The organism is Dyadobacter sp. AC419, assembly GCF_979253085.1.
Genome location: NZ_CEEDCD010000021.1, coordinates 1 through 57,671 on the forward strand (window position 1 = coordinate 1; position 57,671 = coordinate 57,671).

Annotated in this window: 55 protein-coding genes and 7 pseudogenes (1 of these 62 running past the window's edge); 35 read left to right on the plus strand and 27 right to left on the minus strand. The window is 44.1% G+C overall.

The genetic code is table 11. The annotated features are described in order from the left end of the window. A pseudogene (locus AC0IYG_RS18385) lies at positions 1 to 646 on the minus strand (exo-alpha-sialidase); the annotation flags it as partial. Between the two features lie 261 nt (positions 647 to 907). On the opposite strand from AC0IYG_RS18385, the pseudogene AC0IYG_RS18390 reads away from it, so the two are divergent. From AC0IYG_RS18390 to AC0IYG_RS18490, 21 genes and pseudogenes are all read left to right on the plus strand, one after another. Continuing rightward, positions 908 to 1,201: pseudogene (locus AC0IYG_RS18390) on the plus strand (HYC_CC_PP family protein); the annotation flags it as partial. An 8-nt stretch (positions 1,202 to 1,209) separates the two neighbouring features. Next, positions 1,210 to 1,308, plus strand: coding sequence for an HYC_CC_PP family protein (locus tag AC0IYG_RS18395; RefSeq protein ID WP_471712628.1), 99 nt, complete (start codon positions 1,210 to 1,212; stop codon positions 1,306 to 1,308). Between the two features lie 108 nt (positions 1,309 to 1,416). Further along, positions 1,417 to 1,998 carry a YncE family protein gene (locus AC0IYG_RS18400; protein WP_471712593.1) on the plus strand — a complete coding sequence of 194 codons (582 nt, stop codon included), beginning with the start codon at positions 1,417 to 1,419 and terminating at the stop codon, positions 1,996 to 1,998. A gap of 19 nt (positions 1,999 to 2,017) precedes the next feature. Continuing rightward, positions 2,018 to 2,485 carry a YncE family protein gene (locus AC0IYG_RS18405; RefSeq protein WP_471712594.1) on the plus strand — a complete coding sequence of 156 codons (468 nt, stop codon included), beginning with the start codon at positions 2,018 to 2,020 and terminating at the stop codon, positions 2,483 to 2,485. Positions 2,486 to 2,518: 33 nt separating this feature from the next. Beyond that, entirely contained in the window at positions 2,519 to 3,070 is a 552-nt protein-coding gene (locus AC0IYG_RS18410) for an LURP-one-related/scramblase family protein (RefSeq protein WP_471712595.1), read from the plus strand. A 35-nt stretch (positions 3,071 to 3,105) separates the two neighbouring features. Next, positions 3,106 to 3,771, plus strand: a complete 666-nt coding sequence (locus tag AC0IYG_RS18415) for a DUF2231 domain-containing protein (protein ID WP_138368451.1) — start codon at positions 3,106 to 3,108, stop codon at positions 3,769 to 3,771. A 35-nt stretch (positions 3,772 to 3,806) separates the two neighbouring features. Further along, positions 3,807 to 5,102 (plus strand): efflux RND transporter permease subunit, encoded by a 1,296-nt coding sequence (locus tag AC0IYG_RS18420; RefSeq protein ID WP_138368452.1) that lies wholly within the window; start codon positions 3,807 to 3,809, stop codon positions 5,100 to 5,102. Between the two features lie 145 nt (positions 5,103 to 5,247). Beyond that, positions 5,248 to 6,638: pseudogene (locus AC0IYG_RS18425) on the plus strand (efflux RND transporter permease subunit); the annotation flags it as partial. Between the two features lie 115 nt (positions 6,639 to 6,753). Then, the gene (locus tag AC0IYG_RS18430; protein WP_471712596.1) at positions 6,754 to 7,032 is read left to right on the plus strand and encodes an efflux RND transporter permease subunit; all 279 of its coding nucleotides are present in this window, start codon (positions 6,754 to 6,756) and stop codon (positions 7,030 to 7,032) included. A gap of 4 nt (positions 7,033 to 7,036) precedes the next feature. Beyond that, a complete protein-coding gene (locus AC0IYG_RS18435; protein ID WP_471712597.1) occupies positions 7,037 to 8,272 on the plus strand; it encodes a TolC family protein in 1,236 nt (411 codons plus the stop codon). Next, positions 8,250 to 9,572 (plus strand): heavy metal-binding domain-containing protein, encoded by a 1,323-nt coding sequence (locus tag AC0IYG_RS18440; RefSeq protein WP_138368454.1) that lies wholly within the window; start codon positions 8,250 to 8,252, stop codon positions 9,570 to 9,572. The genes AC0IYG_RS18435 and AC0IYG_RS18440 overlap by 23 nt, the downstream gene beginning before the upstream one ends. Before the next feature lie 129 nt (positions 9,573 to 9,701). Beyond that, positions 9,702 to 9,758 (plus strand): annotated as a pseudogene (locus AC0IYG_RS18445) (heavy metal-binding domain-containing protein); the annotation flags it as partial. Between the two features lie 84 nt (positions 9,759 to 9,842). Next, positions 9,843 to 10,793 (plus strand): efflux RND transporter periplasmic adaptor subunit, encoded by a 951-nt coding sequence (locus AC0IYG_RS18450; RefSeq protein WP_471712629.1) that lies wholly within the window; start codon positions 9,843 to 9,845, stop codon positions 10,791 to 10,793. A 30-nt stretch (positions 10,794 to 10,823) separates the two neighbouring features. Continuing rightward, a complete protein-coding gene (locus AC0IYG_RS18455) occupies positions 10,824 to 11,387 on the plus strand; it encodes a DUF3347 domain-containing protein (RefSeq protein WP_138368456.1) in 564 nt (187 codons plus the stop codon). Between the two features lie 78 nt (positions 11,388 to 11,465). Then, a complete protein-coding gene (locus AC0IYG_RS18460; RefSeq protein ID WP_471712598.1) occupies positions 11,466 to 13,061 on the plus strand; it encodes a multicopper oxidase family protein in 1,596 nt (531 codons plus the stop codon). A 34-nt stretch (positions 13,062 to 13,095) separates the two neighbouring features. Beyond that, the gene (locus tag AC0IYG_RS18465) at positions 13,096 to 14,199 is read left to right on the plus strand and encodes a multicopper oxidase domain-containing protein (protein WP_471712599.1); all 1,104 of its coding nucleotides are present in this window, start codon (positions 13,096 to 13,098) and stop codon (positions 14,197 to 14,199) included. Positions 14,200 to 14,345: 146 nt separating this feature from the next. Then, on the plus strand, positions 14,346 to 16,412 hold the full coding sequence (locus AC0IYG_RS18470) for a heavy metal translocating P-type ATPase (protein ID WP_138368458.1): 2,067 nt from the start codon (positions 14,346 to 14,348) through the stop codon (positions 16,410 to 16,412). A gap of 325 nt (positions 16,413 to 16,737) precedes the next feature. Next, positions 16,738 to 19,000 (plus strand): annotated as a pseudogene (locus AC0IYG_RS18475) (heavy metal translocating P-type ATPase). Positions 19,001 to 19,050: 50 nt separating this feature from the next. Further along, positions 19,051 to 19,260 (plus strand): heavy-metal-associated domain-containing protein, encoded by a 210-nt coding sequence (locus AC0IYG_RS18480; RefSeq protein WP_138368460.1) that lies wholly within the window; start codon positions 19,051 to 19,053, stop codon positions 19,258 to 19,260. A gap of 98 nt (positions 19,261 to 19,358) precedes the next feature. Then, positions 19,359 to 19,982 carry a DUF305 domain-containing protein gene (locus AC0IYG_RS18485; RefSeq protein WP_138368461.1) on the plus strand — a complete coding sequence of 208 codons (624 nt, stop codon included), beginning with the start codon at positions 19,359 to 19,361 and terminating at the stop codon, positions 19,980 to 19,982. A 23-nt stretch (positions 19,983 to 20,005) separates the two neighbouring features. After that, complete coding sequence (locus AC0IYG_RS18490) at positions 20,006 to 20,350, plus strand: four-helix bundle copper-binding protein (protein WP_138368462.1); 345 nt, start codon at positions 20,006 to 20,008, stop codon at positions 20,348 to 20,350. A gap of 286 nt (positions 20,351 to 20,636) precedes the next feature. Here the strand turns inward: AC0IYG_RS18490 and AC0IYG_RS18495 are convergent, their stop codons facing one another. After that, positions 20,637 to 20,858, minus strand: coding sequence for a hypothetical protein (locus AC0IYG_RS18495; RefSeq protein WP_138368463.1), 222 nt, complete (start codon positions 20,856 to 20,858; stop codon positions 20,637 to 20,639). A gap of 488 nt (positions 20,859 to 21,346) precedes the next feature. After that, positions 21,347 to 22,279, minus strand: a complete 933-nt coding sequence (locus AC0IYG_RS18500) for a DUF2279 domain-containing protein (protein ID WP_229209009.1) — start codon at positions 22,277 to 22,279, stop codon at positions 21,347 to 21,349. A 939-nt stretch (positions 22,280 to 23,218) separates the two neighbouring features. On the opposite strand from AC0IYG_RS18500, the gene AC0IYG_RS18505 reads away from it, so the two are divergent. Next, a complete protein-coding gene (locus AC0IYG_RS18505) occupies positions 23,219 to 24,238 on the plus strand; it encodes a hypothetical protein (RefSeq protein WP_471712600.1) in 1,020 nt (339 codons plus the stop codon). A 104-nt stretch (positions 24,239 to 24,342) separates the two neighbouring features. Further along, entirely contained in the window at positions 24,343 to 25,218 is an 876-nt protein-coding gene (locus AC0IYG_RS18510; RefSeq protein WP_138368465.1) for a bestrophin family protein, read from the plus strand. A 534-nt stretch (positions 25,219 to 25,752) separates the two neighbouring features. On the opposite strand, the gene AC0IYG_RS18515 is transcribed toward AC0IYG_RS18510, so the two are convergent. From AC0IYG_RS18515 to AC0IYG_RS18575, 13 genes and pseudogenes are all read right to left on the minus strand, one after another. After that, positions 25,753 to 26,979, minus strand: a complete 1,227-nt coding sequence (locus AC0IYG_RS18515; RefSeq protein ID WP_138368466.1) for a hypothetical protein — start codon at positions 26,977 to 26,979, stop codon at positions 25,753 to 25,755. After that, a complete protein-coding gene (locus AC0IYG_RS18520) occupies positions 26,976 to 27,419 on the minus strand; it encodes a QcrA and Rieske domain-containing protein (protein WP_138368467.1) in 444 nt (147 codons plus the stop codon). The genes AC0IYG_RS18515 and AC0IYG_RS18520 overlap by 4 nt, the downstream gene beginning before the upstream one ends. A gap of 1 nt (position 27,420) precedes the next feature. Next, entirely contained in the window at positions 27,421 to 28,617 is a 1,197-nt protein-coding gene (locus tag AC0IYG_RS18525; RefSeq protein ID WP_138368468.1) for a di-heme oxidoredictase family protein, read from the minus strand. A gap of 134 nt (positions 28,618 to 28,751) precedes the next feature. After that, complete coding sequence (locus AC0IYG_RS18530) at positions 28,752 to 30,782, minus strand: heavy metal translocating P-type ATPase (RefSeq protein WP_138368469.1); 2,031 nt, start codon at positions 30,780 to 30,782, stop codon at positions 28,752 to 28,754. Between the two features lie 164 nt (positions 30,783 to 30,946). Beyond that, positions 30,947 to 32,020, minus strand: coding sequence for an FG-GAP-like repeat-containing protein (locus AC0IYG_RS18535; RefSeq protein ID WP_471712630.1), 1,074 nt, complete (start codon positions 32,018 to 32,020; stop codon positions 30,947 to 30,949). Beyond that, positions 32,005 to 33,171 (minus strand): hypothetical protein, encoded by a 1,167-nt coding sequence (locus tag AC0IYG_RS18540; RefSeq protein ID WP_471712601.1) that lies wholly within the window; start codon positions 33,169 to 33,171, stop codon positions 32,005 to 32,007. Before AC0IYG_RS18540 ends, AC0IYG_RS18535 begins: the two co-directional genes overlap by 16 nt. Before the next feature lie 47 nt (positions 33,172 to 33,218). Continuing rightward, positions 33,219 to 33,893 carry a DUF1345 domain-containing protein gene (locus AC0IYG_RS18545; protein WP_138368471.1) on the minus strand — a complete coding sequence of 225 codons (675 nt, stop codon included), beginning with the start codon at positions 33,891 to 33,893 and terminating at the stop codon, positions 33,219 to 33,221. A gap of 33 nt (positions 33,894 to 33,926) precedes the next feature. Continuing rightward, positions 33,927 to 34,652, minus strand: coding sequence for a ZIP family metal transporter (locus AC0IYG_RS18550; protein ID WP_138368472.1), 726 nt, complete (start codon positions 34,650 to 34,652; stop codon positions 33,927 to 33,929). 48 nt (positions 34,653 to 34,700) lie between these two features. Continuing rightward, positions 34,701 to 36,797, minus strand: a complete 2,097-nt coding sequence (locus tag AC0IYG_RS18555) for a heavy metal translocating P-type ATPase (RefSeq protein WP_138368473.1) — start codon at positions 36,795 to 36,797, stop codon at positions 34,701 to 34,703. A 45-nt stretch (positions 36,798 to 36,842) separates the two neighbouring features. Beyond that, entirely contained in the window at positions 36,843 to 38,030 is a 1,188-nt protein-coding gene (locus AC0IYG_RS18560) for an efflux RND transporter periplasmic adaptor subunit (protein WP_138368474.1), read from the minus strand. A gap of 55 nt (positions 38,031 to 38,085) precedes the next feature. Continuing rightward, positions 38,086 to 39,123: a TolC family protein gene (locus AC0IYG_RS18565; protein ID WP_471712631.1), complete on the minus strand. Its 1,038-nt coding sequence runs from the start codon at positions 39,121 to 39,123 to the stop codon at positions 38,086 to 38,088. 303 nt (positions 39,124 to 39,426) lie between these two features. Next, a pseudogene (locus tag AC0IYG_RS18570) lies at positions 39,427 to 42,369 on the minus strand (efflux RND transporter permease subunit); the annotation flags it as partial. A 376-nt stretch (positions 42,370 to 42,745) separates the two neighbouring features. Continuing rightward, positions 42,746 to 42,889, minus strand: a complete 144-nt coding sequence (locus tag AC0IYG_RS18575; protein ID WP_471712602.1) for a hypothetical protein — start codon at positions 42,887 to 42,889, stop codon at positions 42,746 to 42,748. 778 nt (positions 42,890 to 43,667) lie between these two features. Between AC0IYG_RS18575 and AC0IYG_RS18580 the strand changes: the two genes are divergently transcribed. From AC0IYG_RS18580 to AC0IYG_RS18595, 4 genes and pseudogenes are all read left to right on the plus strand, one after another. After that, positions 43,668 to 44,270, plus strand: a complete 603-nt coding sequence (locus AC0IYG_RS18580; protein WP_471712603.1) for a hypothetical protein — start codon at positions 43,668 to 43,670, stop codon at positions 44,268 to 44,270. A gap of 795 nt (positions 44,271 to 45,065) precedes the next feature. Further along, a complete protein-coding gene (locus tag AC0IYG_RS18585) occupies positions 45,066 to 45,353 on the plus strand; it encodes a hypothetical protein (protein WP_471712604.1) in 288 nt (95 codons plus the stop codon). Positions 45,354 to 45,390: 37 nt separating this feature from the next. Then, a pseudogene (locus tag AC0IYG_RS18590) lies at positions 45,391 to 45,483 on the plus strand (helix-turn-helix domain-containing protein); the annotation flags it as partial. A gap of 124 nt (positions 45,484 to 45,607) precedes the next feature. Then, positions 45,608 to 46,393, plus strand: coding sequence for an ImmA/IrrE family metallo-endopeptidase (locus tag AC0IYG_RS18595; RefSeq protein WP_471712605.1), 786 nt, complete (start codon positions 45,608 to 45,610; stop codon positions 46,391 to 46,393). An 18-nt stretch (positions 46,394 to 46,411) separates the two neighbouring features. Here the strand turns inward: AC0IYG_RS18595 and AC0IYG_RS18600 are convergent, their stop codons facing one another. From AC0IYG_RS18600 to AC0IYG_RS18620, 5 genes are all read right to left on the minus strand, one after another. Further along, complete coding sequence (locus AC0IYG_RS18600) at positions 46,412 to 46,711, minus strand: hypothetical protein (RefSeq protein WP_471712606.1); 300 nt, start codon at positions 46,709 to 46,711, stop codon at positions 46,412 to 46,414. 172 nt (positions 46,712 to 46,883) lie between these two features. Further along, positions 46,884 to 47,465 carry a hypothetical protein gene (locus AC0IYG_RS18605; RefSeq protein WP_471712607.1) on the minus strand — a complete coding sequence of 194 codons (582 nt, stop codon included), beginning with the start codon at positions 47,463 to 47,465 and terminating at the stop codon, positions 46,884 to 46,886. A gap of 8 nt (positions 47,466 to 47,473) precedes the next feature. Then, positions 47,474 to 47,842, minus strand: a complete 369-nt coding sequence (locus tag AC0IYG_RS18610; protein WP_471712608.1) for a relaxase/mobilization nuclease domain-containing protein — start codon at positions 47,840 to 47,842, stop codon at positions 47,474 to 47,476. A gap of 27 nt (positions 47,843 to 47,869) precedes the next feature. Then, positions 47,870 to 48,022 carry a hypothetical protein gene (locus AC0IYG_RS18615; RefSeq protein WP_471712609.1) on the minus strand — a complete coding sequence of 51 codons (153 nt, stop codon included), beginning with the start codon at positions 48,020 to 48,022 and terminating at the stop codon, positions 47,870 to 47,872. Beyond that, positions 48,019 to 48,357, minus strand: coding sequence for a plasmid mobilization protein (locus tag AC0IYG_RS18620; RefSeq protein ID WP_138368480.1), 339 nt, complete (start codon positions 48,355 to 48,357; stop codon positions 48,019 to 48,021). Before AC0IYG_RS18620 ends, AC0IYG_RS18615 begins: the two co-directional genes overlap by 4 nt. 282 nt (positions 48,358 to 48,639) lie before the next feature. Here AC0IYG_RS18620 and AC0IYG_RS18625 point away from each other — a divergent pair, with 282 nt between their 5' ends. The 6 genes from AC0IYG_RS18625 (at position 48,640) to AC0IYG_RS18650 (ending at position 51,951) form a co-directional block, all read left to right on the plus strand. Further along, entirely contained in the window at positions 48,640 to 49,008 is a 369-nt protein-coding gene (locus AC0IYG_RS18625) for a hypothetical protein (RefSeq protein ID WP_138368481.1), read from the plus strand. Between the two features lie 137 nt (positions 49,009 to 49,145). Then, complete coding sequence (locus AC0IYG_RS18630) at positions 49,146 to 49,466, plus strand: hypothetical protein (protein WP_471712610.1); 321 nt, start codon at positions 49,146 to 49,148, stop codon at positions 49,464 to 49,466. A 62-nt stretch (positions 49,467 to 49,528) separates the two neighbouring features. Then, entirely contained in the window at positions 49,529 to 49,750 is a 222-nt protein-coding gene (locus tag AC0IYG_RS18635) for a hypothetical protein (RefSeq protein WP_471712611.1), read from the plus strand. Further along, positions 49,750 to 50,232, plus strand: coding sequence for a hypothetical protein (locus tag AC0IYG_RS18640; protein WP_138368483.1), 483 nt, complete (start codon positions 49,750 to 49,752; stop codon positions 50,230 to 50,232). The genes AC0IYG_RS18635 and AC0IYG_RS18640 overlap by 1 nt, the downstream gene beginning before the upstream one ends. Before the next feature lie 509 nt (positions 50,233 to 50,741). Next, positions 50,742 to 51,137: a hypothetical protein gene (locus AC0IYG_RS18645; protein ID WP_471712612.1), complete on the plus strand. Its 396-nt coding sequence runs from the start codon at positions 50,742 to 50,744 to the stop codon at positions 51,135 to 51,137. A 640-nt stretch (positions 51,138 to 51,777) separates the two neighbouring features. Further along, positions 51,778 to 51,951, plus strand: coding sequence for a hypothetical protein (locus AC0IYG_RS18650; protein ID WP_471712613.1), 174 nt, complete (start codon positions 51,778 to 51,780; stop codon positions 51,949 to 51,951). A gap of 308 nt (positions 51,952 to 52,259) precedes the next feature. Here AC0IYG_RS18650 and AC0IYG_RS18655 read toward each other — a convergent pair whose 3' ends face one another. From AC0IYG_RS18655 to AC0IYG_RS18670, 4 genes are read right to left on the minus strand one after another with little or no spacing between them, the layout of a single operon-like run. Next, positions 52,260 to 53,018 carry a hypothetical protein gene (locus AC0IYG_RS18655; RefSeq protein WP_471712614.1) on the minus strand — a complete coding sequence of 253 codons (759 nt, stop codon included), beginning with the start codon at positions 53,016 to 53,018 and terminating at the stop codon, positions 52,260 to 52,262. Between the two features lie 56 nt (positions 53,019 to 53,074). Next, positions 53,075 to 53,473: a hypothetical protein gene (locus AC0IYG_RS18660; protein ID WP_471712615.1), complete on the minus strand. Its 399-nt coding sequence runs from the start codon at positions 53,471 to 53,473 to the stop codon at positions 53,075 to 53,077. Continuing rightward, positions 53,463 to 53,738, minus strand: a complete 276-nt coding sequence (locus AC0IYG_RS18665; protein ID WP_471712616.1) for a hypothetical protein — start codon at positions 53,736 to 53,738, stop codon at positions 53,463 to 53,465. The genes AC0IYG_RS18660 and AC0IYG_RS18665 overlap by 11 nt, the downstream gene beginning before the upstream one ends. Beyond that, a complete protein-coding gene (locus AC0IYG_RS18670) occupies positions 53,710 to 54,279 on the minus strand; it encodes a division plane positioning ATPase MipZ (protein WP_471712617.1) in 570 nt (189 codons plus the stop codon). Before AC0IYG_RS18670 ends, AC0IYG_RS18665 begins: the two co-directional genes overlap by 29 nt. A gap of 765 nt (positions 54,280 to 55,044) precedes the next feature. Here AC0IYG_RS18670 and AC0IYG_RS18675 point away from each other — a divergent pair. Both AC0IYG_RS18675 and AC0IYG_RS18680 read left to right on the plus strand, forming a co-directional pair. Then, a complete protein-coding gene (locus AC0IYG_RS18675; RefSeq protein WP_471712618.1) occupies positions 55,045 to 55,434 on the plus strand; it encodes a DUF5712 family protein in 390 nt (129 codons plus the stop codon). After that, positions 55,400 to 55,714, plus strand: coding sequence for a DUF5712 family protein (locus AC0IYG_RS18680; RefSeq protein ID WP_471712619.1), 315 nt, complete (start codon positions 55,400 to 55,402; stop codon positions 55,712 to 55,714). The genes AC0IYG_RS18675 and AC0IYG_RS18680 overlap by 35 nt, the downstream gene beginning before the upstream one ends. Positions 55,715 to 55,784: 70 nt before the next feature. Here AC0IYG_RS18680 and AC0IYG_RS18685 read toward each other — a convergent pair whose 3' ends face one another. Both AC0IYG_RS18685 and AC0IYG_RS18690 read right to left on the minus strand, forming a co-directional pair. Beyond that, entirely contained in the window at positions 55,785 to 57,326 is a 1,542-nt protein-coding gene (locus tag AC0IYG_RS18685) for a trypsin-like peptidase domain-containing protein (protein ID WP_471712620.1), read from the minus strand. A 137-nt stretch (positions 57,327 to 57,463) separates the two neighbouring features. Continuing rightward, on the minus strand, positions 57,464 to 57,671 hold the 3' portion of the coding sequence (locus tag AC0IYG_RS18690; protein WP_171038011.1) for a hypothetical protein. The gene runs 200 nt beyond the window's last position; 208 of the gene's 408 nt are visible here — the last part of the coding sequence; its start codon lies beyond the right edge, outside the window; its stop codon occupies positions 57,464 to 57,466.

The following is a 57,671-nucleotide window of genomic DNA, read 5'->3' on the forward strand; positions in this document are numbered from 1 at the left end:
TCATAAAGTCCCCTGTTCCAAGTTTTTGGGCTTTACCAAAATGCTTGCCATTGTCCTTTGAGCTGATCAGGTACATGTTTCGGGCCCCATCGAGCTTATTTCGGAACATAACGTACATACTGCCGTTTTGATCAAAAGAAACGGATGGCTTACAGCAGTCACAAATGCCTTTCTGCTCTCCCTGATAAATTAATTGATTTTTTTCCCAGGTTAATCCGCCATCTTCGGAAAGTGATCCATATAGATTATTGTTGCCCAGCCGCGTATCCAGCCAGACAGTATATACATCGTTGCCCTTACCGGCACCTAGTCCAGAAAGAGCTTCCTTGGCGGTTGTATCCGCATCATTGATTTTCACCGGGGCAGACCATTGATTATCTGAATTGGAAAGTCGCATTGCAAATAAATCACCATGATGGTCACCAACTGTAACAACTGTATAGTCATTTGTTGTTGTGATCTGCGGTCCCCTGCCCATCCCAAGGCCCATTTTGGAAAAGCTGCCTAACTGGGTAGGTTTGGAAAAGGATTTTCCCCCATCATTTGATGATACAAAATACAGGTCCCGCTGATCCCCATTTTTGACTCCATATACAATCCGGACCGTTCCATTTTGATCAATAGCTATTTCTGGCTGACTGCCCATACCTAAATTATATTCAGCATCCGCCCGCCCAGGTTCGGGCAGATCTGTTTGAAAAATCAGAAAGACGGAAGGGCAATCAAAAGTCCGAGCTTTGCTAAAAATATATTCATGGTTGATATTTGCTTAATTTTTACCTAAATTAGTAAGAACTTACAGGTGATATTGGTTAATGCTTGTCAATCCAAAAATTATGTAAGTCTGACCCACAATTGTATAATGAAGTAAGATAAATATTTTCAAGCTTTGCACTTTAAGTCCATCATGAAAAAGCTTACTGTACTTTTCTTGACCTTTCTATACCTGGGTACTGCAACCGGTGTTACCTTACACCTGCATTACTGCATGGGGGAAGTGGTCAATTTGGAGGTTACAAAAGCAGATCAGGGGCACTGTGAAAATTGTGGGATGGATAAAAACAAGTCCACAAAAAACGGGTGCTGCAAAGACGAGTTTAAAAAAGTAAAGACCGACGATTCCTACAAACTGACAGATAATACGCTCAGTAACCCATTGCTTTCTGTGGCAATGTTAAATAAAGGGGTAACATATGATTTTCTGGCAGCATCTTACCCGAATGTTTTTGGACCAGCAATCAAAGTAATGCCCCTCCCCGAAGTAAACCAGTCCCGGTTTATATTCTGCACTGCAGTTATCTGATTTAAAATTTCGTGTCCTTTCTGTGCCAGGCAAATCTATTTGCCGGGCTCTTTGTGTTGCACTCCTGTCAGCACTGATTAATCTTTCTTTCAATTTATTAACACACAAAGTCTATGCTACGCATTACCTATGGCGCAGTGCTGCTGCTTGCTATCACCTCATTTTCTGCCTGTCGTAAACATGTTATGGATGATATGCCCATGGAAGAGAATATCGATTATCCCGCTGCTTATGTGGTCAATGGAGAAGATGCCACGGTTTCTGTGATCCGGCTATCGGATCAAAAAGTTTCCGAGACTTTGGATCTGATGACCGGTTCTATGGGAATGGCAATGTGGCCACATCACATCTATCACCTGCAAAGTTTAGGTGAGCATAGGCTGACTGTTGCAGTTCCTGGAATGGATTTGAGCGCTGGCCATGCAGGAGGCATGGAAGGCATGACAGGGAGGGTGCTTGTTTTGGATGCGGTAAAGGGTACTGTTTTGAAAGATCTGGAAGTACCCGTCATGAACCACAACGCAGTATATTCTCCTGATGGCAAAGAGATCTGGACTTCCCAAATGGAAATGGAAGGAAAAGTGCTTGTCTACGACGCAGCTACCTACTCCTTGAAAAATACAATCCCTGTGGGTATGGAGCCCGCAGAAGTGACATTTTTCTTCAGATGGTTCCAAGGTCTACGTAGCCAATAGTGGCGATGATAATGTCTCAGTGATCAATCCTTCCAGCAAAGCCGTAACAGCAACGATCTCAGTTGGCGACAACCCGGTCGCTGCATGGATAGGTTACGACAGGAAAATGTATGTGGACAACGAAGAAGGCCAAAGCATCAGTGTCATTGATATTGCAACAGATAAGGTTATTCAGACGATCGCGCTTGGTTTTATGCCGGGCAGTGCCGCACATCTAGCTAAAAAAGAAGAATTATGGGTCACCGATCCGGACAATGGAAAGGTGCATTTCTGGAAATGGGACGGCGCTATGAAAGAATGGATGCATGCCGGGGTCTTTGATACTGCGGCTGGCGCACATGCTGTTGGCTTTACCGCGGATGGCAATACGGCTTACGTAACCAATCAAATGGCACAAAGTGTTTCAGTTATCAATACGCTCAGCCATACCAAGATCAAGGATATCGCTGTGGGCAAAAAGCCGAACGGAATCGTATTGAAGCAATGATCAAATATATTTTAACCATAACTAAATAAAACAATGAAACCATTTAATAAAATATCCGCTCTGCTCTTTGTAGCAATCTTTGCCTTCCCTGCTATGCTGCTTGCCCAATCCAATTACAAGCAGCCGATGAGCATTGCCAGAGACGGTATGATCACTGATGCAGGCGGGGCTACCATCGGCTCAGTTACAAAAGACAAGATTGTAAAGGACTACCAGGGTCATAAAGTGGCATTCGTGGATGGAGAAGGCAATTTGGTTGATGCCCATACCAATAAAAAAATGGGACGGATGGGTAAAGATGGGAAAACCTATTACAATGCAAATGGTGAGATATACCTTACCGTAAAAGACAAAGGTGAAACCTGTGAGATTTACGACGCATCAGGGAAGAAGATCGGGGATGTACATTCCAGTTATAAAGGCATGGCTTGCTCGCTGCATTGTTTTGAAAATGGCCTGGATGCCAACATGAAAGAAAAAGCCTGTCTCGACGGCAGCAGCCTATGCCTGCCCAATGCACCCGGAGGTCACTGGAAAAGAAGGGAAGCCTGCTCAAAATGCCATATGAAGCTGGTCAAAAAGTAGGATCTGAGATACATTCATTTTAACAGATATTTCTAATGAAGTCAATTACAAAAGTAGCCCTTCTGCTGACATGCTTGTTGCTGCTGGCTGGTGCATCTTTATTCGCCCACAATGGAAAAAAGCACGGTAAGGCTAAGGTCGACTCGGTCCAGTCGGCTACACCTACACTGCAACACGAGCATGGTGCGCATGATAGCACAGCCATGCAAGCGGCTATGAGCCCGGATAGTGATCATCAGCATGGCCTTGGCGAGTTTCCGACACTGCACCCCTTAGTGGTCCACTTTCCAATCGTTCTTTTGATTGTTGCAGCACTTCTACAATGGGTAGGCCTTTTTTTTTATAAAAAAGAGATCACAACAGTGGCATGGGCACTTTTACTGCTTGGCTTTATCGGCGCTTACGCATCATCGACCTGGTTTCATGCGCATACCGCGCAGCTGGCACCAGCTATTCAAGCTATACTCGAAGAGCATGAGAAGTATGCATCTTACACACAGTGGCTGTCAGGGATAGCCCTGCTGGTACAGTCTGTCAACATATTTTTCCTGAAAAGAAATCTGTGGGTTAACGTTTCTATGGCCATCGTCATGAGTGCAGCCGCATTCTTTGTGGCCTATACCGGTCATCATGGTGCGGAACTGGTCCATAAGCACGGTATTGGGGCAAAAGGCTATTTACTCGAACAACATAATCATTAAATCAGGGCCTGTTAAGGGTAAAATACAGAAATTGTATGGTACATCGCATTATAGGATGGTCGCTACATAACCGGTTCATTGTACTGGTCTTATCGGCAGCACTGCTCATATGGGGCGTGTTTGCCGTTAAGAAAAACCCGATTGACGCCATTCCTGATTTATCGGAAAACCAGGTAATTGTTTTTACCGAGTGGATGGGGCGGGGGCCGCAATTAATTGAAGATCAAATTACGTACCCATTGGTTACCAATCTTCAAGGGCTTCCCAAGATTAAATATGTACGCGGGACTTCCATGTTTGGGATGAGTTTTATCTATGTCATCTTCAATGATGATGTAGACGTATATTGGGGACGTGAGCGCGTTCTGGAGCGGCTGAGTACGGTATCCAGATCGCTGCCAACGGGTGTCAGCCCACAGCTTGGTCCTGATGGAACAGGCGTAGGACATATCCTTTGGTACACGCTGGATGCCCCTGAAATGGATTTAGGCGAACAAAGGGCTTTGCAGGACTGGTATATCAAATTCGCTTTGCAAAATGTGGAAGGGGTAAGCGAAATTGCTTCCTTTGGTGGTTTCCAGAAACAATACCAAATCACGGTAGATCCTAATAAGCTCCTTTACTACCGCTTATCTATACCACAGGTAATGAGCGCGGTCCGCTTGAACAACAATGAATCCGGAGGAAGGAAATTTGAATTAAGTGATATAGGCTACATCATCAAGACGTCTGGGTACCTCCAATCCATCGAGGAAATTGAGAATATACCAATCAAAAACCAAGGCAGTATACCCATCAGGGTTTCTGATATAGCTTCTGTGCAGATGACGGGTGAAACCCGGCTGGGTATTTTTGACCAGGATGGGGAAGGCGAACGGGTAGGCGGCATTGTAGTGATGCGTTACGGTGAAAATGCAGCAGCTGTCATTGAGAAAGTGAAAGCAAAAATGAGCGAAGCTGCCAAAGGGTTTCCGAAAGGTGTAAAATTTGATATTGTTTATGACCGTGGAGAGCTGATCCAGGAATCGGTTGATTCTATCAAGCACACCTTAATAGAGGAAATGATCGTAGTATCACTGGTGGTAATTATTTTTCTTTTTCACTGGCGCAGTGCATTGAGCATCATCATCCAGATTCCCATTACCCTTGCTGCCAGTTTCATTTTACTGAATGCCTTTGGTATCTCATCCAACATCATGTCCTTAACAGGAATTGCCCTGGCTATCGGCGTAATCGTCGACAACGGCATCATTATGAGCGAAAATGCCTATAAGCATCTTTCTCAGCGGTATGAGCAGTGGCAGCAGGAGCAGAAAACAACATCATTATGAAATGGTTTAAGAAAAGAAAAGATAAACGGCCTGAGTGGATCTCTGAACAGGAGCGCCTGGCAATTATTGAAAAATCAAGTAAGCAGGTATCCCGGGGGTGTTTTTTGCAACGGTCATTATTATTACCTCATTTCTTCCCGTATTTATGCTGACAGGGCAGGAAGGTAAGCTATTCCACCCCCTAGCTTATACGAAAACGTTTATTTTGATCGTGGACGCTCTGCTGGTTATTACCCTGGCGCCGGTATTAATATCTTTTATCATGAAAGGCAAGTTCCGGCCCGATCATGCTAACCCTGTAAACAGGATCCTTGAGCGTGTTTATGAGCCGGTCATAAGGGGTGTTTTGAAATGGCGTAAAACCACCCTGGCTATTAACATCATGGCACTTTTGATTACTATACCGCTGCTAGCCAGTCTAGGATCGGAGTTTATGCCGCCGCTGGATGAACAAAGTATCCTTTTTATGCCTATAACGCTGCCAGATATCTCAAATTCGGAAGCCAAAAGAATCCTGCAGGTTCAGGATAAAATCATTAAATCAGTACCTGAGGTTGATAAGGTATTAGGTAAGGCGGGAAGGGCAAGTACTGCCACTGACAATTCCCCGATCAGCATGATTGAGACGATCATCAAACTGAAACCAAAGTCAGAGTGGCGAGCCGGGATTACAAAAAAGATATTATTACCGAGCTTGATGCCAAGCTTCAGATACCGGGCGTGATCAACGGCTGGACACAGCCTATTGTCAACCGGATCAATATGCTTTCAACTGGAATTCGTACAGATGTAGGAATAAAAGTCTATGGCCAGAATCTGGACACCATCGCTAATGTATCTGAAAGGGTCAAAAAAACACTGGAAGGCACAGCAGGTATCAGTGATCTTTACGTAGAGCCAGTAACAGGTGGTAAATACCTGGCTATCAACCCAAGAAGGGAAGATCTTAGCCGTTACGGGCTCAGCGTTGATGATGTAAACCAGGCTGTTGAATTCGCGTTAGGGGGCTCTCCGATCGGGAACACGATCGAAGGTAGAAAGCGGTTTTCTATCAGCGTCAGGCTCGCCCAGAATTACCGTAACAGTGTAGAAACCATCAAAAGGCTTCCGTTGATGTCTGCCTCCATGGGGGAAGTACCCTTGTCAGCCGTAGCTGATGTCGTCTTCGAGAACGGCCCTCCAATGATCGCTTCGGAGAACGCGATGCTTCGTGGCGCGGTATTGTTCAATGTTCGCGACCGGGACCTTGGGGGGACTGTCCAGGAAGCCATAGAAAAGATCAGTAAAACAAATGGCGTACTTCCACCGGGTTATTATTTGGAATGGAGCGGGCAGTATGAAAACCTGATCCGTGGGCAGCAGACGCTTCTGTGGATTGCGCCAATCGTGCTGCTGATCATTTTCTTTTCGCTGTATTTTGCTTTTCATTCCCTTCGGGAAGCATTTTTAAGCCTGATCACAGTCCCTTTTGCTTTGATTGGTGGGGCTTATATGATTTATTTCTGGGGAGTCAACCTCTCTGTGGCAGTAGCGGTGGGCTTCATTGCCCTGTTTGGCATTGCCGTAGAAACCGGTATCGTTATGGTCATCTATCTAAATGATGCCATGCAGCAGCTAGTCAATAAAAAAGGAAACTCTGGTGAATCAATTAATGAAAGAGGACCTGCGCGAGTATGTAATCCATGGGGCCGTAAAACGTCTGCGCCCCAAGCTGATGACCGTGTGTGTATCGCTTTTTGGATTGGTGCCCGTACTTTGGGCGAATGGAGTTGGAACGGATGTGATGCAGCCTATCGTGCTGCCGATGATCGGAGGCGTGCTTACATCATCTACGCACATCTTACTGGTAACACCACTGATATTTTTAATGACAAAGGAGTATGAGCTACGTAAATACGGAAAACTACAAATCCATGATACACAACACTAATTATGTGAAATGGTTAATCGTGTTTCTGCTGCCGCTTACTACCTGGGCACAGCAGCAACCGGTACTTAGGCTAGATACGATTTTACAACGCATTGATAACAATAACCTAATGCTTCAGTCTTATGGACTCAAAGCGGACAGTTACAAACATAGCGGTGATGCAGCTACGGCATGGATGCCTCCCATGATTGGGCTGGGGACTTTTATGACCCCCTACCCCAATCAAATGATCATGGAATCGCGTGATAAGGGAAACCTGATGCTGCAGATTGAGCAGGATATACCTAACCTGTCCAAGCTGAATGCAAAAAGAAGATATATCGCTTCCCAAGGCAATGTCGAAAGGGCCAACCGAGATATTACCCTCAATGCTTATAAGGCCCAGGCAAAGCGGCTTTATTTCAACTGGCTTATTGCCCGGCAGCGTGTAGGTGTACTAGAAGAGAATGAGAAAATCATGGTAATGATGAAGAAGATTGAAGAAGTCAGGTATCCCTATAACCAGTCACAACTCGGAGGGGTTTACCGGGCAGAATCGAAAATCCTGGAAAACCAGAATATGATCCGTATGCAGGAAGGTACTATTGGGAAGGCAAGAGGATGGCTTAATAGCCTCATGAATGTAGCTGGCAACCAATACTTTGAGATTGACACCACGTACATCCCCTCCTTTCGGGCAGCCATGCACTACGATACCGCTTCACTTGCTGAGCTGCGAATGGACGTCTTTAAAATGAATGAAAGTATCAAATCAATGCAGCTGAATATTGAAAGCATGAAACAACAGAAAAAGCCGGATTTTAAAATCCGCTTTGACCATATGTACCCGCTCGACGCAATGATGCCTAATGCTTACAGCGTGATGGGAATGCTTAGTATCCCTATTGCCCCCTGGTCATCTAAAATGTACAAATCCGATATCAAAGGCATGCAGCTCAGCATCCAAGGAATGCAAAAGGAGCGTTCGGCGATGCTGGTAGAAACCCAGGGAATGCTTTATGGCATGCAATCAGAGATCGAGTCTATGCAGACCAGGGTCAGCACGATGCAAGAAAAAATCATCCCGGCCCTTCAAAAGGCGATGGACGCTTACTTTGCCAATTATCAGGAAAATAAAGCGCAGCTGCCTGTTGTGATAGACGCCTGGGAAGCCTTGACAATGATGCAAATGAATGTGCTTGACGAGAAATTGAAATTGTACGAAATGATCGTGGACTATGAGAAAGAACTATATCGGTAGCCTTTTAACGGTACTGTTATTGGCCAGTGTGGTTTTGATGGGCTGTGAAAATAAATCCGAAAAAAGTGGGCATGTGGCCCACGGGGATACAGAGCTGTATACCTGCCCGATGCACCCACAGGTAATCCAGGAAAAACCAGGCAAGTGCCCGATTTGTGGCATGGACCTGGTGGTAAAAGAAACAAATAATGAGTTGGTTGTTGACAGTAGTTTCAATGCTTTGTTAAAGCCAGTAAACGCGCAGGTGATTGCCAGTATCCCTTTGATTAATGCGGAAAGTGGCATGCGTATTTTTTCTGTACAGGCGCAAGGAGTGGTAACTTATGATAGCCGCAGCCAGGTTTCGCTATCATCACGGGTGGGTGGCCGCATTGAAAGGTTACTGATTAAATATAACTATCAGCCTGTCCGAAAAGGGCAATTGGTAATGGAGGTCTATTCTCCGGACCTGGCATCTGCCCAAAGAGAGCTTTTGATGCTCAGTAGTGACGGAAGCAGCCCGGATTTACTGCAAAAAGCCAAACAGCGCCTGATGCTGCTGGGAATAAGCCTTAGGCAAATCGAAGACATTATCAAGTCAGGAAATGTGTTATATAGGGTACCCGTTTACAGCCCGGCCAATGGATATATCCTGGAACAATCAGCCAGTTTGACACAAGCTAGCGCACCTATGGCTGCACCTTCTGGCAATGGTGGTACGGCAATGGATGAAATGGGTGGCAGCACAGCTGCTTCATCGACCCCTACTTCACCATCAGCAGTGTCTTCACCGGTGCTGCTGCGCCCTGGGCAATATATTACTGCCGGGCAGTCCTTATTTACGATTTATACATCCCAAGGGCTGATTGCAGAATTTGCGCTATCGCCTGCTATTTCTTCCCGCATCAAGCCACAACAAAAGCTGCTCTTTTATGCGGGCAATGAGAAGGAAAATATGGTCAGTGGCAAGATTGGATTGATCCAGCCGGTTCTTCGAAGTGGTGAGAGTTTCACCTTGGCCAGGGTCTATCTCAGAGGCAAAAATCTGACGCCCGGGCAACTTCTGACCGCAAGTATTCCCATCGTTTTTCAAAATGGGTTATGGCTCGACAAAAAAGCGGTCTGGCAAACCGGCAGCAAGGCTATTGTATTCAAGCAACAAGGTAAAGTGCTGCTACCCATGCACGTTAAATCCGGCGCAGTTATAGATGGTATGGTACAGATCCTCTCTGATATCCAGGATTGGAAAGTCGCGTCAAACGTATCCTATCTGATCGACAGTGAGAGCTTTATTAAGGATAACAGTATCGTTGAAAATTAAGGATATGAAAAGAAAAGAATTTTTGAGGCTTGCTACTGTCGCCTCTTTTGCTCCGGGGATGTTTCTGACGGCATGCCAAGATGATAAAAAAAGCAAGCCGCCACAGCTGGGCAGAAGACTTATACCTGTCCTATGCATCCGCAAATAATCCAGGACAAACCAGGCAGCTGCCCCATATGTGGCATGGACCTGGTCATTTTTGATAAAAGCAGTAAGGATGCCGCTATCATATTGGGTGAGAGCCAAATAGCATTGGCCAATATAACGACGATGACAGTTGGCAGCGGCCTTTTGTCGAATTCCAAAAGACTTAATGGCCGCCTTGCTGTGAACCCAGATCAAACCGCTGTTGTATCCAGCCGTGCAGCTGGCCGTATCCAGGTGTTGTATGTCAAAGAAACCGGTGTAGCTGTATTGAAAGGACAGCCGCTTTACAAAATATACTCCGAGCAACTTTCTGCACTTCAGCAGGAATATCTGTTGGCACATGCCCAAGTGCAGCAGTTTCCTGCTGATGCTCGCTTCATAGCTATTGAAAAAGCGGCCCGGCAGAAGCTCCGGTTGTATGACCAAAGTGAAGAAGATATCCAGGGCCTAGCGGCAATGCAGAAGCAAGACCCTTTTATCACCTACAGGGCACCAATGAATGGCACTGTCTCAGAGTTATCAGTAACGGAAGGGCAGTATGTGTCTGAGGGCAGCGCGGTGCTGCGCCTTGAAGACTACTCTTCTTTATGGGTCGAAGCCGATATCTATCCAGCAGAAGCGGCAGGCATCCGTACAGGGCAAAAGGTCCAGGTCCAGGTTGCAGGCTGGGAAGACAAACCCCAGCAAATAAGGATCGATTTCATTACACCTGCCATTCAGAGTGGCAGCCAGCTGATGCAGGTCCGGGGCACTATTCCAAACCCAGCGAACCGGTGGCAGCCAGGATTGCAGGCTAATATAATCCTGCAAACCAGTGATATGATTAATGCAATGACTTTGCCTGTCGATGCGGTGATCCGTGACGCAAAAGGAACGCATGTATGGATTGAAACGAAGCCTGGCACTTTCCAGGCACGCATGGTTTTAATCGGCATGCAGAATGCTGACCTGGTTGAAATCAAGGAAGGCATTGCCAAAAATGAAAAGGTGGTTGTTACAGGTGCTTATCTTTTATACAGTGAATATGTATTAAAAAAAGGATCTGACCCAATGGCCCTACATCAACATGAGTAACCAATTTTATTAACTATAAATTTTATTAAGATGAAAAACGTAACCAAATGGGCATTGCCAGTAGCCATAGTAATTGTACTCTCCGCATGCGGCGGTAAAAATGAAGAAAGTAATACCGGTTCCCATCAGGATTCAACGGCCCATGCGCATCATGAAGGCATGGATATGGGCGGTAAAGAAACAAGTAAAGTTATATTGAAAGATGATAAGCTTAATGCAGTCTACCAGCATTACATACACCTGACCACGGCCCTAATCAATTCGGATGCAGCAGAAGCAAAAATTGCTTCCAGCGCCATCGAAGCGGGTATGGGTCAGGTCTCACAAGGGGGTGCGACGGCCAAAATAGCTTCCCAAATTACAGAGGCTAAAGGTATTGAAGCCCAAAGGGTTTTGTATTCCACCCTGAGTGACGAATTTATTCCCCTGGTTAAAAAATCCGGATTGAGCAGTGGAGAACTGTATGTGGATTTTTGCCCGATGGCTAATAAAGATAAAGGCGGATATTGGCTGTCTGCTCAAAAAGAGATTAAAAATCCATATATGGGGGATAAGATGATTTCCTGCGGAGAAGTAAAAGAGACGGTGAATTAACCGGAATGTTTAAAGTCTACCATACCAGGTTCAGGGCATTGCCCTGAACCAATTTTAATGCACCTAACAACACTTCCGATGAAACTAATCACTATACTACTATCAATAATGCCCCTGGTGGGTGTTTTCGCACAACACCAGCATGGTGGTGCTGAATCATCCAAGCCAGCGTTGGCTAAAAAACCCTTTTTGGCAAGCTCAAAAGGGGGAAGGATCGAATACCATTTATATGTAAATGACACAACTGCCAATATTAGCGGCAAACGCAAGGTTTCTGCGCTCGCTATGAATGGGCAAATCCCTGCACCAACCTTAAATTTCACCGAAGGGGACACCGCCGTAATCCATGTTCATAATCTGATGCGCCATGAAACATCGATCCATTGGCATGGTCTGCTGCTGCCCAATAAGGAGGATGGTGTTCCTTATCTGACAACAGCCCCGGTCGAGCCGGGCGGGCAGTACACATTTACCTTTCCCCTTATTCAAAGCGGAACGTTTTGGTACCATTCCCATACCATGCTCCAGGAGCAAAGTGGCTTGTATGGTTCAATCGTAATCCAGCCTAGAAAGAAAACTTATGAAGTAGAGAGGGAGTTTGTGCTTTTGTTGTCGGACTGGACCGATGAAAACCCCCGGCGTGTGCTGAATGCCTTAAAAAGGAATGACCCGGCTAGTGAGTGGTATTCAATTAAAAAAGGGTATGCCCAAAGCCTTGATAAGTTAATACAGCATAAAGGACTGGGCAACAGGCTAAAAAACGGCTGGAAGCGTATGCCGCCCATGGACCTGTCTGATGTTTACTATGCCGCATTTCTGGCAAATGGAAAACGCAAAGAAAGTATTCCGGGTTTAAAACCGGGTGATAAAGTCCGGTTACGTGTCATTAACGGCTCGGCTTCAACCTATTTTTATCTGCACGGCGGGGCAGGAAAACTCGAACTGATCTCCGCGGACGGCATTGACGTAAAGCCGATTAAAGTTGACCGGCTGCTAATGGGGATTGCAGAGACCTACGATTTTCTGCTGACTGTACCAAAAGATAAAACGATGGAGTTCAGGGCAACTGCGCAAGATGTCTCTGGATTTGCTTCCTTGTATTTAGGGAAAGGTGACACCCTGTCTGCGGCACCGATCCCCAGGCCAAACGTTTGGAATATGGATGAAATGATGATGAGCATGGCTGTTAATTTTCCTAATAGAATGAACCATTCAGCAATGGGTGAAACGGATCACAGCAAGATGAACATGGAGCCTTCAAAAAAGAAGGAACCTACTGGGAAACCAGAAAAAGGGCATGAAGGCATGGACATGAATAAAATGGACCATAGCAAAATGAACATGGAACCTTCCCAAAAGAAGGAGCCTGCTACTAAACCTGAAAAGGGGGGTGATGGCATGGACATGAGCAAAATGGACCATAGCAAAATGAACATGGAACCTTCCCAAAAGAAGGAGCCTGCTACTAAACCTGAAAAGGGGGGTGATGGCATGGACATGAATAAAATGGATCACAGCAAAATGAACATGGAGCCTTCCCAAAAGAAGGAACCTGCTACCAAACCAGAGAAAGGTCATGAAGGTATGGACATGAGCAAAATGGACCATAGCAAAATGAACATGGAGCCTTCCCAAAAGAAGGAGCCTGCGGCAAAACCAGAAAAAAAAGGATGAAGGCATGGACATGAACAAAATGGACCACAGCAAAATGAACATGCAGCCTTCCCAGAAGAAGGAGCCTGCGGCAAAACCAGAAAAAGGGCAGGAGGGCATGGACATGAGCAAAATGGATCACAGCAACATGAAAGGCATGGACATGGGTAAAGCCGACTCGCTGACCATATTCAATTATGATTTATTGAGCGCCCAACAGAAAACAACCTTTGACAGCTCCAAGCCTGTTAGGACTGTCCATTTAAAACTGACTGGCAGTATGTACCGTTATGTGTGGTCTATAAATAACAAGGTACTCTCCCAGGCAGATAAGATTGGTATCAAAAAGGGCGAAGTTGTCAGGTTTGAGCTCGAAAATACCACAATGATGAACCACCCTATGCACTTGCATGGCCATTATTTCAGGGTGCTTAATAAAAACGGCGATTTTTCTCCTTTAAAACATACACTGGATGTTCCTCCAATGACAAGCATTACGATAGAGTTCGATGCAACTGAAGAGAAGGATTGGTTTTTTCACTGCCACATACTTTATCACATGATGAGTGGCATGGCGCGTATCGTAGAATATCAGGGAAGTACCCGTGATACTTCACTGGCCAGATACCCTCTCAACAAGTTACTGAAAGAGGACAAGATGTGGTTTTTTTACGGAAGCATTGCCGCCAAATCACACATGGCCGAAGCCCGTGCCAATTTTATTAATAAAAGCAATGCCATCCGCTTTGAAGGAAATTATAACTACGGGTCGCAATATGAGGCCAATATCAGTTATGAACGGTACATTGGAGACTGGCTGCGGCCTTATATTGGCTTTGGTGCTGTAAAACAGCGGTATTACAATATATTCAACGGGGAGCAAACATTTGCGCAGGATTTTGACTTGCCTGTGATTGGAGTCCGGTATACCCTGCCATTTTTCATCGATGCTGATCTGCGTGTAAATTCAAAAGGACGTGTAAGGTTTGCACTTGAAGGGGAAGAATGGCTGCTGCCCAAACTTTTTTTTAACTGGCGTATCAATACAGATAGAGAATACCATTTGGATCTGGAATATATGCTTGGTAAATACATTTCCCTATCCGGAGGCTATGATTCCAGGTACAAACTGGGTGGGGGCTTGCTACTAAGGTTCTAATCAAATGGAATACGTAATATTTCATTGTGTCATGGTTTTTTTCAAAATCTACACTACGATGCCAAGATTTTAAGGAGCTGACCATAAGATGTTTGCTGTTGGCTCAAAGTGCGTTTTTATGCCAGTTTTAAAACAAAATTAAACCGATGGAAAATCACCATAACCACGAGCATCATCCGAAGAAGCCGGCGGAAAGCATGCATTCTATACCGGAATCTGCTGATCAGCAGCATGCCCCTACACCGCAAAATGATGAGCATGCAGGCCATGACAAACATGCAGGGCATCACACAGAAGATTTTTTAAAACGCTTCTGGATCTGTATGGCCATCACTGTGCCTATTTTGTTGTTATCGCATATGATCCAGCAGATGGCCGGAATCGACTGGACCTTTCCCGGTGACCAGTATGTGCTTTTGGCACTTAGCACTGTCATCTACTTTTATGGAGGTTGGCCGTTTCTGACAGGCCTTATCAGGGAGCTTAAAAGTAAAAATTTGGGCATGATGACCCTGGTTGCAGTAGCTATAACAACTGCTTATGTGTACAGTGTGGCCGTGGTTTTCGGACTGGAAGGGATGGACTTCTTTTGGGAGCTTGCCACCCTGATTGATATCATGCTGATTGGTCATTGGCTGGAAATGAAATCCCAGATGGCTGCTTCGCAAGCCCTGGAATCGCTGGTCGCTTTGCTGCCTTCAATGGTGCATCTCGAAAAAGACAACCAGGTAACAGACATCCCTTTAAAAGACCTTCGCAGTGGTGATGTATTGCTTGTTAAACCCGGAGAAAAGATACCAGCCGATGGTGTGATTTTGGAAGGCAGTTCCTATGTGAATGAGAGTATGCTGACCGGGGAAAGCGTTCCGGTGCAGAAAAAGAAAGATGATAAAGCAATTGGAGGCGCGATTAATAGCGATGGAGTCCTAAAAATCCATGTTACCGGTGCAGGGGATGACACCTACCTGCAAAAGGTAATCAGCATGGTCAAGACGGCGCAAAGTACCAAATCCAATACGCAGAACCTGGCTGATAAGGTTGCCAAATGGTTAACGTTGGTTTCCATTACTGTTGGGGTGGTCACTTTTATTGTCTGGTATACAAACGGCCAGGATCTGGCATTTGCTTTGGAACGAATGGTTACGGTTATGGTGACTTCCTGCCCGCATGCACTAGGGGTTGCGATCCCATTGGTTATTGCTATTTCAACAACGCTTTCAGCAACGCATGGCCTTTTAATCCGGAACCGTACCGCTTTTGAGAATGCCCGCAAGCTTACAACTATTATTTTTGATAAAACCGGCACACTTACCAAAGGCTCCCATGAAATTCAGCAGATCATACCCATTGGAGATCAGTTTTCATCCGATCAGATATTGCAATATGCGGCGGCAATTCAGCAAAACTCCGAACACCATATTGCACATGGGGTCATGCGCAAGCTAAAAGAGAAAGGATTAGAGCTGTGGGCTTCTACCGATTTCAACTACATGCAGGGTATTGGCGTAACAGGTACAGTAAACGGAAAAAAAGTAGTGGCTGCCGGCCCCAATTATTTTGAACAGGAAAACAACCCTGTGCCTGCTATTCCGGATCAGGTAGACCAGGCGACCGACACAGTAAACTTTATTCTTATCGACGGTAAACCGGTAGGCCTGATCACATTTGCGGATAGTATCAGGGAAAGCGCAGCACAGGCCGTTGCTGAGCTAAAAAAGATGAATATTAAAACCTTTCTTTTGACCGGTGATAATGAGAAAATAGCGGAAGCGGTCAGTAGAAAGCTGAACATGGATGGGTATCTGGCTAATGTGTTGCCCCATCAAAAGCAGGATAAGGTTAAGGAATTTCAAGATAAGGGAGAGATTGTTGCCATGACTGGTGATGGTGTAAATGATGCGCCCGCACTCGCACAGGCCGATGTTGGCATTGCCGTTGGTTCGGGGACCGATGTGGCAGCTGAAACCGCCGATATTATCCTGGTAAACAGCGACCCTATGGATGTAGTACAAATGATCACCTTCGGTAGGGCTACTTACAGAAAAATGGTACAAAACCTGGCTTGGGCAATCGGTTATAACGTCATAGCAATCCCGTTGGCTGCCGGTGTGCTATATCCCTCTTTTATGTTAAGCCCTGCGATGGGAGCAGTCCTGATGAGTGCATCCACGATCGTGGTTGCCATTAATGCAAAGCTACTTAGGGTAAATTAAATGCTATGGTTATGACAAATCAACAATTTGATGAGTTTGTTAAGAACAGGCTGGAATCTTTCCGGCCTGTTTACCTGTGTAGGGACTGGCTTGATTTAAATGAGCGGCTGGAAAGAAGGAACAAAATACCAAAAGTCTTTTTATACAGCCGGTCGAAATAAACGCAATCGGTCAAGATAAGATCAGCCACCACTTTCTCAGTAAGTTGGCTGCACTAAACGTCTTCTGATGAAGTTGAATTCACAAAAATATGCACACCTAATAGCTAATTGTGTAATAAAATCTTATGTGCTTCAGCTTAGTTTTGTATAAATAAATCAAGACAATGGAAGCACTTATTTCAGATAATTCAAGCATTAAAAAAGCTTCGGATAAATATATAAAGAAAACCTTTCCGGTCCTTGGAATGACCTGCGCGGCCTGCGCGGTAAGTGTGGAAAGCATGCTTAAATCCGCCAAGGGAGTCCACGATGCTGGCGTTAATTATGCCAATCAGACAGCTTGGGCTGAATATGACCAGACCGTTAAGCCTGTTGACTTACAGAATCTAATCCGCTCTGTTGGTTACGATCTGATTGTTGATTCGCAAGACCCACAGCAAGAGCAGCAAGATGCTCAGCTCAGTCACTATAAGCAGTTAAAAAGACGTACGCTCTGGGCTGCCCTTCTTTCTTTTCCGATTGTCGTAATTGGGATGTTCTTTATGGACGCGCTGCCTTACGGCAACTGGATTATGATGGCCCTTTCAGCGCCAGTGGTATTTTATCTTGGACGAAGCTTTTTTATGAATGCCTTCAAGCAGGCCACGCATGGAAAAGCCAATATGGATACCCTGGTGGCGCTAAGTACTGGGATTGCTTTTGTGTTTAGTGCCTTTAACACCATCTATCCTGAATTCTGGCATAACAGGGGCTTGCATGCTCACGTATATTATGAAGCAGCAGCTGTTGTCATTGCATTTATTTCCCTTGGAAAACTATTGGAAGAAAAGGCAAAGTCCAATACTTCGTCTGCGATAAAGAAATTGATAGGCTTGCAACCTAAAACGGTCAGGGCTATTGTCAATGGTGTAGAGCAGGAAATATCAATCGCGGCAGTAAAGGTTGGTGATATCCTGCTGGTCAGGCCTGGCGAAAAAATCCCGGTTGATGGAGTTGTGACAGATGGAAGCTCATTTGTGGATGAAAGCATGATCAGCGGGGAGCCCGTGGCAGTGGAAAAAAGCCAGGGAGAACAAGTATTTGCAGGGACAATTAATCAGAAGGGTAGCTTTCAATTTAAAGCCCAGAAAGTAGGGGGTGATACAATCCTTGCCCAGATTATCAGGATGGTCCAGGACGCTCAGGGAAGTAAAGCTCCGGTTCAAAAGCTTGTGGACAAGATAGCCGGTATATTCGTGCCAGTCGTGATCGGTGTTGCTGCGCTGACTTTTCTGACCTGGATGCTGGTTGGATCAGAAAACGCTTTTACACATGCATTACTTACTTCTGTGACAGTGCTGGTAATTGCGTGCCCGTGCGCCCTTGGGCTTGCAACACCTACCGCAATCATGGTAGGTATTGGAAAAGGCGCAGAAAATAACATCCTAATTAAAGATGCCGAAAGCTCTTGAGCTAGGCCATAAGGTAAATGCGGTTATTCTGGATAAAACAGGCACAATTACTGAGGGCAAGCCCATTGTCACAGACATTTCTTGGAATGTAATAAACGGTGATCAAAGGTTATACAAACAAATCTTGCATGCTATGGAGGCTCAATCTGAGCATCCATTAGCAGAAGCGGTAGTTGTTAGCCTCAAAGAAGATAGTTTCGAAGCCCTGCGTTTGGAGAAATTTGAAAGTATAACCGGTTTGGGAGTAAGCTCATTTTATCAGGGGACCCGGTATTTTATCGGCAATCGCAAACTAATGGAGCTAAATACAATCAGCATAAACAATCAACTTTCCCTTGAAGCAGAACAATGGCAGCACCAGGCCAAAACGGTAATTTTCTTTGCAGACTCCAAGCAGGTACTAGCCATCATAGCCATTGCCGATAAAATCAAACTTACTTCACGTCAGGCCATTGAAACGCTGCAAAACCGCGGCATTCAGGTTTATATGCTTACTGGTGACAATAAACAAACGGCAGCTGCGGTAGCAGAGCAGGTAGGTTTGAAACACTACAGAGCAGACGTAATGCCTTCACAAAAAGCAGAGTTCGTAAAACAGCTGCAAGCAGAAGGAAAAATTGTAGCCATGGTTGGCGACGGGATCAATGACAGTCATGCCCTGGCGCAGGCAGATGTTAGCATTGCCATGGGCAAAGGATCAGACATTGCTATGGACGTAGCAAAGATGACACTAATTACATCTGATTTGAACATGGTGCCCAAAGCATTACGGCTTTCAGCTAAAACAGTTAAAACTATAAAACAGAATCTTTTCTGGGCCTTTATCTACAACCTGATCGGTATACCTCTTGCAGCAGGTCTGTTGTATCCTGTCAACGGCTTCTTACTGGATCCAATGATTGCAGGAGCAGCAATGGCGCTTAGTTCAGTTTCTGTTGTAAGCAATAGTTTGAGATTGAAAGCAGCAAAACTTTAGTATTTATAAGCAAGTTTAGTAGTGTGATTATATAATTCAAATAACAACCAATGGAATCTTTAAAATTTAAAACTAATATCAAATGTGGTGGATGTGTAGCAAAAGTCACACCAGGCTTAAATGAAACCGCCGGGGTCGATCAATGGGAAGTGGATATCAACAATCCGGAAAAAATCCTGACTGTAAATAGTGACGGTAACGGAGATCAAATCATCTCAGCTGTGAAGGATGCGGGTTTTGTGATTGAGAAGATCGACTAACCCTATTATCAATATCCAGGCGCTGTTGGCATAGTTGTTTTAAAGTTATGGGGCTGATCGGAAACTCATATTAACTCTTAATTTAAAATGACAAACCCATGAAACCAGCGTACAAAATTCTAGGGCTTGCGGCCATGATGGCCTTTTCAACTGCATGCTCCGATGACGATGATGACAACAAAATTGCCATCCAGGCTCATGACGATAATCAAATGATGACCGTTATGCACGACATGATGGATGAGATGCAAACCATGAAGCCCACCCAGGATCCTGATATTGATTTTGCTGCCATGATGAAAATGCATCATATGGGTGCCATTGATATGGCCAAACTGGAATTAGCATCTGGAAGCAACAGCGAAATGAAAGCCAAAGCACAAGCGATCATCGATGCACAACAAAAAGAAATAGCTCAGCTAGATTCGTTTTTGACCAAGGCTACACCTACAACCATGAACATGGACTTCCATATGAAAATGATGGAGGGAATGGACCGGATGGGAAAACAATCTGATCTGCAAATCATCAACGGCAACATAGATCAGGACTTTGCCACATTGATGATAGAACATCACAAAAGCGCCACTGAGATGGCACAGATGCACTTATCGATGGGCAAGAACGCAGATCTTAAAGAAATGTCTTCTATGATCATCCAGGAGCAGAACAAAGAAATAGCCGATTTCCAGACCTGGCTATTGGCTAACAGAAATAACTAATCACCAATCTAACCTTAAATTTTATGGCACATCAACAATTTAAAGAATGTATCGATGCCTGCGTGGCATGCGCTATTGCTTGCAGCCACTGCGCGACTGAATGTTTAAAAGAAGAGCAGGTAGAACATATGGCAAGGTGCATCCAGCTTGATTTAGAGTGCGCTGCTATCTGCCGAAGTGCAGCTGAAGTGATGAGCCTTGGTAGCAGTTTTAGTGCGCATCTATGCCGGGTTTGTGCAGACGCTTGTAATGCGTGTGCCGATGAATGTGAAAAACACGCAGAGATGGGTATGGATCATTGCCGTGAGTGTGCAGAAGCTTGCCGGAACTGCGCCCAGGCTTGTGAAAAAATGGCTACGTCAGTTTAAAGTACTGGAAAATAGTAAATACAGCGACTATGTAATTTGGCTAAATTGACCAGAGTACACAGTTGCTGTAATTATTGGGCTGGCGTTATTTTCATACCAATAAATGACAAAACGAAAGCATAATGCTGTCATAAAATCTTAGTTAACTGCTACCAACAATGCAAGGTGCAGTTTACAATCTTTGACCAGATCAAAAAACTTGCAACAAGTTTATCGAAATACAGAATGAGGTAAAAAAAATGAGAGTGTCTACAAGACACACCCCCATTTTTCTGAAATTAAAAAATCATGAAATTGGATCACTATGACCTTGCTCATGACTTTGAATATGATGTTCGGCTGCAGCGTTTGCATGGTGGTCTGCCAAAGTATGGTGACCAAAAGCCAAATAAGCTTCATGTGCTTCTTGCTCGTGCTCCCCCGATTCATGCAGCTGTTGAGCCTTTTGATGGTGCTTGGCAGCCTCACCAAAATGGTAAGCTGCTTCTTTATGATGATTATGTTCCATGAGATATAAGTTTTAAGGCTGTAGCTAAAAAACTATGCCCAAACAAAGAATCTCTATTGCCGTAACTTAGCTTGAAGTGGTAGCAAAATAACATTTGGCAGTAAACGCAATTTCACGGGTATGACTGTTCAAAAGTTTAAAAATAATATTCGGTGGAAGCTGCCTCCAAGGAACTTTGGTAGTGAGAGAAACCCGCAATAAAAACTATTGGGTGAGTGAGCAAACAGAACTCCTGCCATCAGGGTGAACTCTTCACAGATGATAGCTCAGTATGGCCTGACTCTCGTCAAGATTAATAATTTGGGAAGAGCAGCAATAGCCGGAAAACAGGATGATCAATATAAATTCAACCTTCGCAACCTTGGCTTAACAGTCCATATATGCATGATGGGCATACCCTGCATTTTAAGAAATACACAGACAGGGTTCGAAATCTAAAAAATCAGCCCCTAAAACTGATCACAAAATGGCAAAAAAGCATTTCCATATTAAAAGAACAAAGGCTTTAAGCGGACTCCGGTTTTATCCATTTGAAGAGATGGGGAAGGAATTTTAACCGAATTGGCCATAAAACAAAGTGTCCTTAAAATTTTGCTGCGTGTTTTAATTTTGGTCAGGTCAATATCCATAGATACATAGTATTGCCGATAGGGATCAAAGCCCAGCTGCTGACTACGGTTTTTTTGCGCAGATACCATATTATTAATACCATAACCGACTGAAAAACAAAGCCAGGCAGGCCATGATGTATTTGCTCCAAAAGATCGGGGGCTAAATGAAAGCCAGTATGTTTGACCATTATAATCCTTAAGCCATCGTTGGGAGTAAGTAGAACCTAAAAGTTCCGGTCGCATGGCTGCCAGTGAAGTATATTGAAATGAGAATTTGGGTTGAATACGGATTTCATCCCACAGCGCTATCTGGCCCAGATATACAACTGAGCCAAAAACATTGGCAACCATATCCCCGGGCGAAAAGCCGTATTCGGGCGAAAATCCGTCCAGGATTTCTATTGGTGTCTGAAAAAGCACCCCGGATATTGCCCCATAAATCAAAATCTGCTTTTTACTCAATCCAGCCTTTTGGTAAAGTGCAGCTGTGTGGCGTGCAATCTGATAGGATGTATAAAAGTGACCAACTTTGTCAATCTGCAGCCAGTCACGGCTATCATCCTGGATTCTAAATTTGGTAAGCGGGTCTTTATACCATGATTTACTAAGTCCATAAATACTGCCGGCATAGACAGCCGATTGACCTGCAAATATTGCACGCAATAAAACATAATTTGGCCTTTTTGTGCTATCACCTTCATCATGAACCTTTTCGGCCTGGGCATTCACGATTGGTAAGACCAGGATAAAAAGCATCACAGACATCACCAAGCCACAACGTATAATTTTTGAACAGTTAGTAAAACTCATTTTTCAACTATATCCAATAAAATTCTTAAAATTTCAGGTGAACCTTTTAATCTTCACCGTTTTCGTGCTTGACACTTACAGGCTTATCCCCGAAGGATCTCCGCCTGTAATTTTATTACTTTATACGCAACTCTTTACCATAAATACTCGTAGAAAGCTAAAATGAATGGTATGCGCGAGTTTAATCTGCCGACTCTGCGGTTGCCCGCAGGGCCCAAAGAGGCCGTAAGATTTAAAATCTGTTGTTCAAACAGTTTGTAACTAATCTATGGACATATGCCTTTGGTGTGAAACCACACATCAGGCAAGGTTAAGAGCTATCTATCTCTGATTTAAACAACCCAAAGTCGAACAGTCTTTATCAATCGATAACAGGTACAGGTCAAAATACGGGTGAGCTTGATAAATTCAATATTAACTGATAAGTGATTGATGGGTGTTTGCACACTGAGCTTGCTGAAAAACCGGCATCATGACAGGCTCCGGAACAGTGGTTGGATCAAGACAAGAAAAACTCTGAGGACCTTTCGAAAATATCCACACAATATGACAGAGTTACCAGATGACGAATTGGATAAGCTCTTCAGGAAGTCAATGAACGAGCTAAAATCCTAATTTTGAGCAAGACAACTGGAACGCTTTAAGCAAGCGCTTGGATGATGCAAACCGAAAAACCGATCTCCATCGCATTTTTAAATGGCCGCTGCTTAGAATTTTTACAGTGCTGGTTATTATAGGGGCACTGTATTACTCGTATAGCGATGAAAAACGTGACCCTCCGAAGCCCGCCAAAGTTTCTGCAAATAGCTTAGCGTCATCCAAAGCAGATAAAAAAGATCCAAAAACCAATAAGGGTTTTCAGAAGTCTAATAATGCCATAAGTCGCAACTCAAAGTTGGTAACAAAAGACACGTTAGTATCCAGATCAGTAAGAAGAAAGTGGATATTGATGCGGCAGATATATTAGCCGCTGAATCCAAAGTTATTGACTCAAACGTCCCTGGTGAAAATTTTACAGTACCAATCCCCAGTGTTGCCAAAAAAAGATTATTGCATAATTTACAACCAAAACCGCTAATCAAGCTGGCATACAACCAAAAGCCTATTGTCCAGCAAGTGGAAGCGGTTACTATTTATACGGCCAACCAAGACTTGCCTAAAACTGATCAACCAAAGATGGGCATCAGCGTAAATGATACCGTATTCACTATACAAAATCAAGAAAGGCCCAAACCTTCAATACCTATAAGTATCATAGATAACCACCTCTCTATTAGCAACGTTAGATTAAATTTTCCATCAATAGAACATCCAAAAAGCGAGGAATTCGAGCAGGAAGCTGGCCCGGCACCAACTAGCCAATTCGTAAATAGGCTGGCTTTTTATTTTGGCTACTCTCCGGATCTTAGTGCGGTGAAGATCAAAAACCTTGCAAAGCCTGGCTTCGCCGTTTTTTTGATGGCCGAGTATTCTATCTCAAATCGAATGTATTTTCAGCTAGGATTGGCAAGAAGTAAAAAAATATACAATGCCCAGGCTGGTGAATATACCTGGCCTTCCAATTGGAAGCAAAAAATCTTGCCTACCAGTGTAGATGGAACATGCAAAATGCTGGAAATCCCTTTTAACCTGAGATTTGACATTACCCAAAAAAAACTTTCACGATGGTTTGTTACAGCGGGCGTTTCATCTTATTATATGGCTAACGAAAAATATGTATACAACTACCCTCCTTACAGTACAAATATTAAATGGTATGATTATCAAGTAAAGACCGGATGGTATTTGCTGAGCCATGCTAATGTATCAGTCGGTTATCAATATAGGCTTTCCAAAAAACTTTTCTTAATTGCAGAACCTTATGCGAGAATCCCTGTAAAAAAAGTTGGTTACGGAAAAATCAATTTAACGACAACCGGGGTTTGGCTATCGGTGAGATACATTCCGGTATTCAACTAGCTCGGTATACAGACTTTTTTGTTAACCTTTAAATCAGGTACAAAAACGGCTTGGCAGCGTCCGCACCATAGGTATAAACCATAAAAACGACGATTGTTCTAAAAATGCTTCTAAATAAAAAAATATCGGTTTTCTCCTTTATTAAACAAATTAGCTTTGATATTTCCGTAATACTTTTCTATGCTATACTGGTTGCAACTGCTGACCAATACGGAGTACTTGCCCAAATATCTGTACCCTTGGGAGTTTCAGCCATCATTGGTACAGCACTATCGCTGCTGCTTGCATTCAGAACAGCCCAGGCATATGAAAGATGGTGGGAGGCCAGAATAGTCTGGGGAGCAATTGTAAATGATTCAAGAACATTGATCAGACAAGTAAAGCAGTTTGTCACAGATAACCCGGATGGGAAAAAGTCTGTGGAATCATTTGCGTACCGCCAGATCATTTGGTGTTATGCGCTAGGTGAGTCGCTACGCCGATTGCCTTTCTCCCAAAAGGTGCAGCAATACTTGACTGAGCAGAACATTGTAGAAATTAATATCCCAAATGGTATTCTAAACCGGCACAGTATCGAACTTTCACAGCTACAGATCGGGGATTACAAACAAGTACAACTTGATTCGACTTTAAGCCGCCTGTGCGATGCCATGGGAAAATGTGAGCGAATTAAAAATACAATATTTCCGAAATCATATAGTTTGCTAGTCCATTTTTTAATCTATGTTTTTGCAACACTATTACCATTTGGCCTGGATGACAAATATTATCTTGTTGAGATTTTTGTAACTGCATTGATTCCCATCATATTTATAGCAATTGAGCGTACAGCTATTATACTCCAGGACCCTTTTGAAAATGTACCAACCGACACGCCGGTAACAACTATTGCCACAACCATTGAAATCAATATCAAAGAGCTAATAGGCGATAAAAACTTACCGACCCAAGAGGCTCCTACATCTTTTTTTGTCATGTAAAGCACTAACTATCTGCATAAAATTACAGATCAAGTTATAACCCAGGCCAGATGATCATTTAGGGTATAAGGCCGTTTGGGTTGTCTGATCTTCCCTTTTATAATTCAAAACAGTGATGAAGGCATTCCAGATAATAATAATATGATCATGCAATTCAAATTAACCATAGCACAAAACTATTTCCTATTTTTGTCAGACATTAAAGCAGGTCAATTATAAACCTTAAAATTTTAAGTCCTTTGACCGGCTTATCTGCTTTTTTTGACAGCAGGTAAGCTGGCAAAGGCGCCAATGCTCCCATTGACCCATTTAGCTCACTATCGTAGTAAGTCTATCAATGGTAGTTTTTTTACTGTTCAGACACTAAATCGATAGTTGAATGGACCTAATTATAAGCTGATAATTAAATTATTTGCTAAACTAGCTATAATCAATATCTTCACTTAACTATTCAAGTACTTACCCTTAAAGTCAGCTCTATACCATCGTCATTTTTCTGATGGAATTGCAGCTGATTTTTTCTTGGATGCAAAGCTAAAAATACGTCGAAAAACCAAACTGGAAACCCGCAGTTTGCGAGGCCGGATTTCTTAATAAATCTGTATGCCGTTCATACCGGTAATTTGCCCTGATGACTGTTTGCGCAGATGGCCTGAAGCTGATCGCCGGGACCAACGCATACATATGATCCGCTATCCTGAGCCCAAGCTCCTGAAAATTCCCAACATTGTAATCGGCATATTCCAGGCGGAGCGCAACATTGAGCACACTTTCAGACCAGCCGAGCATTTTGCCTTTTTTTATGGGCTGGACGATATCCAAAAAACCGCCTTGCTGGCGGTTGCCAAATTGCTGGATATAGGTATCGGGAACATCCACATATGCCCAAACCCATTCACCGTTCAGGTAGGTGTCTTTCAGAATAGTTGAATTGATATCCAGGGCAATAAAGTTAAGTTGCCTTTTCTTGTCAAGGATAATCCCGTCGTCTTTAAACTTGTTATAGACGCCCCCCATCCACGACAGCCCAATTTCGGCGACCTTTCTATGTTTAACGGCCATTTTGACGGTCTTCAATGGGACACCATTAAAGCTTTCTTCGAACCTGTCCCCATTGGCCTTACTGGCCGGAAACCAGGTCCGGTTCTGATTATTATTAATAATATTGTCATCGAACCCGTTGGAAAGATAAGCCTCATAGGCCCAAACCCAGTCCTTTCGGGAATACTTGCCGAACACCCCAAAGCCCACATTGCTCCACGTACTGGGAATGATGGTTGTCGATGAAACAGGCCGGCTGACAAATTCCCATTTGGGGCCATCATGGTTTTGGTTGAAAGAGCCGATCGGGTTCATGATCACCCCGCCACGCAAATTAAATAGCGGATTGAATTCCAGGTCTAATGCAGCAAATTCGATATTGATTTCCCGGCCTCCTTCTTCAAATTCAATTTCAGTCATGAACTTGATGCGCTGCCGGATACTTGCCGACATAAACATCGTTAGCCGTGGCAATTGAAAAGAAAGGCCATCACTTATCCCATCGGTGCTAAAATAGCTGCTATTGGCTTCCAGGTACCCGCCCAGTGAAACCGGCAACTTTCCCATTTGCAAGAACGGCCGGTTGTAAACAGCATCCATATTCAGTTTCAGCTTACTGGAATCCTGCTTGACACGGGTAAAGAAAAAACTTGTATCGGTTTGCCCGTAAAGGACCTGGCAAAAAAAGAGCAGATAAAGGGAAAATAATTGTTTCTTCATGCCAATAGAATGTATACCGAGTTTTCATCACTGCGGACGTTGAATTTTCGTAAATCCTCTTTTGCAGGACCCTTGGTCACTTTTCCACTGCGGTCGTATTCACTGCCGTGTGCAGAGCATGAAAGCGAGTCACCGTGCACGCTGACTTCATTGCCCTGATGGCTGCATTTAAGCCAAACTGCGGTGTATTTGTCATTACCATCATCATAGACGGCCACAGGGAATTTCAGGTTTTCCACATTGACGACCACAACCTGACGCGCTATTTTCTCCCCTGATTTTTTTGTTTGAAAAAACGAATCCTTGGGAAAATAAATCGTCTTGTCCGAAACTGTGCCTTGAACCGAATAGACGCTGGCACAGCCGGTCAGCGAAAGCGTTGCAGTTGAGAATCCAAGGCAAGAAATGCCGCACGCCTTAATGAATTGTTTTCTGTCCATTTTACAAGGATTTTAAAAATTTGATAAGATCTGCCTGCTCACCCTGAGCCAGCTTTTTGAAACGGTCCCGGCTCGCACCGGCTTCCCCACCGTGCATCTGGATCGCCTGCTCAATACTTCTTGCCCGGCCATCATGCATCAAAAAGTACTGGCCGCCTTGGGAGTTGGGCGACAGACCAAGCCCCCACAGGGGCGGCGTTCTCCATTCAGAGGTCTTCGCGCTCCCTTCGGTGTAACCATCATCGAGTCCGCTACCCATATCATGGAGCAGCAAATCGGTATAGGGATGAAAGGTTTTATTGGAAAGGGCAGCTATTGGGGAAAGACTTGTTTTCAAGGTTTGCTTGTGACAGCCCTGGCAACCCAAGTCTATAAACGTTTGCTTGCCCCGCTGTACCTGCGTGTCGTTTTGGTCCCTTTGGATAGGCGCTTTTAAGGTTTGTAAATAAAAGACCACATTGTTAATCGTCAGGTTTGAAATCTCTGGATCTATCTCTTGGCCTGAGTAGACATCCTTGGGTGCAAAAGCAGAGCTGATCCCAATGTCCTGGCTGTATGCATTCACCGTCTGGTGAAGCAGGCTATAAGCGGCCGCTTTTTTTCCGAAACGATGGATGTATTTGCCATTTTTAGGGATTGCATTGGGTAAGGCATTGATGAATGAAGGCAGGGCACCATAATTGGGCACGCCCGATATCCCGTCTTTATCCAAGTCAGATGGATCGGCCATCGCCAAAATATCTTCATCGGAAACCAGCTCGATAAACCCAAGCCCCGTATTGGAAGGGGGCGTAAATCTGGAAAAAGTAGCACCGGCCGGGATCGACTCAGGTGTATAGCCAGGAATCGCCCTGTTTTGTAGCTGTGGCCCTCCCAGGTGCAGGAATTTATTGCCTGTTTCATCCGTTTGCCCGAACCGGGTCAGGGTCGTAAATAGTGTCCCTTTTCCATCACCGGCATGGCAGCTTCCGCAGCTCGTGGCTACAAAGACAGAACCTAAACCGGTTTCCCTGGTAAATATCTCATCATTGAAAGCCACATCACCTGCTAAAAACCGGGTCTTCTCCGCTGATGAAAGCCCATCGATAGGACCATCCAGGATTTGGTCGTCAGCCGGTACCCGTGGCGTAATACGCTCACACGACACGATCAAGATGGCTTCGAGAATGATAGCAAAAATAAGTAACCGTCTATTCATTTAGATTCTTCTTAACAAAGTTTTAGATAAGCCTAAAATTTATATAAAGGTAGTTTAAATTTTTATAAAGCAAATATTTGGCATAAAAAAACCTCCGGTTGTAGCCCGGAGGTTTGCTATTGCATCAGAGTAGGTTAGATATTTTTTCTTTGAATTCGGAAAGCATTTAAGATAGCCAGTAGCGCTACGCCAACATCGGCGAAAACAGCTTCCCACAAAGTTGCGATCCCGCCTGCACCTAACAGAAGGACAATTGCTTTTACAGACATGGCAAGGATAATGTTTTGCCAGACAATGGAGCGTGTGATCTTACCAGCCCGGATGGCGGAAACAATCCTGGACGGCTGATCATTCTGGATAACTACATCCGCTGTTTCAATAGTCGCATCAGATCCCAGCCCGCCCATTGCAATGCCTGCATCGGCAAGGGCGACAACGGGGGCATCATTGACTCCGTCCCCGACAAAGGCCAAACGTTTACCCGCATCCTTGAAGGCCTGCACTTTCTCAACCTTCCCTTCCGGCAACAAATCCCCATATGCTTCATCGATGCCCAGTTCTTTGGCCACTTTTTGGGCAACAGCATTCTTGTCGCCAGAAAGCATTACCGTCTTGATACCCAGGGCATGCATATCCTTGATGGCCTGCGCGGCATCTTCCTTGATTTCATCGGCAATGGTAATGTAGCCAGAATATTTGCCGTCAACGGCTACAACGACGATTGTCTCTTGGATCTGCTTGATATCATCGGGGTAAGAGATTGAAAATTTATCCAGCAGTTTCAGATTACCGGCTAGCAGCTCCCTACCTGCAACCTTGCCTTTCAAGCCATGCCCTGCTATCTCTTCTACATCGGTAGGATCTTCCAATTTTTTACCTTGCTGGTACTCGATAACCGCCCTTGCCACCGGGTGCGTGGATACATTCTCCAAGGATGCGGTCAATCTTAGGAATTCTTCCTTTTCCATATCACTAACAACCTGCTGTACTTTGAATACCCCTTTGGTAAGCGTGCCCGTCTTATCCATGACAATGGTATCCACCTTGGTCATTACATCCAGGAAGTTGGAGCCTTTAAACAAAATCCCATTACGGGAAGCCAGGCCGATGCCGCCAAAATAGCCCAGGGGAATAGAAATCGTCAGCGCGCATGGGCAGGAAATAACCAGAAACACCATCCCGCGGTAAAGCCATTGATTGAACACATAGTCATCAACAAAAAAGTACGGTAGCACCGTAATAGCCAGAGCCAAAAAGAAAACAATAGGCGTATAAATCTTGGCAAACTTGCTGATAAAAAGCTGTGTCGGTGCTTTTCTGGCCGTAGCATCCTGCACCATTTCCAGTATCCTGGAAAGCTTCGAATCCTTAAAAGCAGTCGTCACTTTTAGCTCAATCGGCCTGTCCAGGTTGATCATCCCGGCTAGCACTGCGCTTCCCTTTTCTTTGGTATCGGGCTTGGACTCACCCGTCAACGCAGCGGTATTGAAACTGGCCGATTCCGTTAGCAATTCACTGTCCAGGGCGACTTTCTCACCTGGTTTGACCATAATGATATCGCCAATTACAGCATCAGCGGGGTTAATGACCTTATTACCCCCGCTTCTCTTGACAGTCACCTTATCGGGACGAACGTCCAGCAGGGCTTTAATAGAACGTTTTGAGCGGTTAACCGCCAGGTCCTGAAAGAGCTCGCCCAGCTCGTAAAAGATCATCACAGCAACGCCTTCGGCAAACTCGCCAATATAGAACGCCCCCAGCGTGGCAGTTGTCATCAAGGTGAACTCGTTGAAAAAATCTGCGCGCTTGACCCTTCTGAACGCAATTTGAATTGTTTTGTAGCCTGCCAGCACATAGGCTGCCACCATTAACCCAATCTCGACGGGCTTTGCCACCTGGATTTCGAGCACTTTGCTTACCAGCAAAAAACCAAGCAGGATCACAAGGCTCAGCCATAATGCCCACCGGCTTTTGATCAGGCTCTCGCTACCCCCTTGACCGCTATGATCGTGCCCGTCGCCTTCGCTATGGTCGTGGTCATCATCATCTTCCTGATCATGATCTTCCCCTTCCGCATAGTCATGGCCTTCGTGTTGTTGTTTTTTTGCTAATTCTGTATCAATTGGCTCCTGCTTTTCAGGCTCGTTGTTCCGGCTTTTTTCCATGATATAGTTCCTTTTAATTTCTACAATAAGTCTAAGATGCCCAGGCCAATGAGCGTGATCTGTCGGCGAGAACCAATGGTAAAACAGCCATTAAAACGGTGAACCATATAGTCTTCATACGAATGGAATCAATCAGCTCATTATAACAGCTATCAGCATATTGGCTATTGAACCACTATTTTTTTTGTCACGCTGCTGGCTTTACCGACAAATTCCAATAAATACAATCCGGATGGCCAAAATGAAGAAGATATTTCCTTTTCAACATTTGCCATCACGACAATATTTTCTGCAATAACGCTCCCCTTCACATTCACTATTTTTAATAGTGAATTTTCAGATGAAACAATCTTAATATACTGGCTAGCCGGGTTGGGATAAACCACTACCTGATGCTCGCCCACCCCTATCAATGGAGGGGTAACAGGTAATATATTGTTAAGCAATATTATCCCCCCGGCGTTAGTGCCTATTGCGATATCTGGTTTTCGGTCCCCATTATAATCGCCCGCATGGGCAAAAAGGTAATTCCCATAAACGGGTGCCGTTGCCGTACCATTATTTTCAACCAGCAGGCTCTCTCTCTGTGTCCACTGCCCCCAACGCGCACTATGAAAAATACGGATTGTCCCGGTATGATCGGCAGTCATCAGATCTGCTAGCCCGTCCAGGTCAAAGTCCGCTACTGATACCTGCGCGAAACGTCCCTGAAAATTAAGTGAGACTCCTGCGAAAGCTTCGGTTTGTAGTTTGAATTCAAAACGACCCCTTGACGCGGTATTGATATAGTAATAGATATTGCCTTGTGTTTTTCCTATCAATAGGTCCAGATCGCCATCCCCGTCACTGTCATAGAAAAAAGGGACATCACCGATCCGTAGATCAGTTGGCATGGGTAGCAAGATGGCATCTTGTATGTTTAGCAGGGCCGCTGCCGTCCTTCCCCGGTTGGGTATATACCTGAATTCAGGCTTTAAGCCGCCAGACGAAACGGATGAAAACCCAAGGTCTATGGTCCCGTCTCCATTGAAATCAGCCCATTTAGGCTTGATGTTATAGAGGGCGAAAGCATCATACAACCCCAAATAGTTTTCGGACTCCATTTCATAGATCGGCTCTGTGGCAGTGCCGGTGTTCCTAAGCAGCCACAGGCTCCCACGGAAGCCAGTGCTTGCTGGATTTCCTCCTGTACCTATGATCAGGTCAAGGTCTCCATCGCCATCTATATCAAAAAAGATGGAGCCGCATTTTCACCCACATCAATCATTTGATCCTGCAAGAAGTTCTTTTGCATAAGGCTGAACTCTGGCTTTTGCTGGGTACCCGTGTTTTTATAATACCAGTTCGAAGCTTTAAAATCGGTCGAATTGTTGTCTGAGGATCCAACATTGGTTGAAACAATAAGGTCTTTCAATCCGTCGAAATCAACATCTTCCAAATAGGCTGCCGGAAACATGGAAATGGAAACTGGATCCTTTGCAGGATAGGAATTAGTGGACGATGTGTAGTTGGCAATAAGACCTGCATTGGAGTTGCTGACAAAGGAAATATAATCACTGCTTACATGACCGATTAACAAGTCTTTGGTACTATCCCCGTTTAAGTCACTAGCAAGGATGGAATTTCCTGCATGCATAATACGTCCGCCTGAATAATCCACCACACCACAATCTGCCCCGAATACAAAGTCCAGATTGGCGTCCTTATGAAAATTTCCCCAGCAATCACCATTGCGGAAATAGACAGGATCAGCCTGCGTGCCCAAGCTATCGGGCCTGCCGAACCGCTCCATGCTCAGATTCTGGTGCAGCTCTATAAAGGTTCCTGAATAGTCAAAAGTAAGCACATCCAAATCCCCGTCATCATCTATATCGACGATTGCAGGGATATCCTCACCGGATACCTGTAAATTAAGATTGGAAGAAAAACCTTTGGTGCTTACACCTTCCCTGACCAGTTGCCATGACCAGCTGCCTTCTGTTTTCAGCTGCCTATAAACGCTGATACCTAAGGGTGAGCTGGTAAAAAGATCTTTATGACCGTCCCGATCGTAATCTGCCAGTACCATCCAGTTGTAGATGGCAGGAAATAGTTGTTCATAAGACGGTGCATGTAAAAAAACTTTACCCGATGCCTCTGACGGGTTAGGTGCAGCAACAAATGTGGTCACCTTGCTATTGGTACGGTCAAAAACCACCAGATCTTCAATGCCATCCCCATCCAGATGCATTTTAGTGAATTGTGAAGCATTAAGGCCTCCTGCCCAGGGATTTAGTAGCTGCACGTTTTTTACCCTTACTCTGGTAACCGTATCGGTTTTAAACCAGGATTGCTGCGCCTGAACAGCGGCTGAAATAGTTAAATAAAAGAGGAAATATATGATCTTCATGGCTAGTAGGGATAGCGTAATTTCTAAATCGTTGCAGCAGTTGAACCTTATTTTTGCATCAGTCCGGCAACGATATTGATACTTAATGCAACAATAACCGTGTTAAAAGCAAAAGCCAGAACACCATGCATCAATGCCAGCCTTCGAATTCTTTTTGATGTGATCTGTACATCTGAAACCTGAAAGGTCATTCCGATCACAAATGAAAAATAGGTGAAATCAAGGTAGTCGGGCTCTTTCTCATTCGGAAATTCAAGTCCCTCTGGCTTTTGATTTTTACCTTTTAGGTCGTGTTCAATATTGCAGTAATACAAATGGGCGTACCTCAGAGTAAATGTGGTATGAACTAGCCACCATGAGCTGATGACACTGGCCAGTGAAAGTAAAATGTGAGCCGTCAGATCCGATTTTGACTGCTGGCCAGTACCTTGTAAGAGAATTAAAATGGCAAAAAGACTTACAAACGCCGCAGCAACAGCAAATAAGAAAATCAGCGTCCGGCTTGAATCCTGGGCATGGACCTCATGTTTGACCTCAGCCGGATGAGATGACAAAATGGTTATCCACGATAGCGACAGACTGGTAAGACAATAAGCAAGCCAGGTAACCATGATATGGACGGGCTTTGAAAACGCTCCAATAGCCAGTAGAAATGCAATCAATCCAGCTGCAAGGGCTATGTACAATTTATGGTGTGCATCCAGACGATTTATGAATTTCATTGAGGTACAGCGGGTTAAAAAGGTGGCATAAACTCAAAGCATCATTCCCAGGATCATAAAAATGAGAAAACCCGTAAAGAAGGAGGCCGTATAAAAAGCAGTTTCCTTTTCTTCATGGGCTTCCACGAGCAGCTCCTCGGTGACCAGAAACAACAAAGCCGCTGACCCAAAAGAAAGTATTAACTCTAGCACGTTGTCAGAGGTATTGTGCAGTAATAGCAGTCCCAGCGCTGAGCCTGAAATGAATACCAAAGCCATAGCCAGAAGGGTAAGATGAATGACCTTTTTAGAGGGCGATGATCCCGACAGAGATGTTACTGTGGCAATTCCAAGCGATAAACATTCTAAGGCAAGGGCAACCGCAAGCAGCACCCCTTCCTTCTCCCCTGCTGCAAAGCCAATGCCCAGCAGTATCCCGTCAATCAGCAGATCAATACCCATGGCTATAAGTACACCCCATGGCAAACCGTTTACTTCTGCTACTTTTACAGCTGGCTGGATTTTCCCGGTAAAATATTTGATGAGCAGCATGGCTGCCACTCCGGACGAAAAGCCAATAATGATTGATTTCGCATCGTGTATCTTGATCATATCCGGCAGGAGCTCTACGGCAACTACGGAAAATACAACCCCGGCCGCAAAATGAAGGATAATGCTTTTCAATGCCGCACCTGGCGGCTTGAAATAGGCGATCATTCCGCCGATATACCACAGCAGTACAGGAATTAAAGTAAAAACAATTTCTTTCGAAGAGACCATATCAGCGAATTGTTTTCTTTACAGATCTATTATTCCGATAAAATGTCCTTAGTCATTTTTATAAGCTAAAAGCCTTAATGCATTAAAAACAACGATCAAAGTCGATCCCTCATGGGCAATTACGGCAGGCCCAATGGAGGCAATGCCCAAAATGGTAAGCGGAATTAAGACCGCTACAACGCCCAAACTGATCCATAGGTTTTGTTTGATAATGCCCCTTGCTTTACGACTAAGGCCGATGGCAAACGGCAGGCTTTCCAGCTTATCCCCCATCAGCGCAATATCGGCGGTTTCCAGCGCCACATCGGACCCGGCAGCACCCATGGCTATTCCCACTGTGCTTTTAGCCATCGCCGGTGCATCATTGACCCCATCACCAACCATTGCTACCTTTTTCTCTGATTCTGCAAGCTTTGAAACAGCTTCGACTTTGTTTTCAGGCATCAAATTCCCCCAGGCATCTGTAATACCGATCTGTTTGGCGATCGCTTCTGCCACCTGTTGGTTGTCCCCGGTAAGCATGATCATTTTTTTGATACCCAAAGAGCTCAGCTCTTTCAGCACATGCTGCGCCTCTTTGCGCGGGACGTCCATCAGGGAAAGTATACCGATAAAGTCGGCCTCTCTTTTAACAAGCATCGAAGTATGTCCCCCTTTTTCCAATTCTTCCACCTGGCTGACCAAATCCTTGGGGATACCGTCTTTTTCGTTTTCAAACAAGGCCTTGTTTCCAATCCAGACCTGCTTCCCACCCACTTCTGCTTTCACTCCTTTGCCGGTAACAGCCTGAACATTTCTGGCTTCATCTGCCTGGATCCCTTTTATTTTTTCTTCCGCCCCCTTCACTATGGCTGCTGCCAGTGGATGATCACTAAGCTTCTCTACCCCAATGGCAATTTTTAAAAGTTCTTCCTCGCTGATATTGTTAAGCGGGATTACATTGGTCAATTTGGGTTTTCCCTCTGTGAGTGTACCCGTTTTATCAAAGGCAATCGCATTAAGCTCTCCAAGGTCTTCGAGTGGCCCTCCTCCTTTAATCAGTACGCCCCCACGGGCTGCACGGGCAATTCCGCTCAGAACAGCACTGGGTGTAGATATGGCGAGCGCGCACGGGCTTGCTGCTACCAGCACAGACATGGCCCTGTAAAAGCTTTTGCTAAAAGGCTCGTCAATAACAAGAAATGCAAAGCATAACAACGTGACAAGTACCAAAACAGCAGGTACAAAATACTTTTCGAACTTGTCTGTAAACAGCTGGGTAGGCGATTTTTGCTTTTCTGCTTCATTGACCATTTTCACCAAACGGGAAATGGTCGAATCTTTGGCTTCCTTGATCACCTTCACTTCCAGAACCGACCCACCATTAATAGTTCCGGCAAAAACCCGGAACTGGGCTTCAATGTTCTTCTCTTGGCTGTAATCTTTGCCCGCATCGGCAACAGGCGATTTATCTACAGGAACACTTTCTCCGGTAATCGGGGCCTGGTTGACACTACCCTCCCCTTTAACGACCACCCCGTCTGCGGGGATTTTGCTGTTGGGTTTGATGATGATTATTTCTCCAAGCTTCAACTCTTCGATACGTACCTCTTGTTGTTTTCCATCCCTTAAAACCAGTGCAACCGCAGGTGCCAGGCTTGTCAGGGCCTCAATGGATTTTCTGGCCTTGCCCATCGCAAAGTGTTCCAGCGCATGTCCTAAACTAAACAGGAATAGCAAAAGGGCCCCTTCCGCCCACTCTCCCAGAATAGCGGCCCCAATGGCTGCTACCAGCATTAAAAAATCAATCTCAAAACCTCCTTTCGCAATCGTTTCAACCGCCTCTTTGGCGGTGAAAAACCCTCCGAAAAAGTAGGCCACAATATAAAATGCCAAACTAACCCAATCCGGGATGGAATCAACATAGGAAAGACCAAACCCTATTCCCAGGCAAGCCCCGCAGAGCAACGCGAAAATAAGCTCGGTATTTTTTCCAAAAATACCCCCGTGTTCATGCGTATGCTCCTTACTTTCCCCTTCCTTGTGACTTTCATGTTCATGACCTTCATGGGCATCACCCTGATGATCCTGGGCCTGGTTTGGATCCAGCGTGCTGCCTTTTGTGGCGGCCGCTTTATTCTTCTCGTTATTTTTATCTTCCTCCATGTTTTTAAGAATTAGCGTTCTGATCAATGCATACATAACTAAAATCTATTCTTCTTCCTCTGCATTTTTAAGTTTTGCCAGCAAGGCATAAGCCCCTTTCAAAACAATCCTGGCCGATTTACCATCAAAGCCCTCCTGAAACTTAACCTGCGAGTACCCGTTTTCTGACGCGCCCCTGACGACTTCTGTCATTTCGAACGCCATTTCAGTTCCAGCCGAATCCTTTACGGCAGCATTTTGGATAAATATGTAAGATTTACCTTCAAAGTCGACAATAGCCTGTTCAGGAAGCGCAGTTACAGGGCTAGCCCCGGTCTCAATAATTGCTTTTACAAAGTTTTCAGGGAGAAGCCCTGGTTCCTCTTTACTAAGATGGCAATGCACCCTAACGGTGCGGTCTTCGTTGATTTTTTGATTGATCAGATACACTTTGGCTGTATATTCTTTATCTGCATTATTGCTGACCGTAAAATGGACCAACTGGCCCAGCCTGATCTTTGGGATATCCTGTTCAAAAACAGAAAGCTCCACGTGCAAGTGATCTGTGTCAACGATCTCAAACATGACATCGGTCGGGTTGACATATTTACCTATATTGACATTTACTGCGGTAACTGACCCGCTGATCGGGGAATAAATCGAAGCGCTGTTAACGATCGTTCCGCTATTTAAGGTTTTTAGACTGATGCCAGCCGTTTTAAGCCTTTCTGTCAATCCTTCCAATCTCGCCTTTTGACTTTTTACCTCAGAACCGGCCTGTTGCAGGATTTTTTGGGCATTGATATTTTCCTTGCTCAACTCAGTTTGACGATTGAATTCGAGCTGCGCATATTCAAGCCTGCTCTGGGTTTCCAGGTAGTCCTGCTGTATCTGGATAAAATCCGGATTTTCAATGGTGGCCAGAATCTGGCCTTTTTTAACCTTCGTTCCCTGCAACAGGTCGGTCTTTCTGACAAAACCACCCATTGGCGCTGAAATGCTGACCAGATTTTGAGGTGGGATGTCAATTTTACCATTAGCAGTCACCACTTCGCTGATGTTCCGGGTCGTTGTCGTTCCGATTTCTACCCCAGCCGTTTCATATTGTGCTTTTGTAAGCGCTACCGTATTGGTCTCTGCCGGTTTTTCTTCTGCCGTGGGCGTTTTTTCAGCGGTTTCAGCTTTTTCCCCCTCAGATTTGCCACAGGAAGATAAAGCTGCCAGAAGAAATAAAACAACGATGATATTTTTCATTTTAATTACCTTTTCTATATAAACCATGATTTACGATCTAATTAATGCACTGATTTTATTGTCTGTTTAACAGGAACTCTATCTCAATCACCGATTGGTTATAGGAGTCCAGAAGGTTCAAATACGTAGATTTGATATTCAACGCCCTGTTAAGTGACTGGGCAAATTCCACATAGCCGATATCCCCGCCTTCATAGGCCCTGGTTGCATTATTGCGGATCACGTCAGCCAAAACCAATGTGTTCCGCTCATACAAGTCAAGGCTTTGATTTGCGCTTTGATAAGTCTGTATGGCCTGCTGGAGTGAACTGGTCAACTGTAAGCTGGTCAGATCAAGTTGGTTCCGGCTCACTTTTTCGTTAAGCTCGGAAGCTTTGATGCGTGCGCGGGAAGCTCCGTTGAAAATCGGTATGGAAACCCCAAATTGAAAGGCATGAAAACGTTTTCCACTCCCGTAATACACATCATTGCCATTGAATGTCTGTGTTCCAATCAAGGACTGGTTGGAATAACCGATATTGAAATCCGGCAGAAGACTTGTGCGTTGAAATGCGGTTGTACGCTGATCAATAATAATCTGCTGCTGTAAAAATTTTAGATATGGATTGCTGTTGATCCCGGAAGTGTCCAGTGTCAGGCCTGCCAGGGTTCGCCTTGTCAGCGTATCCACATCGGGTGCAACGGCGTCAGAACTAAAAATCAGTGTCTGTAACTGTTTTTGCAGGTTTAGCTTATCCCCCTGATTCTGTATGATGCGGGACTCGATATCGCCAAGCTCGCTCTGCGCTACCGAAGACTCGAGCTGATTGGCCTCCCCGGTTTTAAAGCGGAGCTCTGCGGCTTTCACAAAGCGCTGTGCGCGCAATCTTTCCTGCAACAAAAGGTCGCGCTGCTTTTCAATCAGTAACAAACTGTAATAGGTACTTTTAACCTGACGGACAAGTTCGTTTTTTGTTACTTCCAGCCTGGTCTGGATACCATTTACCTGCTCGGACAATAAGGCCCGTCGTTTGGCAGTCACCCCTGGATGGGAAAGTGTCTGGTTTACATTAAACTGATTATCAAACTTTCTGCTGTTATACTGCCCACCCATCCATGAAACGTCGGTTTTGGCAAGGTCCCTGGCCGTTCCCAGCAATGCCCTTTGGACATCAATCTGGTAAACACCTGATTTTATTTCAAGGTTTTTAGCGGACGCTTCCTCAATAGCTGTGGACAACGAAATCTTTCTAACTGAACCCGTGGAATCCTGTGCCTTGGCTGATGGTGCGCATATACTGGCAACTGCCGCTAAAAGAATCAATGAGACGGGCTTGATCAAGGCAGCTTTACCAAACCGTTTTTCAAAAATCAGATAAAGTACCGGCAGCACAAGCAGTGTCAAAAGGGTCGCCGAAACCAATCCTCCAATTACCACGGTTGCAAGGGGACGTTGTACCTCGGCCCCAGAACTGGAAGAAAGAGCCATAGGCAAAAAACCAAGGGATGCAACAAGGGCCGTCATCAATACCGGGCGTAGCCTGGTTTCAGTGCCCTGGAAGATAACCTTTCGAAGATCGGTTTCCCCTTCCTTCCTTAAAAAATTAAACTCACCGATCAACACAATCCCGTTGAGTACCGCTACTCCAAAAAGGGCAATAAAGCCAATACCCGCCGATATACTGAAAGGCATGTCCCTGAGCCACAACGCAAATATTCCGCCAATCGCTGACAGTGGGATGGCAGTCAATATCAACAGGCTTTGTCTAAGTGAGTTAAATGTAAAGAACAGCAGCACAAAAATCAGCAACAGAGCAATTGGGACCGCAATACTCAAACGCGTGCTTGCTTCTTGCAAATTTTGGAATTGCCCACCATAAGTTGCATAGTAGCCGGTTGGAAGCTTTAACTGGCTGTCTACTTTGGCCTGGATTTCCTTTACAATACTTTCCACATCGCGGCCGCGTACATTAAAGGCGATCGTGATCCTGCGTTTAGCATCCTCACGCTGGATCTGGTTTGCGCCATTTTTCATTTCCACGGTGGCTACCTGATCCAAAGGAACCTGCTGACCCGTCGGGGAAGTAATAAATAAGGCGCTGACATCATCTAATGTACGGCGGCTCGCATTATTGAGCCTTACTACCAGGTCAAACCTTCTTTCTCCTTCATATACCAACCCTGCGCTGCTTCCGGCAAAGGCTGTGTTCAGTGTCCGGTTGGCATCTTCGATGGTAATACCGAATTTGGACAAGCGGTCACGGTCAAAACCGACTACGATCTGTGGAAGCCCACTTACCGCTTCCACATATAAATCTTCTGCCCCTTCGACAGAACCAACCAGTTTTCCAAGTTTGGCCGCCTGCTCAGCCAGCACATCCAGGTCCTCTCCGAAAATCTTGATGGCAACATCCTGCTTGACCCCGGTCATTAGCTCGTTAAAACGCATTTGGATGGGCTGCTGAAATCCAAATGTTACCCCTGGAATGGTCTGGGTAAGGGTTTCTTGCATCTTTTCTGCCAGCTCTTCACGGCCAGCGGCCTTTGTCCATTCTGATCTCTCCTTTAAAATGACCATCACATCCGCCGCCTCTACCGGCATAGGGTCTGTCGGAATTTCCGAGGATCCTATTTTTCCTACTACTTCCACAACCTCGTCAGGAAAATTCTTCTTGAGTACGCCCGCGGCTTTCTGGGCAGCGTCCACGGTTTCAGAAAGCGAGCTCCCGGTCAGAACCCGCATCTCAATGGCAAAATCACCTTCGTCAAGTTGCGGTATGAACTCGCCGCCCATATTTAAAAAGATCCAAAGGCTGATCCCAAAAAGGCCAAAGGCACTCGCTACAATAATAAACCTCTGACGCAGGGCAAAAGCCAGCGCAGGCACATACAACCTATGGAAAAAAGCAATGATCTTATCAGAAATGTTTGCCTTATGCTCATTCTTTTTGCTCAGAAACAGCGCCGAAACCATCGGGACATAAGTCAGAGACAGGATAAATGCGCCCAGGATCGCAAAACTTACGGTCTGCGCCATAGGCCGGAACATTTTACCTTCTATGCCCACCAGTGCCAGGATTGGCAGGTAAACAATCAAAATAATAATTTCACCGAATGCTGCTGAATTCCTGATCTTGGAGGCAGACTCGTAAACTTCCCGGTCCATTTCGTTCTGTGAAAGCCGGTGGGTGTATTTCTTTCCTACAATATGGTGAAGCGTTGCTTCCACAATGATCACCGCCCCGTCAACGATAAGCCCAAAGTCAATCGCACCCAAACTCATCAAATTACCGGAAACACCAAAAAGGTTCATCATACTGACAGCAAACAGCATTGCTAGCGGGATGACCGATGCCACAACGAGCCCCGCCCTTAGGTTTCCTAAAAGAAGGATAAGCACAAAAATGACGATCAAAGCACCTTCTATCAGGTTTTTTGAAACGGTATGAATGGCGTTGTTAACCAATTTGGTACGGTCAAGGAATGGTTCGATGACCACACCTTCCGGCAGCGATTTGCGGATCTGCTCTACCCTTTCCTTTACATTGCCTATCACTTTGGAAGAGTTTGCGCCTTTTAGCATCAAAACAAGCCCACCTACTACTTCACCTTCATCGTTGCGGGTCATTGCCCCATAGCGCACAGCACTACCAAATTGCACAGTCGCAATATCCCTGACTAAAACAGGAAGGCCGTTGGATGTGGTTTTAACCTGGATCTTTTCAATATCCTTTAGCTTCTGATAAGCCCCTCACTTCTGATAAAGTAAGCATTGGGTTTTTTGTCAATGTACGCCCCTCCGGTATTCTGGTTATTCTGTTCAAGAGCAGCAAAGATTTCAGACATGAGAAATCTGGGCACTTCTTAGCTTAAATGGGTCGATGGCAATTTCATATTGCTTCAAAAACCCGCCAAAACTGCTTACATCGGCGACTCCCTCAGTGCCAAGTAACTGCCTGCGCACGATCCAGTCCTGGATGCTTCTAAGCTCCATAGGAGGGTATTTTTTCTCAAAACCCTTTTTTGTGTGCAGTACATACTGGTAAATTTCGCCCAGGCCTGTTGAAACCGGGCCCAGTTCGGGCGAACCCACGCCGGGTGGTATTTGTTCAACCGCCGTTTGCAGGCGCTCGGAAACCTGTTGACGGGCCCAATATACGTCAATGTCGTCTTTGAAAACGATAGTTACTACTGAAAGGCCAAACCTTGAAATAGAACGGATTTCTTCGGTGCCCGGGATGGTAGCCATCGCTGTCTCTACTGGGAAAGTAACCAGCCTTTCCACTTCCTGGGCTGCTAGCGATGGGCTGGCGGTAATGACTTGTACCTGGTTGTTTGTAATATCAGGAACCGCATCAATAGGTAACTGGGTCTAATGAATACCCTCCCCAAATAATTAAGGCAAGGGTAAGTATTCCAATAATCAGCTTATTGTGAATTGAAAAATGAATGATTTTATCTAACATTAGATATTAGCTTACGTGTATGAATGAGCTTATGACGGCGGCCAGGATAATGGCCGCATCGCAGAAGCAAGTCTAGTAATACAGGTAGGCTAAGCGCGTGGCGGCTGCCAGATAGATGATATATTACCGTTATGGGAACGGCTAAGGTAGGCGAAAGTGATTGCCTTGAAAAAGCTAAAAGCCGCTTTTGCAGGCAAAATAGCAACGGGCTGAGCCATTGAAACACTCGCACAGCAGGCACAGGTACAAAATGGCGTACAAAGATCTATGTCAGCTGCTTGCTGACGACGTTTGACCCGCTTTAATCACATTTATGGTTGTGCCATATGCTTCCATCGACACTGTGTCCGTGCAGGGAATGCAGGAAAGTGCAGTTGTATAAATGGCCAATATGATTAAAGCAATGCGAATCATGCCGCAAAGATAATTTAAATGAAAGTGCAACAGGTAGGCAAAAATGAAATAATTTTCCTGTGATATTTGTGATTTAAAATTTAATTGCTACCGATAACACCGCAATTTCAGACTAACAATGAAGAGCAGAAAGGTTATCCCCAATAAGGTCAACCGGATGAAACCGAAAAGATCGCCATACAGCGGATTTTTGAAAACCTCCAAGCGAACTAAGCCCAGGACTTTCATGATGGTCTTGTATTACTTGATCGCGGCATTGATGTTGGCAGCCATTTTTTTCAGATTGAGACACTACTTCATGGCGCATTGGAAATAACACCAATGGAATGCAGGTAATTCCTGTTGCTACTTAGATTTATCATTTTAAACTTGAATGATTTGACTGGACATTATCGCTTACCTGTTCATTGTTTTCGGCGTTATCTGTGGGGTGCAAACCATTGTTGTAAAGATGGCTCTCAACTGAAAACATCTACTGGCCATTAAAACGAAGACGATCAGTAACTGACCCTGCGGCCCAGCTCCCCATATTTGCTTATAAAGTTCAATTGCATAAAACGGTGTCAAACGTGTCATTGCCTAAAGGTATAAAAGTGCTTGAACGATGTTCTGATGGATTAAGTTGAAGATGAATAAAGATTAATCACCAAATCGCTATAACAGCTAGGTCAGTTTAGCGGTATTTACGCTGAAAGGGTGGCCACTCTGTTTTTAAGTGCTACGCCTTCATCAATAACAGATGTAGAGCTCGATTGAAAAGCATATAATGACTTCAAAAATGAATCAGATTATTTTCGGCAGTATTGCCCTAAGCGTTATTCATGCACTGATTCCTAGCCACTGGCTCCCTTTTGTCACTATAGGAAAGGCCCAGGGCTGGGGACTTGGGCAGATCTTGCGAACTACGCTGCTGGCCGGAGCTGCACATACACTAAGTACTACCATTTTTGGTCTTCTAGCAAGCTTTGCTGGTTTCCAGCTAGCAGAAAATCAGCATATAATTGCTCAGAGAGTGGTTCCGCTGCTTCTTTTGGTGTTAGGGATATGGTTTATTATGCAGCATTTAAGGGGAGATGAGCACCGCCACATCGATGAGAAAATAGTAAAAGGTAAAAGCTACAAGCAGCTGGTGTTTTCTCTGGTCACTGTGATGTTTTTATCACCGTGCTTTGAAATCAGCGCTTATTTTCTAAGTGCCGGTACAATGGGTTGGATGTCAGTGGCAACTATCATTATTATTTATAACATTCTTACCATTGCAGGTATGCTAGTAATGGTTGCGCTAGCAAACCACGGGATAAATAGACTCAAAGTTCACTGGTTGAATCACAATGAGCAGCTGATCACCGGTTTAACATTATGTTGTCTTGCCCATTTTTAACTTTTTTATCGAGTTATAATCCGGTATATTATTATTCTGTCCTGTACCAATAAAAAAGCAATCAAAACTAATCTATCCAGGCAAATCTCTTGGGGAGAAAGCAGGCGAGTCAGAAAAAGATTTACAAGAAGCCGATTTTCTTATGTAACAGCAGAGCAGGATATCAAACACAGGAAAGTACTCTTAAAGGCATGCCAATTTAATTAAGTGTACCAATTTGTCCCTCTTGACCATTTCTGTCCATAAATTAGAAAGTACGACAAAGTTCGTTTTAACCACGGTTTTTCTGAAATATAAAAGGCGTATTGTGCTACTTATGCATATCAACATGTCATCCGGAATATTTATAGTAACTATTTTGGAATATTTTTTGTGAATTTTTTGGAATATTTATTTTATTTTTTCGTAAAATCGTTAGCTTTGCTTGCAAACGAACTTATACGAAAATGAGAAAAATCTTGACCTATGCAGAAGCGCATGAAATTGTTTCGCCGATGTATGATGTTTTGGCTGATTGCATTCAAAGTAGTTTTTGCCTGACACTTATCAATGTGTGATTTAGCTAATCAATTTGGTAGGCCTGTGTCCTATGAAAATCGAACGAAGGCAAATATCATACACGATCACTTAAAGTCGCATGTTGCTGAAAAGTTTACTAATAGCAAGATTTTCGAAGTTGATAAATGGAACAATATATTCGGCGTGAAGGTAAAAGACGACGTATTCATTCGGTTTAATAAAATCAATGAGAGCCGCAAAATCAGCTGTCGTAAGACAAACCAGTATATTAATTATATGAGACAAGGAGAAATACAGGGATTTCCGGCTAGTCCAACTTTGCTCTTTGCAGGATATTTGCCTGATGAAAATTGGACCTCCATAAGAGGTATTTATTTGCTATGCCCTGACAATGAAGACACCCTTCACTGGTCATATGAACTAGACCGTCGAAATAGCAGTGAGCAATTATCAGTATTTGAAAGAAACGAAGGACGTAAAAGGAAGGTCAAGCTTAAACTCACGGACGAAGAAATTTATCAAACACTCAACATCAAGAAATCTGGAACGAATGATTCAGTATGAAATTCAATAAAAAACATTAACCCTTGCCCGGGAATCACGCGGGTATACTCAAAAGCAACTTTCTGAAAAATCAGGGGTTGCCCAGGGTACTATTTCAAAAATTGAACTGGGCCAGGCTTTCGGCTCCTGAGTACTTAATAGAATTGTTCGGTAAGTCCCTAAACTACCCTATTGATTTTTTCACTCAGGATCCATACTTCTATGTTAGAGGTCACTATCGGTCTAAACAGTCCATATCAGACAAGGCGTCTAAAATGTATTTGGCTAAAATGACAATTGTCGAACGCATTTTTACGACGTTACAGACGGCAGTCGAACTTCCTGAACCTAATGTGCCAAGCTGGGATATTGATGTAGATGGTGGAAACCCAGCTATGGCCGCTTTATTTGTAAGGGATAAATGGAAAATACCTAAAGGTCGGATTAACAACCTCACTGAGCTGCTAGAAGACAATGGTATTTTAGTGATGCTATTAGATCTTGGTGAAAAAGACGGTTTTAGTACTTACTCAGACATTAAATATCCGGTCATATTTCTTAACAACAGAAGGACCTCAGACCGATTGAGATTTACTTTGGCCCACGAGCTGGGACATTTAGTTTTGCACTGGGGCAAAAAAGACCATGGCCGGGATGAAGAACAAGAAGCACATGAATTTGCGAGCGAACTACTAATGCCCAGTCAAGATATAAGGCCTTATTTGAACAAACTCAATTCTAGTACGTTGACTGATCTAAAACGGTATTGGAAAACGTCGATGGCCTCTATTGCTCGAAAGGCCAAAGATCTGGGCACAATAACCCAGGATCAATATTATTATATGATGAAAGGCTTCTCTGCAAATGGCTATCGCAGTTTCGGTGAGCCAGAACTTTTTGAACCTGAAAAGCCAACAATTTTAAGTGATATCGTCGAGCTATATCTCACCGATCTCAACTATACGAAACAAGAGTTGGCTAGTCTTCTGCACCTCTCAATGGACGACTTGGAAGAGTTATTATTCAATAAGCCCCGACTTTTTCAAGTTTCAAGAAATTAAGCCCCTTCTGGGGCTTAATTAATATGGTAAATAGTCATCGTATGCCCACCAGCATACTTTAAAGTTAACTAGTACTTCGTTACCATTTTTGTCCAGGGTATAAAAACCAGGCTTGTATTCTCCATCATCAATACTATTGTATGTTGCTGATGCTCGCCATTCTCCATCTTGCTGACTTGATAATACTTGCAATAATCTATCGTCCTTCGGTAGAGCGTCGATAACATTATTCCAAATAACTGGTTTTATTACTCTCCTATCTTCCGAAATCTCATCTACCTCAAACTTAGACAGCGACTTAATTTTGGTAATATTCATCCCAGTACGTGGGACGAGATTGTGGATTAGTCTTGTCCTCATAAAGAAAAAACCGCCACACATCGCCACTTTCATCTAAATGAATATGTTCACGATTTTTGATCAGCTTTGTTATTTGAAGCGACGTTAATCCCTTATACTTTGTGTGAACGGGAAGTTGATCAAAATCAACTTACAGAGGAAGACTCATTATAACCGAGTGGCTTATATTCTCTATTAAAAGCAGACCAATAACCTTCTTTGTTTTTCTGAATACCATATGGGAGGTTAATCCTAAAAAATCAGTAAGCGCCATATATATTAAGCTAGGGTTTAAAATTATAACTGCTCCAATGTAAGGTTTCGATATATGAAGACCAAGTATTATACAATTGTTTTTAACTCCTATTAATTCTAACATAGGTTGCATTGGCATCAGGTGCAGCGCCTTTTCACAGTTGTTTTGTACAGCTGCTTTACAGTTTGGCAAGATATAAACCGCATTTTTAAAAGCCCATCCCACGGCCGCGTTTCTGCTTGTGTTCCGGCTCCGGTTCGACTTGCTGCGATTGCTCCTTTTTAACTTCCAGATTCTGTCCAGCCTGGCCTGTAACTGTTTGGCGGTAAAGCCAACATCCTGCCCTTTGATTGGCACGCCCTGATAGCTGTAACTGGAATATTTGAGCCTCCCTTCTTCTATCTTGTACTTGCAATCAATCCCTTTTTCTTTTAGCCGCCTCTCCATGTCTTCCGGGGTTTCTGATTCTTCTTTCAAAGCAGCCTTTATTGCGATATTAACGACCTTTGTGCGTCCTCCTGGTTGACAGCCACATGGCGGAGCTTTCCTTCTTCAAGTTTTTCTAATTTAGAGAACCCAAGCTCCTGCGTGATCTCTTTAGATATCCGGACATTGCGTGCATAGTTGTGCGAAGTTTCCAGCGCCTTGCTCCCATCCGTCGGCACGCGGTTAATGTAAACATGAATATGCTGGTGCGGCTTGTCGTGGTGCTCGTAAACGACAATTTGATGGTCTTTCGGGTCAGCCCCCATCTTTTGACAATACCGGTTGGCCGTCTCGATCATTTGCTCGCGGGTAGGTCCTTCTCTTCCGGTTTCCAGCTGATGGATGAATGCCACACCGGTGTCTTGCACCGGCTGTAAGATGCCTCCTGCTGCATCTCAGCAGCAATGCCCCTCCGGATCACGCGAAACCACGTTGTGCGTGACCAACAGATCCGCTTTGCCCATGATCTCTTTTCCTTCAACTGTATAGCCTGCCCCGTAATGGATCGCGCCTGAAAAGCTCGATCCGATCGATGTTTTGGCAATCATGCTTTTAGTATTTTTTTTAGTTGTTCCAGAACTTCAAGCAAAGGCTTCTCATAGAAAAAACCTTTGTTGGCATACGCCGCCAGCTGGTTAAGGTTGGTACCAATACCTTGCAGGTTGCGCTTTTCTTCCTTCTCAAACCGCACTTGCACCTGGTGACCTGTGCTCAGCCGGCGCAGGTATTCAGACACGCTCAGGCCGGCAAGGATCGCGTTGGCCTTGATCTGTGCGTGCTCCTGCTCAGTGACCCGGACAGGGATCATTTTACCTTTGTTTTCCCGCCTGGCTGAACCGGCCTTGCGGGCTTCATAATGCGGGTTCTTCTCATTGTCTTCCATAGCCTAAAATATAAAAGGTGTCCGTGACACGGGGTTTGGGGCAGCGCCCCGGCAAGTCAAGGGAGGCACGACCGGTGTGTTTGGAGATGCAGATTTGGAGCGGAGCGAATAATTTGTATATACAAACACATGGCTTGCTTTACTCTAACACAAACAAGAAACAAACGAATATAAGGGCAAGTAACTCTTTTTTTACTTTTTTCTCTGTCATTTATTGAATATTATATATTTCTGTTCTATTTTCGTTTTATAGTTGTTTAAAAAGTGTCTTTTTGTTGTCCTATGGATAAGAAGTATGTCTTGCAGGCATTTGAAATGAAGCTGAAAGGTCGCTTTGATCTGCTGGCCAGGTACTATGGCGATTATCTCTTTGACATTCCCGCGCAAATCATGATCCGCCAGGTCAAAGATGAGCTCGATATTGAAATCACAGAGGACGCCATCTATAACCTGAAAAGAAGACGTAAAAGTAAGCAGGCCGCCCAGCTCGCTCCACTGGTAGCTGCACCAGGCTTGCCGGTGACCAGACCACTGAATCAAGTAGTCGTCCCTCCTGCCCCGCCTGAACAAGATTTGGGCACAATCATTGAGAACGCTACAAAAGAACCAAAAGGGAAAAAAGATCCGGGAATGGATTTTACTGATTTCTAATATTGTACTTTATTAATAATCAATAACTATTAGCATGAAGCAAATTAATCTGGTATTACAGTCAAAAGGTGGCGTAGGCAAATCCCTGTTTATATGGTTTGTAGCACAAAACCAGAAAGAACAGAAAACAAATTTTATTGACCTGGGACGAGTCTACCGGCACATCCATCGGGCGCTTGGGCGCGGTAGTCGGCAAAGATCGTGTCCGGAGTTTCTCGATACTCAATGAGTACAAGAAAATGGAACGGGATGTGATTATGGATCTGCTCGAAAAGCTGGCCAAAGGGAAATCTGAAAATTACTACATTGATTTCGGCGCACCTGAATCGGCTGAATTCTTACGCTTGTTGCAAGAAGACGCACTCGCTGATGAACTGCGCAGGGAACTCGCAGATATGGATACTATGCTGCGTTTATTTGTCATTGTTGCAGGACGTGATGCCCTCGCTTCTGCGTAAATTATTACAACGCGGTGTCTGCTGGAATTGCCGGGCAATTCCCTATAACAATGGTGGTCAATATGGGCACTTTTGGCGGTAAAGAAACGGCTGAAAAGGCGGTTGAAAAACTTAAAGAACTTGGGATAGATTGCAAACAATTCGGCGACTTGGGAAGTGGTGGGGCTGTTACCGAGATAATCAACCTGATCAGCAAGCCTGATCCGGATCCGGCATCCCTGGGTATGATGTCCAGGATCATGTACCGTAAAAAACAGCAAGAAATACAGGAAATTATTAGCTGATGGAAAAACATACAAACGTCGCTGCGGAGCGCCACAGGCTGGCACTCCGCTTTAACTTATCAGAATCAGCAATCGAACCCGAGATCGTACCACTGATGTTGGCTGTCGAGAAATCCGTTGACAAAATTGAACAGGCCGCTGCGAAGGTGAATGAAACGATCAGGCCGGTTACCTATAACAACCACTATGGGCATAACGCTTCAGCCTGGACCATATGGTGGGGGAACCTGTCTACCGGCATTGGTCAGAACATCGTCGCCGTAAGCCTAATCTTTTCCGCTTTTCTTTTATGCTGTCTGGGCGCCTTTATGATAAAAGATGCCATGGCTGATAAGGAGAAAATTGAGCTTGCTGAAACAAAGTGGAATTTCATTTCCAGGTACTTTGAACGCAATGACAATGGAGAAATTTTCATTCCAAAAGAAAACTATCTAGTCACGGAGGACAAAAAAGGCATTATACTTATTAACCGCGAGGAATAAACTTCAATTTCAACAAAAAGCCCATAGCGCATGCAGGATGATTTAGAAAAATTGTATGGAATTCTGAAAGACGGAAACTCGGCCGGCATTGATATCGTCCCATTTTTTGAAGGCTACGAAAGGGAACGTATGAGAGAAAATCTTTAACAGAGCAATCAATGAAGGCTTTGCCGATACACCAACTGTAACTACTTATAGCTCTGGAAGGAAATATTCCTTCGCTTTAGCAAGGAAGGAAAGCAATACCAGTCTTATCAAGTATACTGCGACAGGCATAAAATACCCGAAACTAATATCAGTAATAGCATTTTTGGTAACCATAACACAGCAAACAATGTCGGACAGGATATCAAAATAGAAGAGCGGCTAGAAAATAGTTTGGTAAAAACACCAACAGATAATAATAAGCATGAAGTCAAAATGGCAATATCCCAGTTCATATTCTGGCTTTTTAGTGCCCTTGTGACCGGTATTGGCCTGGGCTTCACATTGGCCAAACTAATTGACAAATGAGACTTACCAGTTTATGCAGTAGAACTCTATGGCTAAGTCAAACGAATCCAATAGGCTTTCTCCGAAAAAGATTAGCAGCAATCTTAGCTGCCAATGAAAAGTGCCACCAACTCATTCGAGAAATTGGGAAAGAAATCTCAACTGGCGCATCAATAGTCAAAAAAGACCTTTCAGGTTTTCCACCAGACAGTCAAATTGTGATTTATATGTTACTAGAAGATATTTCTGTTATTCCGATCCGCTTTACCGGCCATACAAAGGGGATGATTCTTATTTTTCGTGAATGGAAAATAATTAAGGATCAATTATTTATCAAAACCAATAATCCAGAGCTAATACTAAGGGTTCCGACATTCGATTTTGAAGAATGGTTTGAGTTGTTTCTCTTGTAGATAAAAAAAACCGGCCATATTCCATCTGACGACAAAGAGATGAATTAAGACTGCTTCTTCGTGTGTGCCTCTTGCTGTGGACGAATCAAGCACACTGCCATATTAAATCGCCTTAGATCGTACTGCACAAGATTTTGTTAGGCTACTGATTGGGCAATCCGGAGACTATAAAATATCAAAAAGTCAATGCCGGCAGACAGTTACAAAATATTGACCTAAGCCGCAGTAAATGAACATTGAAGGAGTAATTGATATGTATCAATTACTGGGCCAACCTGCGAAAAGTTGCAGAAAGTATAAACGAATATTTATAATCACCTTAATGTGGAACAGTGGGTTATATTGCTTAGCCAAACTGACAAAAAGGCGCACACAATTCAAAATCAGTATAACTAAAAAATTAGTTTTCAGCGGTTAATAGAGTTCATTATATCTGCCCGTTTTAAAGTTACATCATATAATGAGGTTAACTTTTAAGAATGTAGCAAGTACAACACCCCAAAAGACCTTTTTAGCGTGCGCGCAGCGACGCAGGCCGAATTTGTGTGTTGGAAATAAAATATGTCATGAGTGACGGAGGAACGAATACCGATTTGTTATTTTTCCCCTATTATAAGTTTTTATAATAATAGCTATATATATGGTGGCAAAGTTCGACAGCAATCAATGTTTAGTACTTGTAGACGCTGTTTTTACCGTGGCGAAGCTCGACAGCAAAGAGACACACGTGGCAATGCCCGACAGCAAGGAGGCGAAGAACGACAGCAATGCTTATTTATGGGGCAATACTCGACAGCAAAGAGACGATACTTGACAGCAATGTGGCGATATTCGACAGTGATGTGACAACACTCGACAGATTTGTGGCAATACTCGACAGCGAAGTGACTTATCATGATGTCATAACTACTTCACGCAAGTTTTTGAGCCAATACTCGACAGCACTAACGATATCTAATGATTTTTTAGCTCTCACCCCCAGGGCAAAAAATTTGAGGGTTACAAGGGTCAAACTAAAACAGCTTGTAGGATGATATGAGGCAATACTCGACAGAAAGCTGCATTGAATTCTGGAACAAGGTTGACACGAATCCACTTGAATCGAGGCAATACTCGACAGCACTACCTACTAAGAAAGCCATCTCTAATATACTGTTTAGCCTGTACTTTGGTAAGTTGCTGATTATAAGCCTTATAATATACTGAGACCAGTATGTCTATTTTAATGTCCGTATCCGCGTCAGCGTTAGTTAACCAGCGTTGAAAGACATCCGTTTCATCCTTTATTGCGACTTTAGAATGCTTAGAATTGAAAATATTTCTTAGTTCTATGATCAATGAATTGAAGAATAAATGATCTCCTCGCCGTTCTGTCAAGGATGAAATGTTTACTGAACTTGAAAAATCTAGCTCAACCCAGTACTCTTCTTGGTAAGGTTTAGAAGGGTCACCCTTTACGAACTCTGGTAGGAGAAAGGAAAGTCTCCCTTTTCTTGAAAAAAAATCTAGTATTCTCTTTAATGACTTTTTCCTGAATCTATTTTGCTCTACCTCTAACTCTGCCAAATCAGCTAGATAATCCACTGAAAATCGAGCTGTGGTCTCTTTTTGGCTTAGTAGTTGATGCCTAGTCCTGTGAAGGATTAGATATAAGCTTTTCCGGCCATCTCCTCCCCTACCCTTACCAATTTTGGGATAACCATTTGTTTCAATGGTATAGTATCGACTAATAAAGCCATCTAGCCATTCATCAGAGATTCTGATCTCATAAATTTTTATGGTGTTTGATTGCCGGTTCAGATTCAGCTTGATATCCTTTAAGGATCGGAAACTGTTTAGCTGTATTACCTCATTTTTTGTATTGACCGCGTATGACTTCAAAAATTATATTCTTTTGAAGCATGTTAAAAAGCGCATAGTCAAAGACAGAAACAAATTCATGCCCGAAGTACTCTGGAATAACTGCCTTGGGATTGGCAATAAAGTACGGATGTTTCCTGGCTAAGTCCTGCCATTTCGGCCAGACTCTTTACAAAATCTTTCAGCGTGAATTTAGTGTACCCAAAAAGATCCTTCTTCAAGTTTTTGCTAATAAATACAATAAAATCCTTTACTATTCCAGCATCCTCACCAAACGACTTCCTTATGTCATGAAGATTATCAGCAACACTTCTGTCGATTCGACTTAGAAAGAAGTCGTTTTTTGAACTAATGTCACTGCTGACGTTAGCTTGGGTTTCTTTTTCCTCTTTCTTCTCATATACAAAGTTTAAAGCACTACTTGCAGCACTATTTAAGACACTAAAACCAGCACTGTTTTTAGTGCTATTTATCACTATTTAGCTTTTCCAAAACCGCCTCAACAATCGAATCGTGGATACTGATCCCTGGCTTAGGCGACCCAGGCCTACGGGGACGCTTCAATCGGCGACTATCAATCTCACTAATGATTTGGCCAGTAAGGCGCACATTGATGTGCTTTGCCCTTTCCGGATCAGCAGGGGCAGTTTCTTTAATAGTACTCCCTCCTTTATTAATGACTGCCTCAATGTCGGCTTCGGTCACTTTTGGTTTACGCGGTGGCGGTAACGTGGTTGCCATTTAATACACGGTTAAATAAGTCCTCTATTTCTTTGGTTGCTTTGGTGTCGATGCTTTCACCCTCAAACGGTGTAAGCCCCAATCCAGCGGCGTTGCTAATAGCTTTACGGTTACTGATCGGATAAGGCAAATAAGTGAGCTGAGAAATCTGAGAGAGCGCTTCTGCAACATCTCGGTTATCAGCACTACGAATATCAGCACGGCTCAGGAACGTATAAGCAATTAATGGCTCAGCCCGAATCGATTGAATTTCGTCTATAAGATCCGTTACCTTAGTAATTGTCCATAGATCAAAACTGCGCGGTACAAACGGTATCATTGATACGTCAGCCACAGATAGTGCTGCCCTTTGACTAGTAGTGTCTCTTCCACCCGTGTCAATTATGATATGATCATATTTTGGCTTCATGGCTTCAACTTGTTTCCTGAGATTTGCACCAGTCATATTGACAAGCGTGTATCCCGTATTACCAAGTGTCTGCTCCCGCCATGCGGTAAAATCAGAAGACGTTTCCTGATCGTCTCCATCAACGAGCAACACATCCTTCCCTTGGCTTCAGCCATCCAGCCATCGTCGTAGCAAGGGTACTCTTCGCCTACCCCACCCTTAATTGAGTTGAATGATATTACCACTAGTTCTTGTGTTAAAAATGATGCTGCAATTAATACAGAATCTCACACAAAAACAAATGCTATATCTAGTGTTATTTTCGGTGCTTGTTTTCATTCACTATTATTGAAAAACACTTTCAATCTATTAGGCTTTGTTCAAACTATCAGATTGTAATAAGCGGAATCTACATGACGCTGTTACTCAATGCTCTTAAATCATGTAGTGGTCTAGGGCATAATTTGATCGCAAATCCTTTGTACATTTCTTGACAAAACTATCTTGATACGTAAAGGAACGATGTAGAGTAGGAGGGAAGAAGTAGCAGCAGTCGATAAAATCATCAATAGGGACCCACAACTCATAAATGAGCAAACTTATTGAACTAGCCGGTCAGTAAAATGTATCATGATGGCAAAAGTAGGTTCTTAAAAATTAGGAATTAGTACTCTGGTTCTTGTCGAGCTAAAAGTAGCACAATATTAAACACTTTTTCCAGTGCTGATTTTAGTACTGTTTTAGCACTTATATTAACACTAATAGTTAAAACCAAGCCAGTCATAAACATTCAATCATATGAGGATTGGAACTAAGTAGGGAGAGGGGAAGCCGCCTTTGCTGATGTAAGAATCTCGTTGCAGACACCGCCAGACAGAATTTGTTAAATGAAATTAATTAACCGGGATCGACCAAAATGTGGCCAAGCTTAAAAAGATCGAAGCCAAATTTTACCTGATGAATATCAGCCCTTCCGGAAAGGAGCTCGACCATATTGGCAACGACCCGCAAAAGCTGAAAGCATTTGCGCGGGAAGTGATGAAGGAGTATGCAGGGAATTTCAACAAAGGGCTATCTGAAAAGGATATCAAGTATTACGGCAAAATCGAATACAACCGGTATTACACCCATGAAGACCCGGAAGTAAAACAGGGCCTCCGGAAGCGTGGAGAAGCCAAGGAAGGGTGCCACATGCACGCGCAGCTGATCGTGAGCCGCAAGACGGCAGACAATGGCCGACTGATTAGCCCGATGACCAACCACCGGGGGAGCAATGCACGGCCACAGCCAGAAATTCGGGCAGTTTGACCGGTTGGGGTTTACCGAGCGCTGCGAGAAGGCTTTTGACCGAACGTTTAGCTATAAACGTGATCTAACGGAGACGTTCCAATACCGGAAGGTGATGCTGAACGGGACAGCGATGGAACGGGCCGATATGATTGTGGCCGAGCGGGGCTACCAGGCCAGGCAAGCCAAAGAGCAGGGCCAGGCTTTGGAGCCGAGCAAAAGGGAGAAGAAAGAGTTGGCGCAGCAGCAGGAAACCGGGCAGGAACAACAGAAAAAGCATGGAATTAGTAGGGGGTTATGATCAGATTCAAATTGGGTTGGATAAAAATAGGCCTGACAATCGCGTCAGGCCTATGATCTATAATGTTCCCTTAGTTAAAAACAACCCTAATTTTATCTATATCCTTTTTGTTATTCTTGTTTGGACGTACATGAAGATAGTACGTACCTCTGGGAAAATCTTTTACATCAATGGCCAATACATTCTCCTTAATCAATTTTTTATTAAATGCGTCCTTAATGGGGACTTGTTTAACAATTTTGCCTGTGGCTTCCTCGTATATGCTAATATCCTCAGGTAACCCTTCCAGATGCTTCGAATTGTCAAATTTCATGTAAAGGGTTTCGACAGTTGGGTTTGGGTATAATGCAAACCCGGAAAACGCCTCAAATCCCATTGACCTGTTAGCTGTACCACAAGAGTTTGTTGCAGATACTGGGTTAAATTGAACAGATTGACCTGGTGGTAGATTAAAATCATATTGAGAGAAATTAACCCCGGATGATCCCCCATAACCAGGCATTGGGTTCCAATTCATGTTCCCTGTCATATTGGTAAGGACCAACTTACTTTGATCATACTCAACTGTATAGTTTGTATTTGGCTGGACGAACGTATAATTGCTTGCTGACGATCCATTATATTTTATGGATCCCATATCGGGCGTACCCCACCAAACATCTCTGGTCGTCGTAAAAGTTGAGTTAGCCGGCCCAGAGGTAGCGCTAATTTGACCAACTCCTCCACCAGCCGATGACGAAGCTTTAACTGTAACGCTATTGCCCGTGCTACTCACAATTGTAAGTGATGGACTAGCCGACCATGTAACAGACTGCCCCGGAGCCAAATTGGGCAATGTGGCTGTCTTATTTAAATTAGTACATACGTTTGAAATCGGTCCAATTTGCATGGGAACCAGCGTTCCTATAGACGTTAAATTCTGGTTCGGCGAAAGCCACGCTTTTAATGACTTATTGGATGGCTTATTTGAATTCCACATAGCAGAAATCTCTCCAAATTCTCCCTGACCCGGATTGCTGCCAGATAGCAAGCCAATTACTCGGCCATACTCACTAAATAATGGTCCTCCTGATGCACCATCGGCTGCTGATGACGCCCCTTCGTCAAAGGTCACCGTAAGTTTATATGGATCAGTTGATTGAGGTACTGCTTTGTGCCCATTTGCATATCTTTGGGATTGGCCACCTGGGTGACCTATAAACTTCATGGTGCCGGACGTCTCAGTTCCACGACTCCAACCTGCAAAATTGAGATCGGGAGGTAACGGAAGTGCAGCAGCGTTTAATTCGAAGAGGGCCATATCTGAGTAGAAGTCAGCGGCCCGAAAAGTGGCTTGATTATAAATCGCCATGCTGGCACCTCCAGTGGTAGCGTTACAGGTTAACCTGCGCCACCGAAATCTAACTTCCATTGAGTTCTCAACCGAAGCTATTTCAGACGGTGTAAGATTGATATCAAGACTTTTGTTAGTAATACAATGCCTTGCCGTCAGAATGAATGCCCTTCTATCCTGCGCCTCATTGTTAACGAGAACACCTGGACATTGTTTTGGATTACCTTCCGCAGTTGTGACCGTAATAAGGCAGATCGAGTTAGACAGCGTTGGAATCATATTACTCAGCAAACCTGCACACAACATCGATCTGAGCTTGCACATTGATTGAAGAAATTCCTAGAAGAAGTGCAAGTAGAAATTTAGTAAATTTATTTTCTCGCATAAAAGAATAAGTTTGAGTTTTAAATATTATTTCACTTAGGCATATGGACGTACTCATTAGATAAAGGTGAATAACTTGATAAGGTGGATCTATTCGAATTGCAGGGTCTAGGTTCGCGTTCAAGCTTAAAGTTAAATTTATCGCCTTTTGAAATGTAGGTCGTGTCATCTGCATTAATGACCACAAATATCCTGACCAAATTGTTGTACTGTTTTCCGTTAACAGTGTCACTGACCACA

Bases quoted from the DNA above. Each gene is read 5' to 3' on its own strand.
- AC0IYG_RS18495 (WP_138368463.1), bottom strand. From the start codon at position 20,858: ATGGAACATAATCATCATAAAGAAGCAGCTTACCATTTTGGTGAGGCT.
- AC0IYG_RS18585 (WP_471712604.1), top strand. From the start codon at position 45,066: ATGAGACAAGGAGAAATACAGGGATTTCCGGCTAGTCCAACTTTGCTC.
- AC0IYG_RS18560 (WP_138368474.1), bottom strand. From the start codon at position 38,030: ATGAAAAATATCATCGTTGTTTTATTTCTTCTGGCAGCTTTATCTTCC.
- AC0IYG_RS18665 (WP_471712616.1), bottom strand. From the start codon at position 53,738: ATGGCAACCACGTTACCGCCACCGCGTAAACCAAAAGTGACCGAAGCC.
- AC0IYG_RS18550 (WP_138368472.1), bottom strand. From the start codon at position 34,652: ATGGTCTCTTCGAAAGAAATTGTTTTTACTTTAATTCCTGTACTGCTG.
- AC0IYG_RS18680 (WP_471712619.1), top strand. From the start codon at position 55,400: ATGCACGGCCACAGCCAGAAATTCGGGCAGTTTGACCGGTTGGGGTTT.
- AC0IYG_RS18545 (WP_138368471.1), bottom strand. From the start codon at position 33,893: ATGAAATTCATAAATCGTCTGGATGCACACCATAAATTGTACATAGCC.
- AC0IYG_RS18415 (WP_138368451.1), top strand. From the start codon at position 3,106: ATGAAGTCAATTACAAAAGTAGCCCTTCTGCTGACATGCTTGTTGCTG.
- AC0IYG_RS18470 (WP_138368458.1), top strand. From the start codon at position 14,346: ATGGAAAATCACCATAACCACGAGCATCATCCGAAGAAGCCGGCGGAA.
- AC0IYG_RS18580 (WP_471712603.1), top strand. From the start codon at position 43,668: ATGAATCAGATTATTTTCGGCAGTATTGCCCTAAGCGTTATTCATGCA.
- AC0IYG_RS18540 (WP_471712601.1), bottom strand. From the start codon at position 33,171: ATGAAGATCATATATTTCCTCTTTTATTTAACTATTTCAGCCGCTGTT.
- AC0IYG_RS18530 (WP_138368469.1), bottom strand. From the start codon at position 30,782: ATGGAAAAAAGCCGGAACAACGAGCCTGAAAAGCAGGAGCCAATTGAT.
- AC0IYG_RS18640 (WP_138368483.1), top strand. From the start codon at position 49,750: ATGGAAAAACATACAAACGTCGCTGCGGAGCGCCACAGGCTGGCACTC.
- AC0IYG_RS18565 (WP_471712631.1), bottom strand. From the start codon at position 39,123: ATGGGTGGGCAGTATAACAGCAGAAAGTTTGATAATCAGTTTAATGTA.
- AC0IYG_RS18460 (WP_471712598.1), top strand. From the start codon at position 11,466: ATGAAACTAATCACTATACTACTATCAATAATGCCCCTGGTGGGTGTT.
- AC0IYG_RS18600 (WP_471712606.1), bottom strand. From the start codon at position 46,711: ATGAATATTACCAAAATTAAGTCGCTGTCTAAGTTTGAGGTAGATGAG.
- AC0IYG_RS18450 (WP_471712629.1), top strand. From the start codon at position 9,843: ATGACAGTTGGCAGCGGCCTTTTGTCGAATTCCAAAAGACTTAATGGC.
- AC0IYG_RS18420 (WP_138368452.1), top strand. From the start codon at position 3,807: ATGGTACATCGCATTATAGGATGGTCGCTACATAACCGGTTCATTGTA.
- AC0IYG_RS18575 (WP_471712602.1), bottom strand. From the start codon at position 42,889: ATGATTCGCATTGCTTTAATCATATTGGCCATTTATACAACTGCACTT.
- AC0IYG_RS18400 (WP_471712593.1), top strand. From the start codon at position 1,417: ATGCTACGCATTACCTATGGCGCAGTGCTGCTGCTTGCTATCACCTCA.
- AC0IYG_RS18500 (WP_229209009.1), bottom strand. From the start codon at position 22,279: ATGAGTTTTACTAACTGTTCAAAAATTATACGTTGTGGCTTGGTGATG.
- AC0IYG_RS18525 (WP_138368468.1), bottom strand. From the start codon at position 28,617: ATGAATAGACGGTTACTTATTTTTGCTATCATTCTCGAAGCCATCTTG.
- AC0IYG_RS18485 (WP_138368461.1), top strand. From the start codon at position 19,359: ATGAAACCAGCGTACAAAATTCTAGGGCTTGCGGCCATGATGGCCTTT.
- AC0IYG_RS18490 (WP_138368462.1), top strand. From the start codon at position 20,006: ATGGCACATCAACAATTTAAAGAATGTATCGATGCCTGCGTGGCATGC.
- AC0IYG_RS18650 (WP_471712613.1), top strand. From the start codon at position 51,778: ATGGTGGCAAAGTTCGACAGCAATCAATGTTTAGTACTTGTAGACGCT.
- AC0IYG_RS18520 (WP_138368467.1), bottom strand. From the start codon at position 27,419: ATGGACAGAAAACAATTCATTAAGGCGTGCGGCATTTCTTGCCTTGGA.
- AC0IYG_RS18685 (WP_471712620.1), bottom strand. From the start codon at position 57,326: ATGATTCCAACGCTGTCTAACTCGATCTGCCTTATTACGGTCACAACT.
- AC0IYG_RS18410 (WP_471712595.1), top strand. From the start codon at position 2,519: ATGAAACCATTTAATAAAATATCCGCTCTGCTCTTTGTAGCAATCTTT.
- AC0IYG_RS18440 (WP_138368454.1), top strand. From the start codon at position 8,250: ATGAGAAAGAACTATATCGGTAGCCTTTTAACGGTACTGTTATTGGCC.
- AC0IYG_RS18645 (WP_471712612.1), top strand. From the start codon at position 50,742: ATGAGACTTACCAGTTTATGCAGTAGAACTCTATGGCTAAGTCAAACG.
- AC0IYG_RS18635 (WP_471712611.1), top strand. From the start codon at position 49,529: ATGGGCACTTTTGGCGGTAAAGAAACGGCTGAAAAGGCGGTTGAAAAA.
- AC0IYG_RS18515 (WP_138368466.1), bottom strand. From the start codon at position 26,979: ATGAAGAAACAATTATTTTCCCTTTATCTGCTCTTTTTTTGCCAGGTC.
- AC0IYG_RS18465 (WP_471712599.1), top strand. From the start codon at position 13,096: ATGAACATGCAGCCTTCCCAGAAGAAGGAGCCTGCGGCAAAACCAGAA.
- AC0IYG_RS18615 (WP_471712609.1), bottom strand. From the start codon at position 48,022: ATGATTGCCAAAACATCGATCGGATCGAGCTTTTCAGGCGCGATCCAT.
- AC0IYG_RS18480 (WP_138368460.1), top strand. From the start codon at position 19,051: ATGGAATCTTTAAAATTTAAAACTAATATCAAATGTGGTGGATGTGTA.
- AC0IYG_RS18620 (WP_138368480.1), bottom strand. From the start codon at position 48,357: ATGGAAGACAATGAGAAGAACCCGCATTATGAAGCCCGCAAGGCCGGT.
- AC0IYG_RS18625 (WP_138368481.1), top strand. From the start codon at position 48,640: ATGGATAAGAAGTATGTCTTGCAGGCATTTGAAATGAAGCTGAAAGGT.
- AC0IYG_RS18510 (WP_138368465.1), top strand. From the start codon at position 24,343: ATGCTTCTAAATAAAAAAATATCGGTTTTCTCCTTTATTAAACAAATT.
- AC0IYG_RS18555 (WP_138368473.1), bottom strand. From the start codon at position 36,797: ATGGAGGAAGATAAAAATAACGAGAAGAATAAAGCGGCCGCCACAAAA.
- AC0IYG_RS18455 (WP_138368456.1), top strand. From the start codon at position 10,824: ATGAAAAACGTAACCAAATGGGCATTGCCAGTAGCCATAGTAATTGTA.
- AC0IYG_RS18595 (WP_471712605.1), top strand. From the start codon at position 45,608: ATGTATTTGGCTAAAATGACAATTGTCGAACGCATTTTTACGACGTTA.
- AC0IYG_RS18430 (WP_471712596.1), top strand. From the start codon at position 6,754: ATGAAAGAGGACCTGCGCGAGTATGTAATCCATGGGGCCGTAAAACGT.